At 60.5% G+C, this 55,900-nt stretch carries 58 protein-coding genes, 2 tRNA genes and 1 riboswitch (1 of these 61 cut by a window edge); of the genes, 34 read left to right on the top strand and 26 right to left on the bottom strand.

The genetic code is table 11. From position 1 onward, the window contains the following. From IG629_RS16945 to pstB, 5 genes are all read left to right on the top strand, one after another. On the top strand, nt 1–504 hold the final stretch of the coding sequence (locus IG629_RS16945) for a hybrid sensor histidine kinase/response regulator (RefSeq protein ID WP_193173111.1). Its footprint begins 2,574 nt before the window's first position; 504 of the gene's 3,078 nt are visible here — the last part of the coding sequence; the start codon falls outside the window, past its left edge; the stop codon is at nt 502–504. Between the two features lie 17 nt (nt 505–521). Continuing rightward, nucleotides 522–944 carry a response regulator gene (locus tag IG629_RS16940; RefSeq protein ID WP_193173110.1) on the top strand — a complete coding sequence of 141 codons (423 nt, stop codon included), beginning with the start codon at nt 522–524 and terminating at the stop codon, nt 942–944. Between the two features lie 258 nt (nt 945–1,202). Further along, entirely contained in the window at nt 1,203–3,110 is a 1,908-nt protein-coding gene (locus IG629_RS16935) for a PhoX family protein (RefSeq protein WP_193173109.1), read from the top strand. A gap of 127 nt (nt 3,111–3,237) precedes the next feature. Beyond that, complete coding sequence (locus IG629_RS16930; protein WP_193173108.1) at nt 3,238–3,864, top strand: 2-hydroxychromene-2-carboxylate isomerase; 627 nt, start codon at nt 3,238–3,240, stop codon at nt 3,862–3,864. A 51-nt stretch (nt 3,865–3,915) separates the two neighbouring features. Continuing rightward, entirely contained in the window at nt 3,916–4,776 is an 861-nt protein-coding gene (gene pstB / locus IG629_RS16925) for a phosphate ABC transporter ATP-binding protein PstB (protein WP_404923906.1), read from the top strand. On the opposite strand, the gene IG629_RS16920 is transcribed toward pstB, so the two are convergent. The 5 genes from IG629_RS16920 to hutI form a co-directional block, all read right to left on the bottom strand. Then, on the bottom strand, nt 4,721–5,644 hold the full coding sequence (locus IG629_RS16920) for a protein-methionine-sulfoxide reductase heme-binding subunit MsrQ (protein WP_193173107.1): 924 nt from the start codon (nt 5,642–5,644) through the stop codon (nt 4,721–4,723). The two genes, pstB and IG629_RS16920, sit on opposite strands and share 56 nt — an antisense overlap. 78 nt (nt 5,645–5,722) lie before the next feature. Beyond that, nucleotides 5,723–7,225: an aromatic amino acid ammonia-lyase gene (locus tag IG629_RS16915; protein ID WP_193173106.1), complete on the bottom strand. Its 1,503-nt coding sequence runs from the start codon at nt 7,223–7,225 to the stop codon at nt 5,723–5,725. Next, complete coding sequence (gene hutU, locus IG629_RS16910) at nt 7,225–8,892, bottom strand: urocanate hydratase (protein ID WP_193173105.1); 1,668 nt, start codon at nt 8,890–8,892, stop codon at nt 7,225–7,227. Before hutU ends, IG629_RS16915 begins: the two co-directional genes overlap by 1 nt. 15 nt (nt 8,893–8,907) lie before the next feature. Next, nucleotides 8,908–10,455 carry a histidine ammonia-lyase gene (gene hutH / locus IG629_RS16905; RefSeq protein WP_193173104.1) on the bottom strand — a complete coding sequence of 516 codons (1,548 nt, stop codon included), beginning with the start codon at nt 10,453–10,455 and terminating at the stop codon, nt 8,908–8,910. Continuing rightward, on the bottom strand, nt 10,452–11,651 hold the full coding sequence (gene hutI / locus IG629_RS16900) for an imidazolonepropionase (protein WP_193173103.1): 1,200 nt from the start codon (nt 11,649–11,651) through the stop codon (nt 10,452–10,454). Before hutI ends, hutH begins: the two co-directional genes overlap by 4 nt. Nucleotides 11,652–11,742: 91 nt before the next feature. On the opposite strand from hutI, the gene IG629_RS16895 reads away from it, so the two are divergent. Together IG629_RS16895 and IG629_RS16890 are read left to right on the top strand one after the other, a co-directional pair. Further along, nucleotides 11,743–13,119: a formimidoylglutamate deiminase gene (locus IG629_RS16895; RefSeq protein ID WP_193173102.1), complete on the top strand. Its 1,377-nt coding sequence runs from the start codon at nt 11,743–11,745 to the stop codon at nt 13,117–13,119. After that, on the top strand, nt 13,116–13,817 hold the full coding sequence (locus tag IG629_RS16890) for a UTRA domain-containing protein (protein ID WP_226886874.1): 702 nt from the start codon (nt 13,116–13,118) through the stop codon (nt 13,815–13,817). The genes IG629_RS16895 and IG629_RS16890 overlap by 4 nt, the downstream gene beginning before the upstream one ends. On the opposite strand, the gene IG629_RS16885 is transcribed toward IG629_RS16890, so the two are convergent. The 3 genes from IG629_RS16885 to IG629_RS16875 form a co-directional block, all read right to left on the bottom strand. After that, nucleotides 13,814–15,820 carry an ATP-binding protein gene (locus IG629_RS16885; protein ID WP_193173101.1) on the bottom strand — a complete coding sequence of 669 codons (2,007 nt, stop codon included), beginning with the start codon at nt 15,818–15,820 and terminating at the stop codon, nt 13,814–13,816. The two genes, IG629_RS16890 and IG629_RS16885, sit on opposite strands and share 4 nt — an antisense overlap. Before the next feature lie 22 nt (nt 15,821–15,842). Then, the gene (locus tag IG629_RS16880; protein WP_193173100.1) at nt 15,843–16,781 is read right to left on the bottom strand and encodes a phosphate/phosphite/phosphonate ABC transporter substrate-binding protein; all 939 of its coding nucleotides are present in this window, start codon (nt 16,779–16,781) and stop codon (nt 15,843–15,845) included. Between the two features lie 139 nt (nt 16,782–16,920). Continuing rightward, nucleotides 16,921–17,283 carry a MarR family winged helix-turn-helix transcriptional regulator gene (locus tag IG629_RS16875; RefSeq protein WP_226886873.1) on the bottom strand — a complete coding sequence of 121 codons (363 nt, stop codon included), beginning with the start codon at nt 17,281–17,283 and terminating at the stop codon, nt 16,921–16,923. Between the two features lie 252 nt (nt 17,284–17,535). On the opposite strand from IG629_RS16875, the gene IG629_RS16870 reads away from it, so the two are divergent. The 8 genes from IG629_RS16870 (at nt 17,536) to gloA (ending at nt 23,515) form a co-directional block, all read left to right on the top strand. Beyond that, entirely contained in the window at nt 17,536–18,369 is an 834-nt protein-coding gene (locus IG629_RS16870; RefSeq protein ID WP_193173099.1) for an alpha/beta hydrolase, read from the top strand. Nucleotides 18,370–18,372: 3 nt separating this feature from the next. After that, nucleotides 18,373–18,801, top strand: a complete 429-nt coding sequence (locus tag IG629_RS16865) for an acyl-CoA thioesterase (RefSeq protein ID WP_193173098.1) — start codon at nt 18,373–18,375, stop codon at nt 18,799–18,801. A 147-nt stretch (nt 18,802–18,948) separates the two neighbouring features. Next, on the top strand, nt 18,949–19,890 hold the full coding sequence (locus IG629_RS16860; protein ID WP_193173097.1) for a diguanylate cyclase: 942 nt from the start codon (nt 18,949–18,951) through the stop codon (nt 19,888–19,890). A 116-nt stretch (nt 19,891–20,006) separates the two neighbouring features. Continuing rightward, nucleotides 20,007–20,390 (top strand): RidA family protein, encoded by a 384-nt coding sequence (locus tag IG629_RS16855; protein WP_193173096.1) that lies wholly within the window; start codon nt 20,007–20,009, stop codon nt 20,388–20,390. Between the two features lie 27 nt (nt 20,391–20,417). Beyond that, a complete protein-coding gene (locus tag IG629_RS16850; RefSeq protein WP_193173095.1) occupies nt 20,418–21,221 on the top strand; it encodes a metal ABC transporter permease in 804 nt (267 codons plus the stop codon). Between the two features lie 77 nt (nt 21,222–21,298). Beyond that, a complete protein-coding gene (locus IG629_RS16845) occupies nt 21,299–22,270 on the top strand; it encodes a zinc ABC transporter substrate-binding protein (RefSeq protein ID WP_193173094.1) in 972 nt (323 codons plus the stop codon). 37 nt (nt 22,271–22,307) lie between these two features. Next, nucleotides 22,308–22,937: a 2-dehydro-3-deoxy-6-phosphogalactonate aldolase gene (locus IG629_RS16840; protein WP_193173093.1), complete on the top strand. Its 630-nt coding sequence runs from the start codon at nt 22,308–22,310 to the stop codon at nt 22,935–22,937. Between the two features lie 134 nt (nt 22,938–23,071). Beyond that, nucleotides 23,072–23,515 carry a lactoylglutathione lyase gene (gloA, locus tag IG629_RS16835; protein ID WP_193173092.1) on the top strand — a complete coding sequence of 148 codons (444 nt, stop codon included), beginning with the start codon at nt 23,072–23,074 and terminating at the stop codon, nt 23,513–23,515. Nucleotides 23,516–23,573: 58 nt separating this feature from the next. Here gloA and IG629_RS16830 read toward each other — a convergent pair whose 3' ends face one another. From IG629_RS16830 to IG629_RS16810, 5 genes are read right to left on the bottom strand one after another with little or no spacing between them, the layout of a single operon-like run. Next, nucleotides 23,574–24,941, bottom strand: a complete 1,368-nt coding sequence (locus IG629_RS16830; RefSeq protein WP_193173091.1) for an MFS transporter — start codon at nt 24,939–24,941, stop codon at nt 23,574–23,576. Between the two features lie 26 nt (nt 24,942–24,967). Further along, entirely contained in the window at nt 24,968–25,375 is a 408-nt protein-coding gene (locus IG629_RS16825) for a CBS domain-containing protein (RefSeq protein ID WP_193173090.1), read from the bottom strand. Then, nucleotides 25,372–25,722: a P-II family nitrogen regulator gene (locus tag IG629_RS16820; RefSeq protein ID WP_028466377.1), complete on the bottom strand. Its 351-nt coding sequence runs from the start codon at nt 25,720–25,722 to the stop codon at nt 25,372–25,374. Before IG629_RS16820 ends, IG629_RS16825 begins: the two co-directional genes overlap by 4 nt. Next, the gene (locus IG629_RS16815; protein WP_226886864.1) at nt 25,719–26,549 is read right to left on the bottom strand and encodes a DUF1538 domain-containing protein; all 831 of its coding nucleotides are present in this window, start codon (nt 26,547–26,549) and stop codon (nt 25,719–25,721) included. Before IG629_RS16815 ends, IG629_RS16820 begins: the two co-directional genes overlap by 4 nt. Nucleotides 26,550–26,551: 2 nt before the next feature. Next, nucleotides 26,552–27,286: a DUF1538 domain-containing protein gene (locus IG629_RS16810; RefSeq protein ID WP_193173089.1), complete on the bottom strand. Its 735-nt coding sequence runs from the start codon at nt 27,284–27,286 to the stop codon at nt 26,552–26,554. 107 nt (nt 27,287–27,393) lie between these two features. Between IG629_RS16810 and IG629_RS16805 the strand changes: the two genes are divergently transcribed. The 3 genes from IG629_RS16805 to IG629_RS16795 all read left to right on the top strand — a co-directional run bounded on the left by IG629_RS16805 (nt 27,394) and on the right by IG629_RS16795 (nt 29,240). Further along, nucleotides 27,394–27,564 carry a hypothetical protein gene (locus IG629_RS16805; RefSeq protein WP_193173088.1) on the top strand — a complete coding sequence of 57 codons (171 nt, stop codon included), beginning with the start codon at nt 27,394–27,396 and terminating at the stop codon, nt 27,562–27,564. Nucleotides 27,565–27,741: 177 nt separating this feature from the next. Then, entirely contained in the window at nt 27,742–28,266 is a 525-nt protein-coding gene (locus tag IG629_RS16800; RefSeq protein WP_193173087.1) for a hypothetical protein, read from the top strand. Continuing rightward, the gene (locus IG629_RS16795; RefSeq protein WP_193173086.1) at nt 28,266–29,240 is read left to right on the top strand and encodes a ChaN family lipoprotein; all 975 of its coding nucleotides are present in this window, start codon (nt 28,266–28,268) and stop codon (nt 29,238–29,240) included. Before IG629_RS16800 ends, IG629_RS16795 begins: the two co-directional genes overlap by 1 nt. A gap of 48 nt (nt 29,241–29,288) precedes the next feature. Here the strand turns inward: IG629_RS16795 and IG629_RS16790 are convergent, their stop codons facing one another. The 7 genes from IG629_RS16790 to IG629_RS16760 form a co-directional block, all read right to left on the bottom strand. Next, nucleotides 29,289–29,672 carry a c-type cytochrome gene (locus IG629_RS16790; protein ID WP_193173085.1) on the bottom strand — a complete coding sequence of 128 codons (384 nt, stop codon included), beginning with the start codon at nt 29,670–29,672 and terminating at the stop codon, nt 29,289–29,291. A gap of 121 nt (nt 29,673–29,793) precedes the next feature. Further along, nucleotides 29,794–30,921 carry a DUF1513 domain-containing protein gene (locus IG629_RS16785; RefSeq protein WP_193173084.1) on the bottom strand — a complete coding sequence of 376 codons (1,128 nt, stop codon included), beginning with the start codon at nt 30,919–30,921 and terminating at the stop codon, nt 29,794–29,796. A 5-nt stretch (nt 30,922–30,926) separates the two neighbouring features. Further along, nucleotides 30,927–32,021, bottom strand: coding sequence for an imelysin family protein (locus IG629_RS16780; RefSeq protein ID WP_193173083.1), 1,095 nt, complete (start codon nt 32,019–32,021; stop codon nt 30,927–30,929). A gap of 9 nt (nt 32,022–32,030) precedes the next feature. Next, the gene (locus IG629_RS16775) at nt 32,031–33,530 is read right to left on the bottom strand and encodes a di-heme oxidoreductase family protein (RefSeq protein ID WP_193173082.1); all 1,500 of its coding nucleotides are present in this window, start codon (nt 33,528–33,530) and stop codon (nt 32,031–32,033) included. Between the two features lie 111 nt (nt 33,531–33,641). Continuing rightward, the gene (locus IG629_RS16770; protein WP_226886863.1) at nt 33,642–34,913 is read right to left on the bottom strand and encodes an imelysin family protein; all 1,272 of its coding nucleotides are present in this window, start codon (nt 34,911–34,913) and stop codon (nt 33,642–33,644) included. Between the two features lie 210 nt (nt 34,914–35,123). After that, a complete protein-coding gene (locus IG629_RS16765) occupies nt 35,124–35,486 on the bottom strand; it encodes a hypothetical protein (protein ID WP_193173080.1) in 363 nt (120 codons plus the stop codon). 10 nt (nt 35,487–35,496) lie between these two features. Then, entirely contained in the window at nt 35,497–36,738 is a 1,242-nt protein-coding gene (locus IG629_RS16760; protein WP_193173079.1) for a pentapeptide repeat-containing protein, read from the bottom strand. 191 nt (nt 36,739–36,929) lie between these two features. Here IG629_RS16760 and IG629_RS16755 point away from each other — a divergent pair, with 191 nt between their 5' ends. Continuing rightward, nucleotides 36,930–38,045, top strand: a complete 1,116-nt coding sequence (locus IG629_RS16755; protein WP_193173078.1) for a nucleotidyl cyclase domain-containing protein — start codon at nt 36,930–36,932, stop codon at nt 38,043–38,045. A 20-nt stretch (nt 38,046–38,065) separates the two neighbouring features. On the opposite strand, the gene IG629_RS16750 is transcribed toward IG629_RS16755, so the two are convergent. Continuing rightward, nucleotides 38,066–39,217, bottom strand: a complete 1,152-nt coding sequence (locus IG629_RS16750) for a pentapeptide repeat-containing protein (protein WP_226886870.1) — start codon at nt 39,215–39,217, stop codon at nt 38,066–38,068. A 224-nt stretch (nt 39,218–39,441) separates the two neighbouring features. On the opposite strand from IG629_RS16750, the gene IG629_RS16745 reads away from it, so the two are divergent. The 8 genes from IG629_RS16745 (at nt 39,442) to IG629_RS16710 (ending at nt 45,477) form a co-directional block, all read left to right on the top strand. After that, nucleotides 39,442–39,948: a TIGR01244 family sulfur transferase gene (locus IG629_RS16745; protein WP_193173076.1), complete on the top strand. Its 507-nt coding sequence runs from the start codon at nt 39,442–39,444 to the stop codon at nt 39,946–39,948. Nucleotides 39,949–40,169: 221 nt separating this feature from the next. Then, nucleotides 40,170–40,718, top strand: coding sequence for a PAS domain-containing protein (locus tag IG629_RS16740; RefSeq protein ID WP_193173075.1), 549 nt, complete (start codon nt 40,170–40,172; stop codon nt 40,716–40,718). A gap of 78 nt (nt 40,719–40,796) precedes the next feature. Then, the gene (locus tag IG629_RS16735) at nt 40,797–41,933 is read left to right on the top strand and encodes a TIGR03364 family FAD-dependent oxidoreductase (RefSeq protein ID WP_193173074.1); all 1,137 of its coding nucleotides are present in this window, start codon (nt 40,797–40,799) and stop codon (nt 41,931–41,933) included. Nucleotides 41,934–41,950: 17 nt separating this feature from the next. Then, nucleotides 41,951–42,766, top strand: a complete 816-nt coding sequence (phnX, locus tag IG629_RS16730) for a phosphonoacetaldehyde hydrolase (protein WP_193173073.1) — start codon at nt 41,951–41,953, stop codon at nt 42,764–42,766. A gap of 155 nt (nt 42,767–42,921) precedes the next feature. Beyond that, on the top strand, nt 42,922–43,524 hold the full coding sequence (locus IG629_RS16725; protein ID WP_193173072.1) for a DUF2062 domain-containing protein: 603 nt from the start codon (nt 42,922–42,924) through the stop codon (nt 43,522–43,524). Nucleotides 43,525–43,558: 34 nt separating this feature from the next. Further along, complete coding sequence (locus IG629_RS16720) at nt 43,559–44,491, top strand: acetamidase/formamidase family protein (protein ID WP_226886862.1); 933 nt, start codon at nt 43,559–43,561, stop codon at nt 44,489–44,491. 25 nt (nt 44,492–44,516) lie between these two features. Next, entirely contained in the window at nt 44,517–44,987 is a 471-nt protein-coding gene (locus IG629_RS16715; RefSeq protein WP_193173070.1) for a hypothetical protein, read from the top strand. 4 nt (nt 44,988–44,991) lie between these two features. After that, nucleotides 44,992–45,477 carry a gamma-glutamylcyclotransferase family protein gene (locus IG629_RS16710; RefSeq protein ID WP_193173069.1) on the top strand — a complete coding sequence of 162 codons (486 nt, stop codon included), beginning with the start codon at nt 44,992–44,994 and terminating at the stop codon, nt 45,475–45,477. A 10-nt stretch (nt 45,478–45,487) separates the two neighbouring features. Here IG629_RS16710 and IG629_RS16705 read toward each other — a convergent pair whose 3' ends face one another. Continuing rightward, nucleotides 45,488–46,075 (bottom strand): 3'-5' exonuclease, encoded by a 588-nt coding sequence (locus IG629_RS16705; RefSeq protein ID WP_193173068.1) that lies wholly within the window; start codon nt 46,073–46,075, stop codon nt 45,488–45,490. A gap of 543 nt (nt 46,076–46,618) precedes the next feature. Here IG629_RS16705 and IG629_RS16700 point away from each other — a divergent pair. Beyond that, nucleotides 46,619–48,145, top strand: a complete 1,527-nt coding sequence (locus IG629_RS16700) for an ankyrin repeat domain-containing protein (RefSeq protein ID WP_193173067.1) — start codon at nt 46,619–46,621, stop codon at nt 48,143–48,145. A 62-nt stretch (nt 48,146–48,207) separates the two neighbouring features. Continuing rightward, the gene (locus IG629_RS16695; protein WP_193173066.1) at nt 48,208–48,975 is read left to right on the top strand and encodes a short-chain dehydrogenase/reductase; all 768 of its coding nucleotides are present in this window, start codon (nt 48,208–48,210) and stop codon (nt 48,973–48,975) included. A 64-nt stretch (nt 48,976–49,039) separates the two neighbouring features. Here IG629_RS16695 and IG629_RS16690 read toward each other — a convergent pair whose 3' ends face one another. Then, nucleotides 49,040–49,720 (bottom strand): energy-coupling factor ABC transporter permease, encoded by a 681-nt coding sequence (locus IG629_RS16690; protein ID WP_193173065.1) that lies wholly within the window; start codon nt 49,718–49,720, stop codon nt 49,040–49,042. A gap of 57 nt (nt 49,721–49,777) precedes the next feature. Beyond that, nucleotides 49,778–49,985, bottom strand: a riboswitch (cobalamin riboswitch). A 181-nt stretch (nt 49,986–50,166) separates the two neighbouring features. Continuing rightward, nucleotides 50,167–50,622 (bottom strand): GNAT family N-acetyltransferase, encoded by a 456-nt coding sequence (locus tag IG629_RS16685; protein WP_193173064.1) that lies wholly within the window; start codon nt 50,620–50,622, stop codon nt 50,167–50,169. A 239-nt stretch (nt 50,623–50,861) separates the two neighbouring features. On the opposite strand from IG629_RS16685, the gene IG629_RS16680 reads away from it, so the two are divergent. Continuing rightward, a complete protein-coding gene (locus IG629_RS16680) occupies nt 50,862–51,998 on the top strand; it encodes a zinc-dependent alcohol dehydrogenase family protein (RefSeq protein ID WP_193173063.1) in 1,137 nt (378 codons plus the stop codon). 145 nt (nt 51,999–52,143) lie between these two features. Beyond that, nucleotides 52,144–52,794: a c-type cytochrome gene (locus IG629_RS22970; RefSeq protein WP_193173062.1), complete on the top strand. Its 651-nt coding sequence runs from the start codon at nt 52,144–52,146 to the stop codon at nt 52,792–52,794. A 16-nt stretch (nt 52,795–52,810) separates the two neighbouring features. Here IG629_RS22970 and IG629_RS16670 read toward each other — a convergent pair whose 3' ends face one another. Continuing rightward, nucleotides 52,811–54,280 carry a hypothetical protein gene (locus IG629_RS16670; RefSeq protein WP_193173061.1) on the bottom strand — a complete coding sequence of 490 codons (1,470 nt, stop codon included), beginning with the start codon at nt 54,278–54,280 and terminating at the stop codon, nt 52,811–52,813. Nucleotides 54,281–54,430: 150 nt separating this feature from the next. Continuing rightward, on the bottom strand, nt 54,431–55,240 hold the full coding sequence (rlmB, locus tag IG629_RS16665; RefSeq protein ID WP_193173060.1) for a 23S rRNA (guanosine(2251)-2'-O)-methyltransferase RlmB: 810 nt from the start codon (nt 55,238–55,240) through the stop codon (nt 54,431–54,433). A 202-nt stretch (nt 55,241–55,442) separates the two neighbouring features. Here rlmB and IG629_RS16660 point away from each other — a divergent pair. The 3 genes from IG629_RS16660 to IG629_RS22890 form a co-directional block, all read left to right on the top strand. After that, nucleotides 55,443–55,527, top strand: a tRNA-Tyr gene (locus tag IG629_RS16660). Nucleotides 55,528–55,636: 109 nt separating this feature from the next. Continuing rightward, nucleotides 55,637–55,710 (top strand) — tRNA-Gly (locus IG629_RS16655). Between the two features lie 101 nt (nt 55,711–55,811). Further along, a partial coding sequence (locus IG629_RS22890) for a GTP-binding protein (RefSeq protein ID WP_264299835.1) occupies nt 55,812–55,900 on the top strand: 89 nt, incomplete at its 3' end.

Genomic DNA, 55,900 nt, shown 5'->3' with positions numbered 1-55,900 from the left:
ACCGAGACGGAATGTATGGCCGCCGGGATGGATGCATGTCTGACCAAACCGATAGACAGCAAGGCGCTCGGCGCGGTGCTCGCCTCTTACCTGCCGGAAGGCCTTCCCCTTCGGCGTGGCGCGGATATCGGGGAGCCCGGGGCAGAAGCGGTGATGCCGCCGAAATGGGACCGGGAAATCTTCGACCCGGCCTCGATGGAGGAGGCATTCGGTACTTTCAACGACGAGGCGAAGGAATTCGTTCTTTCCGCGCGCGGCGTTTGGGGAGGCAGGATCGAGGAGATCGGGGAGGCGATGCGCGCGGCCGATCATGGCGCCGCCCGTAATGCGGCACATTCCCTGAAAGGCGCCGCACTCTCGATCGGCGCCCTCCGGCTTGGCCGGATCGCGGGCGAAGTGCAGGACGCCCTCGACGGTGACGACGAGGTCATGGCGGGAATTATGGCCGAGCTGCTGCACCCGACACTCATCGAGTTTGATGAGACGGTCCAGCGCATATTCTAACAGTAGGGAAAAGGCGGATGGGTAACGGTGACTTCAACTACGATCTGATGAGCGTCCTCGTTCTCGAAGACGAATTTCACATCCGGAAATTGATCGTCAGACTGCTGCGCGAGATCGGGTTCGATTCGATCTATGAAGTCACCGACGGGATCGACGGCATGAAAGAGCTGTTGCGCGTCCGGCCCGATCTGATCTTGTGCGACATCCACATGGAACCAATGGGCGGGCTTAAATTCCTCGAAACGGTGCGCAGTCTGAAAACCAGTGAAGTTGCCAACCTGCCGGTAATTTTCCTGACCGCCGATGCGGATGTCGACACGGTGCTCAAAGCCAAGGAGCTGCGGGTCGACGGCTATATTACGAAACCGTTCTCTCTCGCCCATCTCAAGATCAAGATCGACACGGTCCTGACGGAACATGCGGCAACCTCCGGCGATTGAAGGCGTGGCGCCCGGGTTTGCGTGAGCACCGATTTGCCTGATCGCAGACGCGCGGACCCCTGCTGTCAAAATCGCGCACATATTCAAAATATTCGATATTTGGGGATTTGTTCCCCGCCTCTGTCATATTTGAATAACGCACCATCGATACCTTCGACCCTCGCTGGAACGTCTCGGCCTCAAACAGGAGGCCGATGGCAGGGCACAGTCCGCGAAACGGCTGGCCGATCAACCAACTCAATGGTGTGAGGGTGAGATATGACAAACGGTACGAATGAAACTGCGGTCGTGCAGGACCACGATCTCTCATTTGACGACTGGGACGACGTGAATTCTCCGCGTCCGGAGCTTTGCGATTTCGATCATGTGGTCGACAAAGCGATGAGCCGTCGTGGCTTTCTCGGCGCGTTGACCGTGTTCGGCGCTTCAAGCTTCCTGATGGGCACCTCCGCGCTGACGCCGGCCGAGGCGGCTTCCCGCCTTTCCTTCGAGCAGGTGGCGGCAAACACGCTGGACACCATCACGCTTCCGAAGGGGTACAACTGGAACGTTGTCACCACCTGGGGGCAGCCGCTCTGGTCTCACGGCGCCGAATTCGATCAAGCGACCCGGGGCACGGGCGAAACACAGGAATTCGCTTTCGGCGACAACAATGACGGCATGGCCCTGTTTGTTTCCGGCGGCAAGAATGTCCTCGCTGTGAACAACGAATACACCAACCGCTCGATCATTTACGGCGGTCGGGAGAGCAAGCTGCCGGAAAACGCCGACGATGTGCGCAAGGGCAAGGCCGCGCACGGCGTCAGTGTCATGGAAGTCGAGGAGCAGGATGGCCGCTGGAACGTCGTGATCGATTCGCCGCTGAACCGACGCATCACTGCCGATACGCCAATGGACCTGACTGGCCCGGCGCGCGGCCACGACCTGCTGAAGACCGCCGCCGACCCGAGCGGCACCACCTCGCTCGGTACCTGGAACAATTGCGGCAACGGCCGTACCCCGTGGGGCACCTATCTTGCCTGTGAGGAGAACTTCAACGGTTACTTCTCCTCCAGCGATGAGGCCTACAAGCCGAGCGCCGAGCTCAGCCGTTATGGCGTGAAGACAAAGGACTGGGGCTACGCCTGGGCGACCGCAGACGAGCGCTTCGATATCTCCAAGCACCCGCATGAGCCGAACCGTGCTGGTTATATTGTCGAGATCGATCCGATGGATCCGACCTCGACCCCGAAAAAGCGCACCGCCCTTGGCCGCTTCAAGCACGAGAACGCCGAAGTCGTGGTCGCGGCGAACGGTCAGGTCGTCGTCTATATGGGCGACGATGAGCGCGGCGAGTTTCTCTACAAATTCATCTCGGACGGTACCTATGCGGTGGGTGGTGACAATTCCGACCTGCTCGATACCGGTTCTCTCTTCGTCGCCAAGTTCAACGAGGACGGCAGTGGCGAGTGGCTGGCGCTCACCCCGGAAACCACGGGCATGTCCGCACCGGAAATCGCAATCCATACCCGGATCGCGGCTTCGAAAGTCGGGGCGACTACCATGGATCGGCCGGAATGGGTTTCCTCCCATCCGAAAAAGGCCGAGGTCTATTGCTGCCTGACCAACAACAAGAACCGTGGCGTGAAGCCGAATGCCGGTGGTGACGACACCTCCGCCAACGGTCCTAACCCGCGCGACAAGAACAATTATGGTCAGATCGTCCGCTGGCAGCCGGAAGGCGGCGACCATGTCGCGAGCGGTTTCAACTGGAACCTGTTCGTGCTTGCCGGCAACCCGACGGTTCATTCCGACGCCTATGCCGGCTCCGGGAACGTCAATGCCGACAACATGTTCAATTCCCCGGACGGTCTTGCCTTCGACAGCACCGGCCTGCTCTGGATCCAGACGGACGGCAACTACAAGAACGAAGGCGACTTTGCCGGCATGGGCAACAACCAGATGCTGGTCGGCGATCCGGAAACCGGAGAGATAAAGCGTTTCCTCGTCGGCCCCAAGGAGGCCGAGGTTACCGGCATCACCTGGAGCGCCGACCGCAAGACGCTTTTTGTCGGCATCCAGCATCCGGGCGAGAAGGGCAACAGTCACTTCCCGGGCGGTGGTGGCTCGGTGCCGCGCTCATGCGTCATCGCCATCAAACGTGACGATAACGGCCTGATCGGCTAGTCTTGCCGAAGCCTGAATCTGACGGCCGGTCGCATCTGCGGCCGGCCGTTTGCGTTTCATATCCTTCTCGAAGCGGGACGCGTTGCTGGTTAGGGTATGTGTCCTTGAGCGATTTTCCGGACTTCCCATGAAACGCATTGAATATTTTTACGCGGCCTATTCCGGCTATGCCTATATCGGCTCGTCTCTCTTGCAGGAGATCGCGGTCAAGGCGGGGGCAACACTCGTGCACCGGCCGTTTTTCCTCGGCGATCTGGTGCGTGCCCGGGGTAACGCGGGACGGGTTCGTGAGGAAACTTACAGCGCCTACTGGTTCGGACGCGAAATCGAGCGCTGGGCGGAGTATCGCGGGGCCAGAATCATCAAGCGACGGCCGACATATCACCACGAATCCTACGAGATGGCGAACCGGATGCTGATCGCCAGTGGTGAGACCGGGCAGGGAACGGACCGGCTGGCGCATGCCTTTCTGGAAGCGCATTGGGCGGAGGATGCGGACCTGTCAAAGCGCGAGACGCTGCTCGCCATTGCGGCTTCGGTGGGCATGGATGGGGCGGACCTGTTTGAAACCGCCGGCGCGGAAGAGATTGCCGCACAGCACCGCGTGAACACCGAGGAGGCTATCGCCCGGGGCTTCTTCGGCTCCCCGACCTATGTGGTCGATGGCGATCCGTTCTATGGCCAGGACCGGCTCGAGCTGGTGGCGCGGGCACTGGAAAAGCCCTTCGCGAACGACTGGGTTCTGCCATCCTAGAGGCCATGCCGGAAGTATGAAACTTGCACTCGGTTCGGGATCTTTTGATGTATGTCAAAGGCCCGTAACGGGAAACCTGTACACTCCCGTGTCATGACGAAATATCTGTTCGAGCAGAATCTGAATTTCCCGGACGGGCATCATCACGCCGACAGGCAGGTGAAGATGCAATGCCGGGATGTAAGCTTCTGGTACGGTAAAAAGCAGGCGCTGGACCGGGTCAATCTCGACCTTTACGACCGTGAGGTGACCGCTTTCATCGGGCCTTCGGGATGCGGCAAGTCGACCATGCTGCGGTGCCTGAACCGGACGAACGAAATCCTGCCGGGGACCCGTCTCGAAGGCACCATCACCCTGGACGGTCAGGATATCTACGATCCCGCACTTGATCCGACGGAGGTGCGCCGGCGTTTCGGCTGGGTGGCGCAGAAGCCGAACCCGTTCCCGTCCTCGATCTTCGACAATATCGCCTATGGCCCCCGGATCCGCGGCATGGCCCGGGATGGTGACGAACTTCGCGACGGCGTGCGGAGTTGCCTGGAGCGGGTGGGCATGTGGGAGGAAGTGAAGGACCGGCTGTCGGAGCCCGGAACCGATCTCTCCGGCGGGCAGCAGCAGCGACTCTGCATCGCCCGGGCGATCGCCTATGAGCCGGATGTCATCCTGATGGATGAGCCCTGTTCCGCGCTGGACCCCCATGCGACGGACCTGATCGAGCAGTTGATCGGGGAGCTGAAGACCGATTTCACCATCGTCATCATCACCCACAATTTGCGGCAGGCGGCCCAGGTCGCCCAGCGCACCGGATTTTTCCATCTCGGTGAGCTGGTAGAGATTGGCGACACGGAAACGCTGTTCAACGCGCCGGACGACCGCCGTTGCCGGGATTATATTGGCGGCCGCTACGGCTGATTGCTTCGGCTCGCTGTCGCCGGATCACCGCTGCGATTGCTATGGCAAGGCCAGTACCCAGCACCCACCAGGCAGGTCGAATGCCAATCCCAAGATCGAATTGCGACTGAAGCATGACCGAGAGTGGGACGTTATGTTTGAGCGAGATGCCGATACTCTCGCCAATGCCTGTCAGCAGGGCAGCACCGACGGCCAAAAGCACCAGTCCCTTGAGTGCCGGATCACCCAGACGCCAGCGCCATAGCCGATACAGCATCAGCCAGACAAACAAACCGCTGAACAGGATCGGCTCGGTCACATCGTTCTTGGATTGCAGAAAGAAATGCACCAGAGCGAGCAGGCCGATCGGATAGACCAGCTTGTGCAATGCCTGCCAGCGCCTGCCGCCGAGGCGCCGGATCATGGCGTCCGTCGATGTCGCGGCGAGGGCGGCGAGGCCGAGCAGGGCAACGAAGCCGATGGTCAGATAAAACCGGACTGCAATCTCGGTGCCGACCTTGAGCAGGTCCCAGGATTGCTGGCCCGCATACAGTGCGAGATGCAGGAGCACTGCGAGGAAGACGGAAACGCCGATCATCCGGCGCACGACGATCAGCCCGCTCCAACGCAGCGTGCGGCGCAGTGGTGTGACGGCCAGCGATGCCAGCAGGAATACCACAGACCACCAGCCGACCCGGTGGATGGCGACCTCCCACGGACGCGGTCCAAGGGTGCCGGACAGGCTGTCGAAAATCAGCAGCAGGGCCGGCGCCAGCAAGGCGAGGAAGGCGGCTAGTCTTGGCGGACAGATCCGCCCGGCCCGGTTCGTCCAGGGGAGATAGGCCGTAAGGGAACGGTTCAGTCCAGGGCTGCCGATAACAACACTCATGCGGTACTCTCTTCTTGCCTGCGCCGGAAATTCGCCGGTCCCGGTCAAGCTGGGCAGTTTCCGCACAGCCGCAACCCACTATTGCGTGACCTGGCTTCCCGGAGTGGCCGTTTCGGAGACGAAATCGCGCACTGCAGCGATGGTTTCGGCAAGACGGAACACCTCCTCACCCTCATGCCCGATTGGCAGGGTGGCGATGCAATTGTCGTAGAGAGTCCGCAGGCCCGCGCCCAGATCGGCGACCGGGATGCGGCGTCTGTGCACGGCCCAGCAGGCCACGGCGATTTCGAGCCCGATGATTTTCCAGCAGGCATCGATCTGCCGCGCCAGTTCGTGCACGGCGTGGACGGCATTGCTGGCGGTATCTTCGACCCCGTCCGCCACCTGTCCGGACGGATGCAGCAGATGCGGTTGCGCCCAGATCTTGACCGACGTGATCAGCGAAGCGGTGATGTGCCCGAGATTGAGGAACTGGACGCCGCCGACAGCCGAGTCTGCTTCCGCCAGCCCGATTGGCAGGCCGGAGAAGGCGGGCCATTGCTGTTTGTGAACCCGCTCGCCCGCCAGATCGGCCATCTTCGCCAGCGCCTGCCGCATGCCGTCGAGTGCGAGGGTCATCCGGGTGGTGTCCATGTTGCCGTGCGAATAGGCGGGGTTCGGCCCGATATTGACCAGGGGGTTGATCACCGTGCCGGCCAGCTCGTCATTCCAGACCTGTTCCAGCCAGGTCGCGCATTCCAGCCCGGCGCCGTTCACCTGGCCGGCATCGCGGAAGCTGAGGGGATCCTGCAGGAAGCGGGCGGCGCCCGGCTGCCAGAGAACACTGTCCGCCAAAGCCTCGCGCATGCGGGCGGCGGAGCGGGCCTGGCCTTGACGGCGATGCACGGAATTCACCGGCTCGGAGATCGCATCGAGGTTGCAGCGGAAGCCTTCCATGGTCATCGCGGCGGCGAGATCGAAGCCGCGCATCAGCTCGGAAAGCTCGGTGATGCAAAGCGCGCCGCTTGCCAGGCTGAGCGCGTTGCAATTGATCATCGCAAGCGCGTCCTTGGGGAAGGGAAGCCCTTGCTCGACAGCTTTCGGATGGGACAGCGCCCAGTCCGCGATCTGTGACAGCGGCACAAGGTCGGAGGCACCGATCGACCCGCTGGTATCGATGTTCGGCATCTCGTGCGCGGAGGCCATTTCCGCCATCAGCTCGATCAGCTCCAGAGAGGCACCGGAGGATCCCGAGGCCAGTTCATGCAGCAGCACGATGATCGTTGCCCGAACCACGTCCGGCTCGGCCGTCGGGCCCGGCACGCGGGTGCCATGCCCCCGTATCAGCCGCCGATTATAGGCGGCGGCCTCGTCCGCGCTGACCTTGTGCTCTTTCTGCGAGCCGACGCCTGTGTTGATGCCGTAGACCGGGGCGTCCCCGGAGAGAATCCGGTCCACTGCCTGCCGGGCTTCGCGGATACGCTCCTGCACGGCGGGCGCAAGGCTGAAGGATGTGGCATTTCGTGCCGCCGCCACCAGCCGCTCGCAGGTCAGCGGCGCTTCGCCGACGACGAAGCCGGATGTCTCTCTCCCGGCGCTCATCAGCGGATGGAAGGCAGGTTGAGGCCATGCTCCTTCGCGCAGTCCACGGCGATCTCGTAGCCCGCATCCGCATGCCGCATGACGCCGGTCGCCGGATCGTTCCAGAGCACCCTCTCCAGCCGCCGGTCCGCATCCTCGGTGCCGTCGCAGACGATGACCATGCCGGCATGCTGGGAGAAGCCCATGCCGACGCCGCCGCCATGATGCAGCGAGACCCAGGTGGCGCCCGAGGCCGTATTTAGCAGCGCGTTCAGCAGCGGCCAGTCGGAGACCGCATCGGAGCCGTCCTTCATGGACTCGGTTTCCCGGTTCGGGGAGGCAACGGAGCCGCTGTCGAGATGGTCGCGGCCGATCACCACGGGGGCTTTCAGCTCGCCGTTCCGGACCATCTCGTTGAAGGCGAGGCCGAGCCGGTGCCGGTCGCCGAGGCCAACCCAGCAGATCCGCGCCGGCAGGCCCTGGAACGAGATCCGCTCCCGCGCCATGTCGAGCCAGTTATGCAGATGCGTGTCGTCCGGCATCAGCTCCTTCACCTTGGCGTCGGTCTTGTAGATATCCTCCGGATCGCCGGAGAGAGCGACCCAGCGGAACGGGCCAACGCCGCGGCAGAACAGAGGCCGGATATAGGCGGGCACGAAGCCGGGGAAGGCGAAGGCGTTCTCCAGCCCTTCCTCCAGCGCGACCTGCCGGATGTTGTTGCCGTAATCGACGGTGGGGACGTCCCGTTCCGAGAAGGCGACCATCGCCGCCACATGCACTTTCATGGACGCGCGGGCGGCTTTCTCGACGGCTTTCGGATCGCTTTCCTGCTTCTCCCGCCACTCCGCGACGGTCCATCCCTGCGGCAGGTAGCCGTGCACCGGATCGTGCGCCGAGGTCTGGTCGGTGACGATGTCCGGGCGGATGCCGCGCCGCTCGATCTCCGGCACGATGTCGGCCGCATTGCCGAGCAGGCCGACGGATTTCGCCTCACCCGCCGCTGTCCAGCGCTCGATCATTTCAAGCGCCTCATCGAGGCTGGTGGCCTTCTCGTCGACATAGCCGGTGCGCAGGCGGAAATCGATCCTTGTCTCGTCGCATTCGACGGCAAGGCAGCAGGCGCCCGCAAAGACGGCGGCGAGCGGTTGCGCGCCGCCCATGCCGCCGAGACCGGCTGTCAGGATCCATTTGCCCTTCAGGCTGCCGCCATAATGCTGGCGTCCCGCTTCGACAAATGTCTCATAGGTGCCCTGCACGATGCCCTGGCTGCCGATATAGATCCAGGAGCCGGCCGTCATCTGGCCGTACATCATCAGGCCCTTGCGATCGAGCTCGTTGAAATGCTCCCAGGTGGCCCAGTGCGGCACCAGATTGGAGTTGGCGATCAGTACGCGCGGCGCGTCCTTGTGCGTGCGGAACACACCGACCGGACGGCCGGATTGCACCAGCAGGGTCTCGTCCTCTTCCAGCGCCTTCAGGCTGGCGACGATCCGGTCGAAATCGTCCCATGTCCGGGCGGCCCGGCCGATGCCGCCATAGACCACCAGCTCATGCGGGTTCTCGGCCACGTCCGGATGCAGGTTGTTCATCAGCATTCGCATCGGAGCTTCAGTGGTCCAATGCTTGGCGCTCAGCTCCGGGCCGGTCGGCGGGAAGATGTCGCGGGCATTCTTGCGGGGATTTGTCATGGTTTCGGCTCCGGTTTAGTAGCGGGCGGAAAGGGTCATCAGCGGGCCGTGCTCGGTGGCCTCCGCGACGGTTTTGTCGAGGATGCGTTCGGCGACAGCTTCGATATCGACCGCGACCTCGCGATCCTCGGTCAGGGTCGGCGAGACGGTGCGGATGGTGGAGACCGCGCGCTGCAGGGCTGCGCTGGTTTTCAGCGGGGCGCGGAATTCCACACCCTGTGCGGCGCAGAGCAGCTCGACGGCGATGATCCGGGTCAGGTTGTCGTTCATCCGCATCAGCCGGCGGGCGCCATGGGCGGCCATGGAAACATGATCTTCCTGATTGGCGCTGGTCGGTGTCGAATCCGTCGAGCAGGGATTGGCGAGATGCTTGTTCTCGCTCATCAGCGCGGCGGTGGTGACCTCCGCGATCATCATCCCGGAATTCAAACCGGGCTCCGGCGTCAGGAAGGCAGGCAGGTCGAAGGACAGCACCGGATCGACCATCAACGCGACGCGGCGCTGGGCGATGGCACCGATCTCGGCGATGGCGATGGCCATCTGGTCGGCGGCGAAGCCGACCGGCTCGGCGTGGAAGTTGCCGCCGGAAATGATCCGGCCGTCCTCGACCAGCACAAGCGGGTTATCGGTGACCGCGTTGGCTTCGATCTCCAGCGTGCGTGCGGCGTGGCGCATCATGTCGATGGCGGCGCCGGAGACCTGCGGGTGGCAACGAATGCAATAGGGGTCCTGCACGCGGGTATCGCCGAGCACATGACTTTCACGGATCTCCGATCCGTCCATCAGCGCCCGCATGGCCGCGGCGACATCGATCTGGCCGGGCTGGCCGCGAAGCGCGTGAATGGCTGGATGCAATGGCGCGGTGGAGCCCATGATGGCGTCGGTGGAGAGGGCTGCCGCAACCACACCCGCCTCGACATTTCGCCAGGCATGGGACAGGGCGGCCAGCGCGTAGGCAGTGCAGAACTGGGTGCCGTTGATCAGCGCCAGCCCTTCCTTCGGGCCAAGCTCGATTGGTGTCAGTCCCGCTGCGTCCAGCGCTTCCTTGCCCGGCATAATCCGGCCTTTGTACTCGGCCTTGCCCTCGCCGATCAGCACCGCCGCCATGTGGGCGAGCGGGGCAAGGTCGCCGGAGGCACCGACGGAACCCTGGCTCGGTACGATGGGGGTCACCCGGGCGCGCAACATTGCCTCGATCAGCTCGATCACTTCCCAGCGCACGCCGGAGGCACCGCGTCCGAGGGACAGCAGCTTCAATATCATCATCGCCCGCACGACCTGCGTCTCCGTCGGTGCGCCGACACCAGCGCAGTGGGAGCGGATCAGGTTGCGTTGCAGGGTCGAGGTGTCTTCCGGCGCGATGCGTACGGTGGCGAGCTTGCCGAAGCCGGTATTCACACCGTAGACGGCTTCATCTCCGTTGGCTGCCTGGGCGACAAGTGCAGCAGCCGCATCGACGGCGGGCTTCGCCGCCCGGTCGAGCCGGAACCGGTGGCCCTGGCCACGCAGGCCTTCGAGATCAAGCAGCGTGGTGCTGCCCGGCGTCAGGATGATGTCGCTCATGAAGTCCCCGCGAAAATGCGCTTGTGAAGAGGATTGAATCCGATGCGGTAGGCCAGCTCCGCCGGCTCGCTGACATTCCAGATGGCGAGATCGGCCCGCTTGCCGGCTTCGATGGTGCCGGCATCGTCGAGATCGAGCGCCTGAGCGGCGATCCGGGTTGCGCCTGCCAGTGCCTCCTCCGGTGTCATCCGGAACAACGTGCAGGCCATGTTCATGGCCAACAGCAGGGAGGTCAGTGGCGAAGAGCCGGGATTGCAGTCCGTCGCAATCGCCATTGGCACGCCCGCATCGCGCAGGGCCTGAACCGGTGGCAGCTGCGTCTCGCGCAACGTGTAGAATGCTCCGGGCAGCAACACGGCGACGGTGCCACTTTCGGCCATGGCGGCAATGCCGTCTGCGCCGAGATATTCCAGATGATCCGCCGACAGTGCACCGTAGCGCGCGGCCAGCGCCGTGCCGCCGAGATCGGAAAGCTGCTCGGCATGGAGTTTCACCGGCAGGCCGAGTGTTTTGGCTCGTTCGAAAATCCGCTCGATCTGCGCCGGGCTGAAACCGATGCCTTCGCAGAAACCGTCCACCGCATCAGCGAGGCCTTCTTCCGCTGCTTTCGTCAGGGCCGGCAGGCAGATCTCGTCGATATAGGCATCCGGCCGGTTCTTGTATTCCGCCGGTACCGCATGGGCGCCGAGAAAGCTCGTGCGGACACGGATCGGCCGCTCCCGCCCGATCCGCCGCGCGGCGCGCAGCATGCGCAGCTCGGTCTCGATATCGAGACCGTAACCCGACTTGATTTCGATGGTGGCGACACCTTCCGCCAGCAGCGCATCGATGCGGGGCAGGGCGTCGGCGACCAGCGCATCCTCACTCGCCGCGCGGGTGGCCGTCACGGTGGAGACGATGCCGCCGCCAGCGCGCGCCACTTCCTCGTAACTCGCGCCTTCAAGCCGCAGTTCGAACTCTCGGGCCCGGTTGCCGCCGAAGACGATATGAGTGTGGCAATCCACCAGTGCGGGGGTGATGAGCCGCCCGCCAAGATCCTCGCGCGGCCAGTGTGCAAAGTTGTCCGGCAGGCCCGCTTCCGGGCCTGCCCAGGCGATTTTCCCGTCCCACAGCGCGACGGCGCCGCTCTTCACCAGGCCATAGGCGCTGGTGTCTGGGAGCATGGTCGCGAGCGTGGTATTGCCGAGGATCTGCATGGCCGTCTGGTCCGAATAGAAGCTTGCCCGGAAGGCTGATTTGAATATTATGTCTATACATAATAATTGCTGTCAACAAGGAGACGCCACCGTGACGACGGTTTTCGCAGAGACGGTTCTGATGGAAGACGGCTGGCAGCGGGATGCGCTGGTCACGATCGATGGCTCCGGCCGGATCGGGACTGTCAGGACCGGCGAGGCTTCTGCCGCCGGTGGTGCGGACCATCGCGCCGCCGTGTTGCTGCCCGCCCCGGTTAACCTGCATTCCCATGCTTTCCAGCGTGCCATGGCCGGCTTGACGGAGGGGCGGGGGCCCGATCCGAAGGACAGTTTCTGGACATGGCGGCGGCTGATGTACCGCTTTCTGCAATCCCTGACGCCGGCGCATGTGAGCGCGGTCACGGCACTGGTGCAGATGGAAATGCTGGAAGCGGGCTATGCCGGATCGGTGGAGTTCCACTATCTGCATCATCAGGTCGACGGCACGCCCTATGCGGCCCTCGGCGAAATGAGCGAACGCGTCACAGAGGCTGCGGCGGAGACGGGCATCGGCCTTACCCTGGCGCCGGTTCTGTATCAGGTCGGTGGCTGTGACGGGCGTGCTCTCGGGCCGGGGCAGATCCGCTTCGGGAACGACCCGGATCGCTATGCGCGGCTGCTCGAAGAAGCCGAAACGTCTGTGGCGAAACTGACGGCTGATTGCGCCATCGGGGTTGCGCCACATTCTTTGCGCGCGGTGACGCGAGAGGCGCTTGCCGGTGCCGCAGCGCTGCGTCCGGACCGGCCAATTCATATCCATGTCGCCGAGCAGGTGGCCGAGGTCGAGGAGGTTGAAGCCGCCTGGGGCGCGCGGCCGATGGCCTGGCTCTTGGAGAACCATGCGGTCGACCAGCACTGGTGCCTGATCCATGCCACCCAGATGGAGCCGTCCGAGACCGAGGCGATGGCAAAGAGCGGTGCGGTCGCCGGGCTTTGCCCGATCACCGAATCCAGTCTTGGCGACGGGATCTTCGATGGTGTCCGGTATCGCGCGGCTGGCGGGAGCTTCGGTGTCGGGTCCGACTCGAATATCCGGATCTCGCTCAGCGAGGAGTTGCGGACGCTGGAATATTCCCAGCGGTTGCGGGACAAGGGACGCGCCGTCCTGGCCGAGCAGGAACGCTCCGCCGGGCGGGTGCTGTTCGAAGAGGCGGTACGGGGCGGCGCGCAAGCGGCCGGGCGGGATAGCGGGGCGATTGCGCCGGGACGGGTTGCCGATCTGGTGGCTCTGGACGGAGCCGCGCTCGATATTGCCGGGAGGACCGGGGACCGTATCCTCGATACCTTCATCTTCGCCGGTGACGACCGCTGGGTCCGTGATGTCTGGTCCGCTGGACGGCATGTGGTAAGAGACGGCCGGCACATTGCCCGAGACCAGATCCGGGCTCGCTACCGTGAAGCACTCCGTGATCTGGAGGACGCACTCTGACACAGTCAGCGCTCAAGTCCTGGCAAGGCATTCAGGCAGAGATCAAGCGCCGCATCGCCAACCGCGTCTGGCGGCCGGGTGAGCTGATCCCCGGCGAGATGGAGCTTGCGGCGGAATTCGGCTGTGCCCGGGCGACAGTGAACCGGGCTCTGCAGGGATTGGCCGACAGCGGGTTGCTGGAGCGTCGGCGTAAGGCAGGCACTCGCGTCGCGCTCGACCCGGTGCGCAAGGCAACGCTGGAAATTCCGATTACCCGGATCGAGGTTGAGGCTATGGGCTGCGCCTATCGCTTCGATATCCTGGAACGGAGGCGGGCGCGGTTACCGGCCGGGATCACGGAGATGATGGCGCTAACCGAAGCACCGGATGCGCTTCGCATCAAGGGGCTGCATCTGGCGGACGGTGCGCCTTTCCTCTACGAGGACCGGTGGGTCAATCTGCAGGCGGTGCCAGCATTCGCGGAGGCCGACTTTTCCGCAATCAGTCCGAACGAATGGCTGGTGCGCAACCAGCCCTTCACGCGCGGCGATATCGCATTTTCAGCCGGGAACGCGTCTGAAGAAGAGGCGGAGTGTCTCGCCACGGATGTCGGGGTTGCACTGTTCGTGATCGAACGTGTGACCTGGAGTGCCGAGATCCCGATCACTGTGGTTCGTCTTTCCTACCGACCGGGCTACAGGATGGCGACGACGGTCTAGGTGGCCACGACCTGTTCCGAGGCGATCAGCGGACAACGGATAGTGAAAGTTGTCCCGTTTCCACGGGACGAACTGCACTGGATCGTGCCTCCAAGAACCTGGGTCACCTGATTGAAGACGATGTGGAGGCCGAGCCCGGTCCCGCCATGCCCGCGGGCGGTGGTGAAGAAGGGATCGAAGATGCGTTTCACAGTATCCCTGTCCATGCCCTTCCCGTTATCCGAAATGGCCAAAACGGCATGGTTGTTTTCCTTGCGGGCCGAGATCTGGATTTTTCCGTCAGCATCAGTGTCGAATGCATGAATGACCGCATTGAGCACGATGTTGGTGACGATTTGGGACAGGGATCCGGGGAAAGTATCCATCGATACGCTCTGTTCACAATCAAGCGACAGAGAATGTCCGCTCTGGGCGAGCCTCGGTTTCATGCTCGTTGCAATCTCATCGAGATATTTCGCGAGATCAAAAGTCCTGCGGGCATCGCTGGACTGGTCCGCCGCGACTTGCTTGAAGCTCCGGATCAGGTCTGCGGCACGGAAGAGGTTGCTGGAGGTGATCTGCGCGGTTTCTTCAAGATCGGACAGTATCTGGTCGAGTTTCTGGCGCGAAACCGGTCCTCCGAGAATAGTTTCCCGGATCTTTCTGGATATCTCGAGCATATGGGAGCTTGCAGTGACCCCGATCCCGATCGGCGTGTTGATTTCGTGGGCGACGCCCGCAACCAGTCCGCCAAGCGACGCCATTTTCTCTGACTGGATGAGATCGGCTTCGGCCCTTTTTTGATCAGTGACATCGAAATGCCAGATGATAACTGCCGGGACTCCCTCAAACTCGATTGGGATGCCATCCAGCCACGACCACCAGAGCTTTCCATCAAGGGCGGCTCGTTCAATCACGATGTTGTTGAAACCCTCGCCTCTGGAGATAAGACCCAACACCAAATCTGCGTCTACGGCATGCCTGTATGTGATCATGAAATCGGTGGTTTCGATCGCCGCATCCGGATCCAGTCCGAACATCTGGAAGAACCGCTGGTTGGCGTACAACCGTTTCAGTGGCTCTTGCTGGACGACCGAGATACCGGCGGAAGAGCTATCAAGGATGCGACGAAGCCGACCTTCGCTCACTTCAATGGCCGCGCGCGATTCCCTGAGGTCCTCTTCTACCTGTTTGCGCTCGGAAACTTCCTTGATCAGATCCTTGGTCCGTGCCGAGACCAACTCTTCCAGATGATCCCGGTGATGACGCAATTCCGCCTCACGCTTTTCGACAGCGTCCGCGAGCGCGTTGAAGGAGTTGCCAAGACTCCCCAGTTCGTCGCCGCGATTTACGGCGATCCGGGTATCCGGCTTTCCTTCCCGGAGGTCGTTTGCGACTGAAACCATTTGCTGCAGGCTGGCTGTCATGCCGCGGGCCATGAAGAATGCGAACAGCATGCCGACCACTATTGCTGCGAGCGTATAGAGAATTCCATCCCTGGTGACGATATCGAGATTGCGGACAACATCATCCCGGGAGATAGCCACCCTGGCCCAGGCGATGTGTTGGCCATTGACCATAACCGGCGCGGCAACGTCGATCAGGTGATTGTTCTGATTGAGAACGAGCGTCGAACGCTCGGCGGCCAAGAGTGACAGGCTCCTTTCATCCTGGAGGAATTGGCCGACATATTGCCGATCGCTATGACCCAGAACGCGCGCCTCGGGACTTATGATCATCGCATAGATGAGGCCTGGATACCTGGACTGGGATGAAACGACTTCCTCCAGTCCAAGCACATCGTTCGCGAGCACCCAGGAAGTGCTGTTCGCTGCCATTGTTTCGGCGAGGCTTCGGGTCTGGGAAACGCCCTGCTCTGCAAGGAAGGCCTGCTGACGGATAACGAGGTCGAAGACAAAGATGGTCATCAGGACGGCATGTACGGCAATGATGCCAAGCATGAGCTGGCGTCGGATTGACGCTGTCCAGAGCCCCGCAATGCGGTGCCATAAACGATAGATCAAAATTCGACCCCTTGATCGATGCTTAGTGCGCCGGACGCACCGCCGTGTTGAACGTTGCGACGAATTCAACGACGGGCCGGTAGGTTTCGTTGGTGGCAGCCTCAAACTGCGAGAGGTCCATGCGCGAAAGGATTTCTTTGCCTTCGTTGTGAGTGTGCAGGGCGAACAGTACTGCTGCGACTTTGTCGACAACATCGCCCGGCACGTTTTCGTGAACGACCAGACCGTTATTGGGCAATGACTCGGTTTGCCATTTTACCTCCAATTCTTCCGCGAGTTCCGGGCGCTCTGCGGAAAGCAGTCGCCACGGTGGCGGCCATGTGGCGCCGGCGGCCGTATCGCCAAGGAATACATTCATGACCGAAGATTCCTGTGAGCCGACATAGCGGATGTCGATCTCCTTCATGACGTCGAGGCCGTGGGATTGCAGGTAGTACTGGGGCATCATCGTTGCTGCGAGGGCGGTTGGCGCTGGAAAACTGACCGCCTTGCTTTTCAGATCGCTGACATTTTCGATACCGGAATCTTTGCGGACAAGAATGATCCCTCTGAAGTTATGGTCGTCGCCCATTTTCCCGAAAACGCGGTAGCCATGTCCCAGTGAGTTGATCGTCTGGAACGGGTTGGGAAGGGAGAACTGGAACTTTCCCTCGTATAGTTTCTGGTCGTAGGCGGCGTAATTTCTGGATGCTTCGACACGAAACCGGGTGTCCGGGATCTGCTTTTCGAGGTGCCGCATCATCGGTCCGAAGATCTCGTGAAGGCGGGCTGGATTATGCAGCGGATGGATCCCGAAATTGTAGGCCGTTTGCTCACTGGAGGCGGCGATTTTTTCACCGAACTCCGGAGCGGAAGTTTGCGGCTGTGGATCGTCGCAGGCAGAGAGTCCGATCGCGAGGAAAAACGATGCGGTTACGCGGGCAAGCAAACAGGGACGTGACCCGTCTCGCGTTTTACGCATCTGTTTCCGTTTGAATTTCCCAGAATGTGTGGTGGAAAACTTCCTTGATCCGGACATTTCGCTCCTCCGGTTCGATTGCCGATCGACGGTCCCCGTTGAGTCCGAGAAGGATCATAGGTGGTGAGAAAACAAGAAATTGTTAACGCTGGGTAGAAGCGTTCTGTTTCCGTATTTCTGTCAGACGCTCAATGAGGAGGCTTGCATCCTCTTCCGAGATTGTCCGAAGAAGCCCATTGACCCAGCGTTCGTGCACGTCCGCCATATCGGCGAAAACGGCTTCGCCCTTGTGGGTCAGTCTTACCAGCGTGGCCCGTTTGTCTCCGGGCACTGGAAGCCGTTCCACCAATCCGTCCTGCACCAGCCGCTCGACGATCCCTGTGACATTGCCATTCGAGACCATCAGCTTTTCGGAAAGGGCGCTCATGCGGAGGCCGTTCTCACTGCGCTCCAACATGGCCAGGATTTCGAACCGCGGCAGAGTTTGGTCATAAGAGACTCGCATCTCCTCACGCAGGATATTCTCAACCGAACGAGTGGTTCGCAGAATGTTCAGCCAAAGCCGGAGCCGGGTTTTGCGTGTCTCTGCATTTTCCGCGAGACGTGTGCTTGGTGCTTGCGCCATTCGTGAATGTTAGGCTTTTGAATTAATTTCGCAGCAAAAAATTGAGTCTTAATTGAAACTGGCCGCCGGTTGGTGCGTCTCCTAGGATCGCGTTTAGACGCTTTGCTGGTAATTAACGTGAAATGGCGGCGCATGATTGCCGATTGGAACGATGCTTACGCGAACGGTCCGCACATTGCCGGAGCGGAGACCTACCCGCCGATGTGGCAGCAGTGGGCCGCTGCATTTCGAGATGAATTGGCTGACCGGGCGGAGCTCGATATCCCTTACGGAGAGGGCGCGCGTAACCGCTACGATCTGTTCCGGCCTGCCGGTCCGGCGACCGGACTGGCGCTGTTCATTCATGGCGGCTACTGGCGGGCTTTTGACAAAAGTACCTGGTCGCATCTGGCACGCGGCGCAGTCGATCGTGGCTGGGCCGTTGCCATCCCGAGCTATACTCTGGCGCCGGAAGCGCGCATTGCGGAAATCACGGTCGAGATTAGCCGGGCTATTGCGGCGGCAGCGGAGCGCGTCGACGGCCCCGTTCATCTTGCCGGTCACTCCGCCGGAGGGCATCTGGTCAGCCGCATGCTCTGCCGTAACGTGCCGCTGGATGCCGCGCTCCGGGCGCGAATCCGAAAGGTCGTCTCGATCAGCGGCCTGCACGATCTGCGCCCCTTGCTGAATCTTGAAATGAATGCCGATCTGAAACTCGACGAAGCCGAGGCTGCTGTAGAGAGCCCGGTTTTGCAGTACCCGGTGCCCGATGCCCGGCTGACCTGCTGGGTCGGCTCCGGCGAGCGTCCGGAATTCCTGCGGCAAAACGACCTTCTTGCCACTATCTGGGGCGGGCTTGGCGCCGAAACGGATAGTGTCCATGCCGACGGCAAACATCACTTCGACGTAATCGAAGATCTGGCGGACGCCACCTCGGATCTGACCCGGAGTTTCACCACCCGGGGCTTCACCAAAGGAGAATACTGACTTATGGCCGCTTTCCAGATGCAGCAGCATGTGCGCTTTCAGCATTGCGACCCTGCGGCGATGGTTTTCTATCCTCGCTATTTCGAGATGATCAATCTCACCGTCGAGGAATGGTTTCGCATCGGGCTCGATTGGGGCTTCCACCAAATGCACGAGGTTGACGACCGGGGAATTCCAACGGCCAAAATCGCTGTCGATTTCAGTGCCCCCAGTAGGCTGGGCGATGTGCTGGACTGGAGCCTCGTGGTCAAGCGGGTCGGAACGTCCAGTCTCGATGTCGAGATCGTTGCAAGCTGTGAAGGGGAGGTGCGCCTTACCTGCCGGTCAACCCTCGTGCAGTTCGTGAAAAGCACCGGTCGGCCGGTCGCCTGGGACGAGGAAATCCGGAATCGGATAAGTGAGTTCGCTGAACAGACAGCCACCAATCTCTAGTTTGATTGTTGGGTTTTTCGCAAAAATGTCAGCTTCGGGATATCCTTCAACGGTGAATTTTTTACGTGAAGTTAACCATTCCGGGTGGATAATGAAGCAAGCAATTGATACCGAGATTTAAGCCATGCGGGCGTGACGGAGAGAGTGATGAGCAACATTATGGAAAATCAGGAATTCGCGATCCTCGTGGTCGACGACGCTCCTGAGAACGTCATGTTGCTCAGTCTTATCCTGAAAGATCTCGGCTCTGTTTCCTCCGCCCTGAGTGGGCGTGAAGCGATCGACAAGGCCCTCGAAAACCCGCCGGACCTGATCCTGCTCGATATCCAGATGCCGGAGCTGGACGGGTATGATGTGATCAAGGCTTTGAAGAACGATCCGCGGACAGAAAATGTGCCGGTGATTTTCGTGACCGGTCTCTCCGATGATGGGGACGAGGAAAAGGGCCTGAAGCTCGGGGCGATCGATTACATCACCAAGCCATACAAGCCGACGGTGGTGACGGCCCGGGTCCGGAATCATCTCAGGCTGCGGGAATATGCCGTACGCCTTGAGCATATGAACGTGGAACTGGAGCGTCTGGCGACGACGGATGCGCTGACCTCAGCTTTTAACCGGCGCTACTTCATGTCCAAGCTGGAAGATGAAGTTGAGCGTGTGCGCCGCTACAAGCATCCATCCTCGTTGCTTATGATCGACGTCGACCACTTCAAACGCATCAACGACACCTATGGTCACGATGTCGGCGACATCGTGCTGGTGCATCTGGTTAAACTTCTGGAAGACCAGGTGCGACAACTGGACACTGTGGCGCGGATCGGCGGCGAGGAGTTCGCAATTCTGTTGCCGGAAACGAGCAAAAAAGAAGCCGTGGTTTCTGCGGAACGCCTGCTTGGCATCGTACGGGCGGCGAGCATCGAGGCGGCGGGGGACAATCTCCAGTTCACCATCAGTATCGGCTGCACGGAGTTCGGTGCTGAATGCCCGAAAGTGGAAGGTATCCTGAAAACAGCGGACCTCGCCCTCTATGACGCCAAGAAGAGCGGCCGGGATCGGGTTGTCGTTGGGGACGCCTCTGAATTGGTGTGAGGTGCATCCCGCATTTGCCCTCGCCTGACATTCCCTCTAAGTGATCTTTGCAGGACCGCGCGGTTTCTTTCGCAGCGCGTACGTATGGCATTGCCGAATCGAAAGGAAGTCATCCGATGGAATTTACCAATCCGAAAGGCGTTGCGGCGCCGGCGTCTAATTACTCGCACCTGGTCACGGTGCCGGCCAATGCCAGGCGTGCCATTGCTTCCGGCCAGATCGGGCTTGCTCCGGATGGCTCGGTGCGCGAAGGGCTGGAAGCCCAGACGGTTCAGGCGTTTGAAAACCTGTTCAAGGTTATCGAAGGCGCTGGCATGACCAAAAAGGACATCGTGAAAATCGTCTTCTATTCGACGGTTCCGGGTTCGGTTGCCTCTTTCCGCGAGATCCGCGATCGGATGTTTGACGGGCATGCGCCTGCCTGCACCTATCTGGAAATCTCCGCTCTCGCGACGCCTGACTTCCTCTGCGAAGTCGAGGGTGAGGCCGTCGCGCTCTGACGGGCGCGACGATCGGGAGACGGGCCGGTGATTGACGATTTTCTGTTGCGGGCGCTTGCCGCCGGGATCGGTGCTGCACTTGCTGCGGGGCCACTGGGCTGTTTCGTGGTCTGGCGCCGGCTCGCCTATTTCGGCGACACAATGGCCCATTCCGCGCTGCTCGGGCTGGCGCTCGGCTTTTTAATGAATGTCGAGCCGGTGCTGGGGATCTTCGCCGTTACCGTCGCCGTGGCCGCGCTCCTGCTGTCGCTTGAGCGCTGGAGCACAGTGCCGACAGACACGCTGCTGGGCATTCTCTCGCACGGGGCTCTGGCCATGGGGCTGGTCGCCATCGGGTTGATGAGCTGGCTCAGGGTCGATCTGATGGGCGTGCTGTTCGGCGATGTGCTGTCGGTTTCCACGCAGGACATCATGTTGATCTACGCCGTTGTCGCGGTGGTTCTGGTCTGTCTCTGGCGGATATGGGAGCCGCTGCTGGCGACCACTGTCAGCAGTGATCTGGCGCAGGCAGAAGGGCTGGGCGGTCGCAGAGCCAATTTGGTTTTCACTTTGCTGCTTGCCCTGGTCATCGCCGTGGCGATCAAGGTCGTCGGGGTTCTGCTGATCACATCTCTGCTGATCCTGCCCGCCGCCGGTGCGCGGCGCTGGGCCACGAGCCCGGAGGCCATGGTCGCCGGTGCCGTCGTTATCGGGGTTTTCTCCGTGGTGATCGGAATGCTGGGCTCGCTGGAGTTCGATACGCCTGCGGGCCCGTCAATCGTGCTCGTTGCTTTTGCCGTCTTCCTGATTGGTTTGCCGCGCTGGCCGGGCAGATTGTCGGCGAGGGAATAGGCGGTTCGGTCAGATCGGACTTGAATTCAGAATTTGTTATGTTATAACGTTTTTGAATTCACTCATTGAGATCCCCCATGAGATATCCGTTTCTACAGATCGGCGGCTTATTCGCCGTTATTCTGCTTGTTGCCCTGCCTGCGCGTGCCGAGCTTTCGGTTGTCGCGTCAATCCCGCCGGTGCACAGCCTTGTCGCGAAGGTCATGGCCGGTGCGGGCGAGCCGCATTTGCTGCTCCGGAACGGACAGTCGCCGCATGAATATGCGCTGCGTCCATCCGATGCCCGGGCGATCGAAAACGCCGATCTGATCATTCTTGTATCCCCCACTATCGAGACTTTCCTCGGAGCCGCGGTTGAGCGGAATGCGGATCATGACGGCCGGGTCGTTGAATTGAGTGAGGCCAAAGGTGTCACGCATCTGAGCGTTCGCGAGGGTACGCTTTGGGACTCTCCAGAGCATGACGAGCACACGGAGCATGGGCATGATGAACATGACGACAAGAGTGCCGAGGAGCAGGCTGCACACGATCATGGTCCGGATGATCCGCATGTCTGGCTGAGCCCGTCCAACGCACAGGCCTTTGTCACCGCGATTGCAGCATCGCTTGCCGCGCGGGACCCGGATCGTGCTGCGCTCTATCACGCCAATGCGGTGGCGGCCGTGCAGGATCTTGAGGAACTCTCGCAAACCATCCGGCAGAAACTCGCGCCGGTTAAAGATCGGCCGTTCCTGGTCTTCCACGATGCTTATCAGTATTTCGAAGCCGCGTTCGATTTGACGGCAGCCGGTGCAATCAGCCTGGGAACAGGCGCCCCTCCGGGGGCAGCACGGCTGCGGGCACTCCGGCAACGGGTCGCGGATGGCGATATCCGCTGCATCTTTCGCGAAGTCCAGTTCAGGCCTCGCCTTGCGGAGGTTGTTGCGGAAGGGTCGGGCGCGAAGCTCGGCACGCTTGATCCGGTCGGCAGCACCATTCCGTTTGGCCCGGATGCCTATAATGCCTTGATGCTCGGGTTAGCGGACGGTTTCGAATCCTGTCTGAGGTGACATACTGCATCGGTTGAACTCAATAGAGAGGCCGGCCGTGATCAGTATCGAAGAGGCGCTTGGCGCCTGCCCCATCGTCGCAATTCTGCGCGGCCTCGAACCCGAGCGTGCGGAAGAGATCGGCCAGGCACTGTTCGATGCCGGCATTCGTGTGATCGAGGTGCCGCTGAACTCGCCCCGGCCGTTCGAGAGCATTGCAAGCCTCGCTCGACTGCTCGGAGAGCGCGCGGCGATCGGTGCCGGGACGGTACTGACGGATGAAGATGTCCGTGCCGTCGCGGCGGCGGGCGGGCGTCTCGTCGTTTCTCCCAATACTGATACGCGGGTGATTGACGAGACGAAAAGGTGCGGCCTTGTCTCCATGCCGGGATTCTTCACGCCGACGGAAGCGTTTCAGGCACTGGCGGCGGGCGCGGATTATCTCAAGCTGTTTCCCGGAGATGCGATCCAGCCGAAAATCGTCGGAGCTCTCCGGGCCGTGCTGCCACCGGACAGGGGGATCGTCGTCACCGGCGGGGTCGGGCTCGATAACATCGCCGACTTTTTCGCCGCCGGTGCCAGGGCGGTTGCTGTCGGCTCCTCGATTTTCAAACCGGGTAAGCCGGTGGACCGGATTGGCGCCGATGCCGCAGCCCTGATCGCAGCCTGGCGAGATGGAGCCCCGTAGTGAAGGCCCGACAGGACAGTTCCCGCACGGACGGAACCAGCCCATTTCGGAAAGCGGACTTGTCAGCGGGCGGCGCGTGCGCAATGTCATAATCCCAACGCCAATTCACAAGCATGCCAAGCGGGAGCGAGCACATGCGGTATCTGCACACGATGGTTCGGATCAGCGACGTCGACGAGAGCCTGAAATTCTACTGCGAAATTCTCGGCCTCAAGGAAGTCCATCGCTATGACAGCGAGAAGGGCCGCTTCACCAACATTTTCCTCTACGCGCCGGGTGACGAGGCAACCGCTGCCTCGGACAAGCGCGCGCCGGTTATCGAGCTGACCCATAACTGGGACCCGGAAGAGTACACGACCGGTCGGGCTTGGGGGCATCTCGCCTTCCGCGTTGAGAACATTTACGAGACTTGCCAGAAGATCATGGATGCGGGTGTCACCATCAACCGCCCGCCGCGCGACGGCTACATGGCTTTCGTGAAGTCGCCGGACGGCATTTCCATCGAGATCCTGCAGGAAGGCGAGGCGCTGGCGCCGGCCGAGCCTTGGGCTTCGATGGAAAATATCGGCAGCTGGTAGGACTGCAATTGCACCGGGATCGCCTTCTTCCCGGCAGTACCTTTATCTCACAGCGTTTCTAACCGCGCGGCCAGGCCGTGTGGTGATCGTCGATGATAAAGGTATGGCTATGGCGAAGCTTGTGATGCCGGTGCTTCTGTCCTGACGGGTCGCCCTGAACAGGATGTATCGCCTGATGGTGCCCGTCGTCGGGGATCGGGTGCTCATGCACCAGATCCTCATGCTCGTGTGTAAGTTCGACCGGGTCATGTTCCGGCCAGAATACCAGTGCGGCGATCAGCCCGGTCGCCGCACCGGCTGCGAGTGTCAAGAAGGCCACACCCATGCCGAAGGACGTCGCGACCCATCCTGCCAAAGGATAGGCGACAAGCCAGCAAGCGTGTGAGAGCGCGAACTGGGCGGCGAACAGATCTGTTCTGTCCTCGGGATGACAAGACTGTCTCAGAAGCAGTCCCGACGGGGTCATCACCATGGATGTGCCGATCCCGATTGCACACCATGCCGCGAGAGCTTGCAGATAGGTTTCCGCTACGGTGCCGGCGCAGAGCGAGAGAGACAGGAGCACCCCGCCTGCAAGCATGATCGGTCGCGCCGGCCGGTGCTCCAGCAGTCTCGGCAGGGTCAGGGCGACGAGCATCGACCCCAGCCCCGCACTCGCATAGAACAGCGTGACGTCCCGTTCGCTGCCGCCGAGCACGTCCCGGACGAAAACAACAGTATTGACGATCACCATGGAGCCGGCGGCGGATACCGCAAAGCTCAACGCGAGCAAACCGCGCAGGCGTGGTGTCTTGAGGTAGATCCAGCTTCCGCGTGAGACGCGGTCACGGAAGCTGCGCACAATTGCGTCCGGATTTTGCGCCGGTAGCGATGCTGTGACGATGAGAGCTGCCGAGGCGAGAAAGCCAAGTGCGTTGCCGACAAAGAGCCCGTGGAAGGTCATGACCGACAAAAGCAATCCGGCGAGCGCGGGGCTTGCCAGTTGCTCCAGATCATAAAGCAGGCGCGACAGGGAAAGGGCCCGCGTGTAATCGCGCTCCTCCGGAAGGAGGTCCGGGATCGTTGCCTGGAATGTCGGCGTGAAAGCGGCGGAACAGGCCTGAAAGAGAAAGATCAGAAGATAGATCTGCCAGATTTCCGTCACGAACGGCAGAAGGCAGACGAATCCTGCCCGAACAAGGTCCAGTGCGACGAGAAAGGGACCTCTGCGAAACCGGGAAGAGAGGGCGGCGCCGATAGGGCCGAGAACGACATAGGCGATCATCTTGATGGCGAGGGCGGTGCCAAGCACCAGTCCGGCATCCGATCCTGCGATCTGATAGGCGAGCAGTCCGAGGGCGACGGTTGTCAGGCCGCTGCCGAGCAGAGACAGCGCCTGCGCGAGAAAAAGATGTCTGTAGGCGGAATGGTTCAGAATACCGATCATGTCGTCTTGGTATCCGGTTACCCGACTTAAGCCGTGTCAGGCTCAGTATAGCGCACAACCATATCCCTGAGAGTCACGATGCCGACCATATCGCCCTGACGGGTGACAAGCGCACGGGTCAGCTTGAACCGGTTCAGCATGCGGATCGCGTATTTGATATCCATGCCGATATCGACAGACAGCACCGGCTTCGACATGATTTCGTAGACGCTGGTGCGTTCCGGCGAGCGGTCCTTGCTGGCGACATGCGCCGCGATATCGCCGACCGTGACGACGCCGTACTCGTCCATGTCGTCCCGCCGTTCGATGACCAGTGAGCTGACATTGTGCTCCCGCATCAGGTCGATGGCATTTCGCACCGTCGCGAGGCCGTCGATGACGTGCGGGTTAGCGCTCATCACGTCCTCGACCTTCACATAAGGATGGTGGCTCATATTTCTTCCTCGATCTCTTTTTCGATTTCCTTGATTTGCGAGGTCAGACCGACAGCGTCCTCGATGTCGATCTGGAAGGCGACACCGCTGCCAAGGTCCTCATCGAACCGGGCGGCCCGGCAGATTTCTTCCAGGATATGACGCGACATATGCTCCTCGACAACCAGCAGAACGATGTCCCGCTGACCCTCAAGGGTAAGGCCGAGGAAGGTGGAGGAGGGTTTCAGGCCCTCGCCCCGGACATTGGTAATGACGGTGCTGCCGGTCCCGCCGCACTGCCGTGCGGTGTCGACCACGACTTCGGTCTTGGCATCGCTTACCACGGCAACTATCAGCTTGAACTTCATTGCTGGCTCCCTGGCTGTGGGGTTTCTGTTTCTGAAATGGAAGAGGTGGCCTCGCGCTTTTTGCGGCGCGTGGCCATCCAGGCACCGACCTGGGCATAACTCATGACGCTGAGCATCGGAAACAGGCTGGCGAGGGCGATCAGTCCGAAACCGTCCAGTACGGGGTCCCGTCCGGGGACGGTTGAGGCAAGGCCGAGGCCGAGGGCGGTGACCAGCGGAACGGTGACGGTGGAGGTGGTGACGCCGCCGGAATCATAGGCCAGCGGAATGATCATGCGCGGTGCGTAGATCGTCTGCAGCACTACGAGTGCGTAACCAACGATCATGTAGAGATAGAGCGGTGTGCCGGTGACGATCCGGAAGGCGCCGACGGCAATGCTGAGGGCGACACCGATGGCAACGGCGATACGCAGACCTCGGCCGTCGATACCGCCGCCGGTGAGGGTGCTGGCCTTGTTGGCGACAGCGATCAGTGACGGCTCTGCGATGGTCGTTGAAAACCCGATGGCCGCGGCAAACAGATAGACCCAGTAATAATCCGTCCAGTCGAGGCTTTCGATATCGCGGCCAGGGGCGATGAAGGCCGGATCGGTCAACTGCGTCGCCATCAGCTCACCAATCGGGAATAGGGCTTCTTCCAGTCCGACCAGGAACAGCGCGAGCCCGAGGATGACATAGACAAAGCCGAGCAAAACCCGGCTGAGTTGCGGAATGCTCTGGCGCAGTACGACCAGCTGGAAGAAGGCGAGGATCGCTGCAATCGGAAACACGTCGAGCAACGTGCCGAGAAAAGCCTCGTAGAGAGCGGTGACCCATTCCATCGCCATGCCTAGAACACCATCCCGAAAATGAGGACGAAAATCATCGGTGACAGTGACGCAAAGGCGATCAGCCCGAAACCGTCGATTGCCGGATTACGGCCCTTGATGACCGTCGCCAGCCCGACGCCGAGGGCGGTGACCAGCGGGACGGTGACGGTGGAGGTGGTGACGCCGCCGGAATCATAAGCGATGCCGATGATTTCTTCCGGCGCGACAACGGTCAGCGCCTGCACAACCACATAGCCGCCGATCATGATCCAGTGTAGCGGCCAGCCCTTCAGGATACGGAACACACCTGTAACGATGGCAAGTCCGACCGAAACGGCGACCGTGTAGCGCAGCGCAAGTGCATAGGTATTCATCGCTTCCGGGTCGCTGCCAATAAAGCCGCCCTCCGCCATGACGCGGGCAGCCTCGTCCCCGACCGCGATCAGCGACGGTTCGGCCACCGTCGTGCCGAAACCCAGTCCGAAGGAAAAGAGCAAAAGCCAGACGAGGCTGCCCTTGCGGGCGAGGGCGCCGGCAAGGAATTCGCCGATCGGAAACAGGGCCATTTCCAGCCCCTGCAGGAACAATGTCAGGCCAATGACCACGATCACCAGGCCGGTCAGGGTCTGCCCGAGGTTCGGAAAGGGCTGCTGCAGGACAGCCAGCTGGAAGAAGGCAACGACCAACACGATCGGCAGCACGTCGCGGGCGGTGCCGAGCAGGAGAGAGCCGAACGCGAGGAGCCGATTACTCATGAAAAGCAAGCTAACCGGTTGATCCGCCAACATCCAGCCCTGCCGTTGCAACGAAGGGAGCCAATTTTTTTTAAGGTCTATGCCACAGCGCGGAACGCTGGCTCGACATGTCGGTGAAACCACATTGCAACGCCAAGCAGGAGACAGACATGGCTGGCGCCGGTTCCGTGAATTTCCATGTCAACGCGGAAGGCATTCTCGGCAAACTGGAGGCGGTAGAGGAGAGCATTGCCGAGACTGGCTCCGACAAGCTGCGCGATTTCGATCTCGCGGGCTGACAGCGACCACTGATATTCAGCGATTCTTCCCGCCCGGCTCCTTATGCACATGATCATAGGTCCAGCCGGTCGAGCGGTTGGTAAACAGTGTCTCGAAATTCCCTAAAATATACGCAATTTTAATGAGTTGTGAGTATATGTCATAGAATTGCGTCTAAAACGTTTGGGGAATGCGGTATGGTCGTCGCGATGGAGACACAGCCACGCCTTACCAAGACATATAGGTTGCTGGTCCGGGGAACCAATATCAACGAGACCTCCCTGCTGGCGACAGATTACCTGAACCATTTCAATGAAGTGGTGATGTTGCTTGAGCTCGTTCCGGACATGCCGGAGATGCTTGAGGAGGTCGAGGAATGGAAACCGGCGACATATATCGAGCATTTTGCGGCGAGCGGATTCTCCGACAAGGAATTGGCCATCTGGGCCTATGAAAATGCCCCGCACGAATACATCCAGGCCTTCGAGGATCTGGTGGCATCGGCCAATGATCAGATCTTCATGACACGGGATCTTCTGAAAGAGCTGAACGGCACGGCATCCGAAGATGAGTTCCGAAACCAGACCATGGCCAAGGTCCGTGAAGTGAGACTGACGCTGGAGCAGATCTCCGGGGTGATCAACGGCACTGTGCCGCGGTACGATCAGGCTGAGATCGACGACATCATGGACCAGAGCGCAATCGATAGCCTGTTTGATTAATGATCATATCCTATCCCCCACACATTACCGGGCGGTGGCGCGGCGTTCTGGGCATCGCTCTGATCGTCTGCTTTGCAGCGCTTGCTGATACAGCTCCGGCCTCTGCCTCACCGCCGCCCGCCTTGTTTGAAACGGAGACGGGAGAGCCGCTTTCAATTGATCGGCTGGCGACGGATCTTGCGGATCGGCGCTTCGTGTTGCTTGGCGAGAAGCACGACAATCCTGAGCATCACGACATTCAGGCCGACATTCTCCGTCGGATGATTGCCGCCGGGCGCAAGCCTGCTCTGGTCTGGGAGATGATCGAGCGCGGCAAGCAACCTGAGATCGACAGTTTCGTTGAGGCCGAAGATACCGACCCGGATGCGTTTGCGGATGCTGTCGGTTGGGCCGAATCCGGTTGGCCCGACTGGAAATTCTACCGGCCGATTGCGGAGCTGGCACTGACGGCCGGTCTGCCGATGGTCGCCGGAAATCTCGACGCGGACACGGTCCGGGCTATCAGTCGTGGCGATATGACCAATACGGATTTGAGGGCGGCTCTCCGGCTGGATGAGGCTGTTCCTGAATCTGTCCGCGATGCGCTTCTGGATGAGGTCTATCGCGGTCACTGCGGCCTGATTCCCCGGACGAAGCTTTCCCCGATGGTTGCCGTGCAGATCGCCCGGGATGCCAGTCTCGCTGAGGCGATGGTGCGATCCGCTGCGATGGCTGACGGTGCCGTGCTGATCGCCGGAGGCCAGCATGCGCGCCGGGATACCGGCGCTGGCTATCACCTCGAACAGCGGTTCGGGGGAAAGAACATAGTGTCTATTGGTTTGTTGGAAGGCGATCTTGAGATTGTCTGGGCAGGCGAGGAACACGCGATTCCCGCCAGCAGGTTCGACTATGTCTGGTACACGGATCCGGCACATCCGAAGAAGGACTATTGCGCCGATCTGAAAGCCCGGTTCAGCAACTTCACAAAAGACTGACCGCGCATCGGATGCCCGATGCGCGGCACACTTCCCAAGCGCAGTGTCTTACTTTCCGCTTTCGGCTTTGATGTAGGCGATGACGTTGTCGATATCGTCCTGCTTCTTCAGCCCGACAAAGGCCATTTTGGTGCCCTTGAGATATTTTTTCGGGGCCTTCAGAAACTCGGCGATGCTGGCCTCATCCCAGACAAGACCTTCCTCGGCCTTGGCTTTCATTGCCTTGGAGTATTTGAATTTCTCAACGCCTGCAGCGGGACGGCCGAAAATGCCGACTAGATGAGGGCCGACCCGGTTTTTCTCCTTGTCGACGACATGACAGGCCTTGCATTTCCGGAAGACCTTCTTGCCCTTCGCGGCGTCACCCTCGGCCAGGACCGGGCTTGCGGTCACGGCGAGGAGGGCGGCGATAAAAGCGACTTTGCGCAGCATTATTCTCTCCAAATTAGTCGGTCGTTTTCGGTCGACGATCTATTGTTTCTACTTATACCGTTTCGCGAAGTTCAGGCCCAGTCGCCGAACTGTCGCACCGGTTGTTGTGCCGGGGCAGGCTCTAGAGATGCCGCTCCAGGGCAGTCATATGGTTGTCGAATGCCAATCCGGCAAATCGCTGAACATAGCCTTCTGTGACGAGGCTCTCCGGATCGGCGATGCGGGAGAGCAGCCTGCCGAATCCGGTGGAGAATCTGAACCCGCCCGGGTGCGGTCCGGCGGCAACGCCGGCGCTGTCGCGGGCGCTGTTGAAGGAGACCAAATTGCCGTCCGGGATAGACCAGATTGCGATCCGGTTGCCACGCGGGAAGGTGCTCGCGCCGAACTTGCCGCTCGGATCGATGGCGACGTCAGCGCAATAGCCTTTCAGTCCAGGTGTGAGAGTTTCAGGCGCGTCGAAAAGGGTGCTTTTCCCGTCACGTCCGATCATCCCGACAAGTGGAGGCGCATCGGAAGCATCGCCCTGATACTGCATGCCGAACAGCACGGTGCCGTCCGGCCCTGTATCGAGGTGGCGGATGCTGTTCTTGTGCAGTTCCGCCGGCAGTTCGACCTTGCGGATGAAGCTGCCGTCGCGGGCGTCGAGGAAGGCGAGGCTCGGTTTCATGTCGGCGATATTCAGCTTGGCGCGGCCGCTGTCCGGATGGGTCAGGATACCGCCATTGGCGATGACCATCGTCACGCCGTCCGGCATCAGGCTGACGTCGTGCGGGCCGATATCCTGGCTGTCCCATTCCCCGACCCGCTCAAAGCTGTTGCCGGTAGTCCAGACGCCGATGGCGCCCTTTGCATTGTCGAAATCGTTCTCCGTGGTGAAAAGCTGGCGGCCGTCGGGAGAGAAAGCGGCATGGCCATAGAAATGGCGCCCTTCCGGCGCGTTCACCAGATCCCGGAGCGTGCCGGTCTCCAGGTCTGCAACCAGCATGAAGCGGCCGGGCCGACGGGCCATGTGGACTGCGGTCTTGCCGTCAGGCGAAATGGTTGTCGCATGGCCTCTCCCCGGCAGAGGGAGCTCGAACGGTACCGAGCCATTCTCGGTGAAGCCGACCAGCACGAAGCTGCCGTCGGGCTTCCGGGCGCAGGATATCAGCAGGCGGTCATTGTCCTGCCCGGCCGTGAGCGGAGCGGAGACCAGGGCCGTGGCTCCGGAGGCGACAAGACCCGCAATCAGGGTTCTGCGTGTAATCATGGCAATCAGTCTCCATCCCGGCTGTTGAAGCCTGGCGAGATGTCCAGGGCAACTGCCAGATCGGTGCCAAGCAGACCGGTAAGAACTTTCAGGTCGGCGCGGACAGCCTCCAGCTTTTTGCGTCCCTCCGGTGCCGTAAAGGCATCGTAAAGAGAGCCTTCAAGCGCGTCGGCCTGCGTGACCGCTTTCTGGAAGCCGGCCGATATCCGGTCGGCCAGCGCGACCTCCCCGGCATTCCGCAAGGCCTGCTCGAACCCGCCGCTCCGATACAAATCCCCGGTGCCTTTCAATGACTCGACAAGAATGGCTTTTGACAGGCCGCTGCGCCAGGCTTCGGCCAGTTTGGGGCGAGCCTTGTTCGCCTGGGAGCCGAGCGGTCGGCCGAGCCGCACATCGCGACTTGCTTCCAACTCTCCGAGCAGGCTTTGCAACAGTTCGACCGGTACCTCGTAGGCTTCCGAATAAGGGCTTTCCCCGACGCCTGCCGTGGCGACTGTATGGGCGTAGCCATCGTTCGGGTTCCAGTCGGCGGCAATGTTATTGGCGATGGTGGCGAGATTGAGGGTGATCGTCTCCGTGAGCGCGCATTTGAAGGCACCTTTGGAGCCGGCAAACCCTGCATGTCCATCAAGCAGCAGCCGCTCCAGGGCAGGGAGGCCCTGAACTGCGATGCTGGTTTTGGCGAAGGTTGTTTTCTCAAGCGCTGTGCTGTTTTCCGCGGCCAGTACGCGGGACAGCTGTTTGCCGATCTTGTTCCGGAAATCGGGCCAGAACTGGATGCGGAATCCCCGGTTCTGAGATTGCACCGGGCCGAACTGGATGTGCCGGATGCCGGCCCAGGCCATCCAGTAGTCGCGGAAGGCGCTGTCGAGGCCGGTGAAACTTTGCGCCGTGCGGTCCTGGCAATAGGTCGTTGCGGCGGCTTCAAGCCCGACCCCGGCTGTAGCCAGAAGTTCATAGCGCGGGATGATGTGATCGAAGACGCTCGCTTTCGTGATCGCCTTGAAGGTTTCGTCTGCATCTGCCGCGCGCGCCGGACCGGCTGGCCCCGCGGCGGAAATTGCCAGGAAGGAGACCATCAGGATCAGGATGCGTTGCATGGCTGTCGCCTATAGCGAGTTGAGAAAACGGAGAAGGCTCTCGCGATCCCCGGTCGGGAGTGCGATCACCCGGTCACGTGCGGTGGCTGCTTCGCCGCCATGCCAGAGAATTGCTTCAAGCAGGCTGCGAGCGCGGCCGTCGTGCAGAAAGTTTGTGTGTCCGCTGACGGTTTCCGTCAGGCCGATGCCCCAGAGCGGCGGTGTGCGCCATTCCTGGCCATCGGCAAATCCGTCAGGGCGGTTGTCGGCCAAGCCGTCGCCCATATCATGCAGCAACATGTCCGTATAAGGCCAGATCAACTGGAAGGACTGTTCCGGGCGTAGTGGATCGCGCGGGGTGACGTATTTCGGGCGATGGCAGGCAATGCAGCCCGATTGGTAGAATACCTTCTTCCCGGCCAGCACTTCCGGAGAGCCAACATCGCGCCGGGCCGGGACGGCGAGATTACGGCTGTAAAAGGTCACCAGATCCAGCAGGTGATCGTTGACCTCTACATTACCGCTCTTTTCATCTCCACCGTCCGGGGCTGTGATGCAGGCGGTCTGGGCCGGTGTGCAATCACCGGCATTCGCCGGGTGGAGACTGGAAGAAATGCCGATATCGCCGGAGAAGGCGTCGGTGACCTGGTCCTTGAGGGTCGCCTGGTTCGCTTTCCAGCCGAAGCGGCCAAGCATCACTTCCTGGGCCAGCTTGCTCTTGATCCGGTTCCCTCGTCCTGAAATGCCGTCGCCGTCCCGGTCATCGGGGTCGGCCCAGCTCAGGATATCATCAGCCGCAAGAGCTTCGAGCATACCGAGGCCGATCATTGGCGAGGCGATACGCGGAGAAATCATCAGATCGTCCCGGAGAGGGCCGTACCCATGGTCGGTCAGGGTGATGACTGGTTTTCGCAGGGATACAATCGTGCCGTCCGAGAGGAGCACCGGTGTTTCTTCGTAAGTTACGGCGACAGCAGCTTCCGCTTTCAGGCCCGGTGTCGCGAAGTTCTGGAGCTGTCCTCCGTAGACAGGGTCCGGAAGGGAGGCGGCGGCACCGGAATTCAGTCTGGCATGGTCCTCATCGCTCTGCGGCGGGATGCTGAGGCGGAGCAGCAGGGCGACCGAGCCGCTTTCGGCCTGCAGGCCGTCCGGTGCCGCGCCGCGCCCGTCCTTCAAGTGGCAGCGCTGGCATGAGCGCGCGTTGTAGAGCGGCCCCAGACCGTCCGAAGACTTCGTGCTGGCGGGGGAGCTGACCCACATCTTTTTGAAAATGCCGTCACCGAGCTCGAAATAGAGCCGGCGGTCGAAGGCCATGTTTGCGGAGGGGTAGGAGAAGGCGTCGCCGTTGACGCGCTTGCGATGGGTGGCGGCGCCAGCTTGCATGATCTCGTATTTCTCCGGTTTGGAGAAATCGGACGTGGGGGCCGTGATCCGGGCAATGCGGTCCTGTTCCGTCTCCGCAAAAGCGGTGGACAGGAAGGCTCCGCAGATCGACAGCGCGCAAAGTATCAGTTTCGTTCGGCTCAGCATGATCCGGTTCTAGCGCAAAGTGGCCCGGCTCGAATAGAAACTCGAACAGAAAAGAGGGGACGGCGTGAGCCGTCCCCTTTGAGTGGGAGAGATATGCTGGTGTCGCACCGGTTACTGAAAAACAGCCCCCGGATTGTCTAGACTGTCGGAACCTTCGAACTCGAGGGCTGACAGACCGAGCGCTGCGACGACACGCTCGATCGACCTGGTTTGCACGGTAAGGGCATCCACGGCGGCCTGAACGATCTCGTTCCCCCGTGTGTTTCCTTCCGCAAGCATCTGGTCATAACGCTCCCCCTTTTCCGCCGTGTCGGAGAGGGAGGTCATCTTGTTCATGGTGGCATCCAGGGCGGCGCGCAGTTCCTTGTCCGCGCTGCTGTCCTTGCCGGTGACGAAAGCGGAGAGGCTTGCGCCCTTCACGACAGACCCGTCGGTCCGCTTGTATTCGCCGAGATAAACGTTCCGGATACCGAGGGCATCGTTGTAGTGCGAGCGATGGGTGTTATCGCTGAAGCAGTCATGCTCTTCCTCGGGATCGTGCAGCATCAGGCCAAGCTTCATCCGCTCGCCGGCCAGCTCGCCGTAGGAGAGGCTGCCCATGCCGGTCAGGATGGTGGCAATGCCCTTGTCTGCGTCGCCTTCGGTAAGGCCGGTGCGCGCGGCGCCGCCGTTGGCCCATTGCGCCGTCATCCATGCCAGCTCATCGACGAGCATGTCGGTCGCGGTGCTGAGATAGGCAGCGCGGCGCGCGCAGTTCCCGTTGGTGCAGTTATTCGTATCGAAGTCCGAGGCAGGACGAGCCCCGGCGCCGGGCCCGGTGCCGTTCAGATCCTGGCCCCAGAGCAGGAATTCGATGGCGTGATAGCCGGTCGCGACATTGGACTCGATCTCGTCGATCTCATGCAGCGATTGGACGAGCGTGCGGTCAATTTTCGCGGCGTCCAGCGTCTTGCCGGCGATGGACGGCTTCGGATTGCCGATCACGTTGGCGGTATAATAAGGGTTGCCGTCCGACTCGGAGCCGTAGATGCCCGTCTTCACATAGTCGATCAGACCTTCGTCGAGCGGCCAGGCATTCACCTTGCCTTCCCAATCGTCGACGATGGCATTGCCGAAGCGGTAGGCTTCGGTTTGCTGGTAGGGCTCTCGCGCCTCGATCCAGGCGGTGCGGGCCGCGCTCAGAGTGGCGTCAGTCGGCTTGGCGACGAGCGCTGCGATGGCGCTCTGAAGCTTTTTGGCGCCGATGAGTGAGTCTTCATAAGCGGCGGCTGCGATGTTCGCGTAGGTCGTGATGACTGCTTTCTTCGCGCTCAAATCGTCCGCCTGGACTGGCGTGGCGGAAAGCCCGGCCGAAACCGTGGCGGCCGCCAGGGCCAACTTCAAAAAATGTTTCGCGTGCATATCTCGTCCTTCAGATGTCGTCCGCGAGGTCTCCGCCCCGCTGGTTTCGATGTCGATGAAGGGACCTTATTGAAAGTCATTCTCAATTGCAATAGCAAATAAGTGACTAAATTGGTCTTCTTTAAAATTGATGAAAATCAGTTGCTTGGTTGATGTTTTTCGTCGTTTTGGCTGCGCTGGCGCGGAGAAAAGTTAGTCCGGGATGGCCTCGAGAACCAGGGATGTATAGACCTCTGAATGCACGACCAATTCGGTCAATTGGAGATCGTCGAGGCCGATCTTGATCCGCAAGCCTGCCTCGCTCTGCATAATGAAGAGACCGCTGATAGTGATGTCTATATCGTCAAGGCGCACATAGAGCGGGCCTGGATAACATTGCGGTATTTCCCCGGTGAGGAGCATGCCCGTCAGTGAGATATTGGTGATTCTCGTCGGCCAGGATTTGGAAAAATCAGGTGTCAGGGACAGTCGGCCAGACAGAGTTGAATCCCGGCGTGAAAATTCCCGCCGGTTGTAGGGCGCTCGGGCTGCGGGTCCATTTGTGTTTGCGGTCATCTGTCCCGGCCTAACCGAGAATGCCGGTACAATTCTCGATTTTCGCATGATTCCAGATCGTTCCGAACTGTATCGAATCGGTGAAGTTGGCGCCACTTATCTTGGCCCGTGAGAAGTCGGTGCCTTGTAAGACGGCACCGTTGAAAATGACGGGGATTGATTTGCCGGTGCGTTGTTGCATCGCATTGTAGATTTCAGCGACCTCAAGCCGTGCACCTTGGAATTTGGCTTCGACCAGACTGGCTTTGGCGAAATTCGTTCCGCGCAATGTTGCGCCGACGAAGCTGGCTCGGCTCAGTTCCGCCCCGGCAAAATTCACCAGCATCAATTCACACTGATTGAATTGCGCCCCTTCGAGCTGCGCATTGGCGAACATGGCTCCGCGGAGATCGCAGCCGGTCAATGTGATGTTCTTCAGATCCATCCCGCCGAAATCGGCCCGTTCACCGATTTCGCCGTCTGAGATGATCCACTGGCTGTGCAGTCGGATGATTTCAGCGATGTCGTCAGGTAGATCGGCGGCGTTCTCCAATGTGATGGCGCCGTCGAGGTTTGTGTTGTGGAGGGTCGCTTTTGACAGGTCCACATTGCGCAGGTTCGCTCCGGAGAGATCGCAGTTGCTCAGGTTGGTTCCATTGACGGATGCGCCGGCAAGAACGGCGCCGCGCAACTTGGAGCCGGAAAGATCGGCCCCGTCCAGGATCGCGCCGGCCAGGTTCGTTGCGTGCATGTCGTCATCGGCGAACATGGTGCCGATAGCGCGAACGTTTTTCAGGTTCGCGTCCTCAAAGTCGGCGCCTTTCAGATTGGCATCATTCAGGTTGGCGCTGTCGAGGTTTGTGCTGACGGGGCCATCGCCGCTGCTGCCGGACCAGCGGACGATCTGGCCGGGCCGGAGATCGGCATTCATCATCGTGGCGCCGGTAAGGTCTGCCATCACGAAATTGGCGCCCCGGACATCCGTTTTGGTGAAATTCGCGCCCTGCAAATTGGCCCAGGCAAAATTCGACCCGTACAGGTCTGCCTCGCTGAAGTCGGTTCCGATGCACGAACTCTCGGAAAATTCGGCACAAGGCAGGATGGTTTGTATCAGGGACATATAGTCGAAGCGGCAATGCGACGCGTCGAGATCGTCGTTTTTCAGGCGCAATCCACCAGGACGTCCCGTGAGAAAGGTATGGTGGGATTTGATCGCCGCCATAAACTCTTCGGGAACCGGTTTGAATTCAGTGCTGTCGAATGCCACGGTCATGACTTTATTAGATGTCCCAGATCGTTTCCGAGTTTCACTCGGAGTAGTTTTCTTGGTTTGGTACTTAAACCCTCTGACAGGGGGCCTCGAATATCAGTAGGGCACCCCCGAATGTTTGCCTGCAAGGGAGTTTCCGCTCAGTTAGCAATGCCCTAGTGTAATTGTGATTCCTTTACGCAAGGTGAACATCCATGCACGGCGATACCAAAGGGCATCAGTCTTCAGGGCGGCGCGATGACCTGCGCCTGTCACTGAACCAATTGCTGTTCGAGCTGTCTCAGTTCGGCTCGAACGCGGTTGTGGCCTGGCGTCCATCGGGTAAGGGGCTTGAGCTCATCCTGTTGCCGAAAACCCGTTTGTTTGAATTGAAGGATCCAATAAGCCGGGTCTTTGAAGGCCCTCGCCATCTGAACGACGGGGAATTCAAGCAGGTCACGCAGTTCGTCGGCGTTCAGCCGACAGAGATCAGGCTGGATTTCCCGATCGGGGGCGGATCGAACGGGTTGTCCCACGAGGATGTCGAGTCCGTCATGTCGCGCTATTCGATAGGATTCGCGCCGTTCCGTACGGTGTTCCTGATTGACGTGGTCGGGTTTTCGAAACACACCCCCGAAGAGCAGGCGAGCCACCTCTCCACTCTGAAATTCAGTCTGTCCCTTGCCGAAGCGACGTTGCATCGTGCCGGTTTGCCGATGGAGATGGGGCGTTCCACAACGGGTGACGGATATTACGTCTGGAACCTGGAGATGGGGCTGAACCAGGATGTCAGCCTGTTTGTGCTGATGACGCTTTTCTCGCTCTACTACAAGAGCCTGCAGCGCGAAATGTCGGAGAAAATGCCTCTGCCTGAACTCCGCATGGCTCTGAGCGGAGGAAGCCACTACGTCTTTTATGAGCCGAGCCCGAAATACGTCGCCAGGCATGAATATATCGTCGGCGATGTAACCATCAATGTGGCGCGCTTGATCGGCAAGGCGCGGACGAACCAGATATTGGTCGGGGATTGCGTAAATACGAACGAGGGCCCGGAGCCTTGGAACACACATCGTTATGTGTTGGCAGCGAACAAGGTGCTGGACGGATTCAAGAGCCTGAAAGTCTTTGGAAACGAGGTCGAAGAGAGCCGGTTCTACCTAACGGGGCCGCGCGATGAGGCACGCTTCCGAAACCAGAAGATCAAGATCGTCGACAAGCACGGCTTTGAGCACATTTGCTACAATGCCAAGGTGAATACGCATATGAAGGACGGAAGCAAGGTATTCGCAGGTCTGCAGCATAGCGACTTGCGTGGAGCGTCGAAAATCTGAACGGCCCCGGGCGGGTGAAGCTATTTCACTATGCCGTCCATATCGACGCCTTCGAACTTCACATTATTGAGGTTCGCCGCGCTCATGTCGGTCTTCCGCACTTTTCCGGTCCGCTTGCCGTCGGCTCCGAAAATCGGCATCGCGCCAACATGGGCGTTCGACAGGTCCGCGCCGCTCATGAATGCGCCTTTGAGGCTGGTGCCGAACATCAGCGCGCCTGCGAGGTTTGCGTTCATAAGGTTGCACTTCTCGAGATCCGCCAGCACCAGATTGGCGAAGGAAAGGTCCGCATCGCTCAGGTCGCAGGAGTACAGAGCGACGCCGGTCAGGTTCTGCCGGCGCAGTTTCAGCTTTCTCAGGGACATCGACTTGATGATTGCCCGGCAGCCGCGGACCCCGTTCGACTGCAGCCATTCGAAATGTTGCGCGAGTGCCGTGCGTAGTTTCGGCGGCAGGGATTTGAAGTCGCCGGTGGTCTCCAGATCGATGCTGAGCTTAAGGTTGTTGATCTGGTCGAGCGCATCCGGGTCGACTTCCGCTTTCGCCAATGCAGATTCACTGACCATGCTGTTTGCCAAGCGGGCGCCTTTGAGAATCGTCCGCTCGAGTTTGGCGTTGGTCAGCCGCGTATCGGAAAGATCCGCATCTTCCAGATTGGCGCCTGTCAGATCGACATTGGTCAGGTCCGAGCCGAACAGCTCCGCGCCTTTCAGGTTGGCTTCCCGCAGGCTCGCGCCGCTGAGGTCGACATTGGAGAACTTGGCCCGCTGCCCGCGGGCGAAATCCATCAGGCACTCACTGAGGTCGCTCTGCTCCATGCCGAGCGATTCCTCCGGAGACTCTCCCAGCACCAGACCGCCGCGAAAATCCGCGTCTTCCAGATCCGCATGAGACAGATCGGCATTCTTCAGGTTTACCCCGCGCAGGATTGTACGCTTCAGCTTCGCGCGCCGCAGGTTGGCGCCCTGCAACTTCGCGCCGAACATATCCGACTCGCTGAGGTCGGCGCCTTCGAGCTTCGCGTTCTCGAGATGCGTGCCGACCAGGATGGCACGCGCGAGCAGCGCGTTCTGAAGGTTGATGCCGTTCAAGTCCATGCGAGACAAGTCGCACTGCTTGCCTCCGGGCTTTCGCTGGAGCCATTTTTTGTGTTCTGCCAGAAAGGCGCCCATAAACTTCTGGGCATCCTCCTGCAAAAGATGCTGGTCTAGCGACCCTGAGGTCATAGAGTCCCCCAAACCCGGGTGATCCGATACTGGCCGGGCACGAAGCAAACAGTATGGTTGTTTGCTGAAGAGTTTTATATACCAGATCGGGTTTCATATTGAACTAGCCTACTGGACTAGTTTGTCGGGATTTTTGACTCTAGTCTCCCTATTCCAAAAGAAACCGACGTGTGCCGCGGGGCGAACCTCTGGTGGGGTGTCTCCCGAACTCAGTGAAAGCAGAAGGGCTGAACCCGATGGATTTTAAGCAGATCAGCGAAAGTTATGCCGCAAAAGGTCAGGTTTTCCCTCAGGAAATGAGCGAGATAGCGGAGCTGGGATTCAAGACGGTCATCAACAATCGGCCTGACGGTGAAGAGGCGGGGCAGCCGGCCGCGGATGATCTCAAGGCCGCCGCTGAAGCTGCGGGTCTGTCTTATGTATTTATTCCGATAACTTTGCCGACTTTGTCTCCGGAGCTGGTCACGCAGCACCACGCGGCGATCAAGGCGTCGGACGGACCGGTTTTTGCGTTCTGCCGCAGCGGGACCCGATCGACAATCCTGTGGGCCCTTACGCAGGTGTGTTTTAACGGAAAATCCATCTCCGAGGTGACATCCGCCGCCGGGCGGGAGGGGTATGATTTGTCCGGCATGGCGCCACTGCTGGAAGGGTACAGGGAAGCGCTTGCAGAATAGGCGCGAATTTCGCGGCGCCTGACTTCAGTGAAGAACTCATATCAAGAGGCTTAATAAAGCCTCTTTTTTATTAAGAATTTGCAAGAATAAAGTTAAATTATACTTCGGCATGCAATCTAAGAATAATTTTAGACAAAATCAATTTGAATGATAAGTTACCGCCTCGATCAGTTTGCATTTCGGCGCAGACTTGGTGCGCTTCGATTTCGGGGTAAGGGGCGTTGCAATTAGAAACGGACGCGGTTCTCGGTAGTGCGACGCTTAGCGCGATGTATGCCTACTGGGACCGCATAAAAGGCGGGAGTGATATCCCGCTTCGGCGCGATCTCGATCCAGCGGAGATCGGGCCGAAGCTGTTGCCTTATAGCCTTTTGACCGATGTGGACACCTGTCTCAGGACGGTTCGTCATCGCTTGGTCGGCACTAATTTCACGGATTTTTTCGGCAGCGACATCACGGGAAAAGAGCTTTCCAGTGTTCTCAGCGGGAACTATCTGGAATTCATTCTCGGCCTGTACACGCTCGCGTGCGAACGTCGGGCGCCCATTATCTCGCACAGCAAATTCCTGTGGGACCGGGGTCGTCTGGTGAAGACTTCCAGGCTCATCATGCCGCTATCGAAAGACGGGGCCCGCGCGGATATGTGCTTCACAAGCCAGGTCTTCGAGGCGGGCGAGGGAGATGCCCTTCCGCAGGTTTTCATCGCCGCAGATGGCGCCTGGGACGATATCTCCGAGAAATTTTCCTATTTCAGCGCAAGTCCGGTCTGACCCCGCAATCGATTAGATAACTTCTTTGTCATACCGTTATGGTATCGGCTGAGAGTTGATCAATTCGGATGGGCGATTATGGGACATACCTACGATCTGGCGATCGTCGGCGGGGGGATTTGTGGTCTGGCAAGCGCTCTTGCCGCCTCTAAACGCGGCAAGCGGGTCATTGTTGTCGATCGTGATGCGCAATCGAACGGCGCATCCGTCCGCAATTTCGGCTTCGTCACAGTCACGGGGCAGAAACAGGGCGAGACCTGGGAGCGGGCCTACAAATCGGCTTCCATCTGGCGCGATATCGCTCCCAAGGCCGGCATACCGGTTCTGCATGACGGATTGCTGGTGACGGCCCAGAGACCGGAAGCGGTTGCTGTCCTGGAAGAATTCGCCGCGACTGAGATGGGACGCGACTGCACCCTTCTGACGGCTGAAGAGACGGTAGAGAAAGCTCCGGTACTCGGGCAGAAAACGATACTTGGCGGTTTGTGGAGCCCGCATGAAGCGCGGGTCGAGCCACGTCAGGCCCTGCCACGGCTGGCGCAGTATCTGGAGGCCAGCTGTGGTGTGGATTTCCGTTGGTCGACGGCGGTGACCGGTGTTTCTGCGGAAACGGTCGAGACCACGTCCGGGACGATCCGGGCTGAATCGGTGATTGTCTGTCCGGGCCCCGACATTGCGACGCTCTATCCGGAGCGGCTGGCCTCCTACAATCTGCGGCTCTGCAAGCTGCAGATGCTGCGGGTCGCGCCTCAGTCGCCGGAATGGAAGCTGCCGGGCGCGGTCATGTCTGATCTCAGTCTGGTGCGCTACGAAGGCTATACCGGCTTGGCGGCCTCCAAGGTACTGCGCGCGCGGCTGGAGCGCGAACAGCCGCAATGGCTGGCGCACGGAATCCACTTGATCGTGGTGCAGGGAGCGGACGGCTCACTCGTCGTCGGCGATTCCCACCATTACGCAAAAACCCCGGATCCTTTTGCGCCAGCGGTGGTGGAGGATTTGATCATGGAAGAAGCTGGCCAGATGCTGCAGCTTGAGAACCCCAGGGTGATCGAACGCTGGACCGGCATTTACCCATCTTCGCCGGACCGCACCGCTTTCATAGATACGCCGGAGGATGGAGTGCGGCTGCTGGTCGTCTCAAGCGGAACCGGCATGAGTACCGCCTTTGCCCTTGGCGAAGAGACAATTACCTCGCTCTATGGGGCTGCAGCCTAATCGAAAAGGAATTCAAGATGTCCACCGCCGACAATAACGTCAAAGCCGTCATTTTCGACTGGGCCGGAACCATCGTCGATCACGGTAGCCGCGCCCCGATGGGTGTTTTCCAGAGGGCATTTGCCACGTTCGATGTTGAAATCACGATCGATGAAGCGAGGGCCCCGATGGGCCTGCCGAAATGGGACCACATCAAGGCCGTCGGCACCCAGCCGCGCATCGCGGAAGCATGGCAACAAGCCCACGGGGCAGCCTTTTCCGACAAGGATGTCGACCGGATCTACGAAGTGTTTGTGCCAATGAACGTCGATGTGGTGCCGGACTTCGCTGATATCATTCCGGGCGCGCTGGACACGGTCGCGGCTTTGCGCGGACGGGGCATGAAGATCGGCTCCACGACGGGGTACAACCGGGAGATCATGGAGCGTCTGGTGCCGATCGCGCGCGATCGCGGTTATGCGCCGGACAACATGGTCTGTGCCGGCGACCTCCCGCATGGCCGGCCGACGCCACTGATGATGTACAAGTGCTTCCTCGATCTCGATGTCTGGCCGGCCTCCGCCTGCATCAAGGTGGACGACACCGAGCCGGGGATTGCCGAAGGCAACGCGGCCGGTTGCTGGACCGTGGGGGTAACGGTTTCCGGCAATGCCTTCGGACTGTCTCTGGAAGAAACCGAAGCGCTGGACGAAGCCGCATTTGCCGAGAAAAAGCGGCAGGCTGAAAAGACGCTGCGCGCCTGCAATCCGCACTATCTGATCGACAGTGTCGCGTCACTTCTCGACGTGGTGGACGATATCGAGGCCCGGCTGGCCAAAGGGGAGCGTCCGTAAAGAATCCGGATGACGGGCGTGTAATCGCGGGGCCGGTCACCAAATATAAAGAGAATTATGAAATCGTCCCTTTGTGGCGTGACGGTCCCGTCTCTTGCTTGCTATGGCTGGACCATCACGCTGTTTGGCGCCCTCAATCCGAATTGACCTGACCGATGATCACTCCTCTCAGCCGCCTGTTGCGTTACCGGCTCGTCATTCCGATCCTTCGCGGGACCGGATTGCCGGACTATACGGCGCGGGGTGTCGGCATCGGTGTTGCGGTTTCGCTGACGCCGCTGGTTGGTGTGCAGATGCCGATCGTGGCGGGACTCTGGTCATTGCTCCGATTGGTGCGGCCGGCATGGACCTTCAATCTGGTTGTCGCTTTGGCGTGGACTTGGGCGACCAACGTTTTCACGGTGCCGATCGTCTATTACATCTTCCTGCAGACCGGAAACCTGATGCTGGGTCGCTGGGAAAACCTGACTGCTTTCGGCCATTTCTCGGAGCGGCTCGACACAATCCTTAGTCAGGATGTATCGGGCATCACGGCGGTCTGGGTCTATCTGACGGCGATGCTGGACGAATGGGGGGTGCCTCTATTCGTCGGGTGTTTACCGTGGATGATTGTTGGCGGTTGGATGGGGTACCGTTGGAGCCATATCTATATCGAGCGTTTCAAAGTCGCACGCCGCGAACGTCAGGACCGGAAGGCCGCGCGTAAGCAGGCGGCGGCGCTTAAAGCCGGCCAACCGGCCACTGACAACCATCACTGAGTTTTATACGGAAGGGGCAGTTATGCGGGGGCATATGCTCAAGAGCAGTCCGGAAACGGTGCATTGGGGTTTCTTCGATGCGGATCTAACTCCGGCCCTGACGATTTCCTCGGGCGAGGAAGTCACCATCCAGTCGATCTCCGGCGACAAGCCGGTCCTGCCGGGAGACGGCTATACGGTCCTCCCTGAGCATCAGGCCGTTATCGACCAAATGCGCCCGGGTTTGCCCGGTCATATTCTGACCGGCCCGGTCTATGTCGAGGGCGCGAAGCCCGGCCATGTGTTGCAGGTAGATATTCTCGATGTGAAGGTTCGGCAGGACTGGGGCTTCAATTACAGCGCGCCGCTCAAAGGCGCGTTGCCTGATGATTTCGACGAGATCACCCTTTCCATCATTGCCATCGACACCGAGCGGAATGTTGGCCGTCTGCCCTGGGGGCTGGAATTGCCGCTACACCCGTTCTTTGGCGTAATGGGCGTTGCGCCGCCGCCGGTATGGGGACGGGTCAGCACCATTCAGCCGCGCGCGAACGGCGGCAATCTGGACAACAAGGAACTGGTGGCCGGGACGACGCTTTACCTGCCGGTCTTCGTCGAGGGCGCGCTGTTCTCCGCCGGTGACGGGCATGGCGCGCAGGGTGACGGCGAAGTCTGCGTGACGGCAATCGAAACGGCTCTCGAGGGCCGCTTCCGCCTGACGGTGCGGGATGACATGAGCCTGACTCTGCCGCGGGCCGAAACGCCGGACCATTTCATCACCATGGCTTTCAACGAGGACCTCGACGAAGCCGGCCGGGACGCATTGCGTCAGATGCTGGACCTGATCACGGGCCGTACGAACCGGACCCGGGCTGAAGCTTACATGCTGTGCAGCCTTGCAGCGGATCTCCGTGTGACCCAAATGGTCAACGGAAACAAGGGCATCCATGTTATGCTGGCGAAACATCTGCTCGCGGGAGCGGGCTGAACGGAACGGCGATACGGGTGATAAAATGAAGAACCCCATTCGATTTGTTCGTACTGCGTGTCTTGTTGCGGCGATCGCGGTTGGCGGCACTGTGCCTGTTGTCACGCCATCAATGGCAGACCGTATGTCCCCGGACCGCACCAATCCCCGCCACCTTTCCCGGGCGCCGGAGAAACCGAAATGGCGGATGAAGCAAGCCACGGTGCCGAAAAAAACGATCTACGAAAACCCACGGAAGCCTGGGCTGCTTTTCATGGATGACAGACCGATCAAGCAAGTCGTGGAGCTGGATAAACCGGCGACGGAAGCTTGCCGGGATGGCCGGTTCCGACGCTTCGGCGGTGGTTTCGTCCGGATCGGAGGCGAAGTCTACCGTGCCGCGCGCTCACGGGATATCCGGCGACCGCGGCGCATGGAAGTCGAGGCAGACGGTATCTATGTGTTCAGGCACGAAGGGTCGACCCGCTGTACGGTCTATCTTGCGGATAAGCGCTAGGCGGATGGAGGTCATTCCCTACTTCTTCTTCGGAACCCTGATGGATCCGGACGTGCTGTCCCTTGTTCTCGGGCGCGATCCGGGGCCCCTCTCGACAGCGGCGACGCTGTCCGGTTTTGCCCGTGTCAGGGTTGAAAGCGAGCCATATCCGGCCTTGGTAGAAGCGCCTGGCGGGCAGGTCGACGGTCTTCTGCTGCGTGACTATGTGCCGGAAGACGATCAGCGCATCCGGTTTTTCGAGGATTTTGATTTCGCCATTGAGCACTGTTCCGTCGAGACCGCTTCGGGCCCGGAGATGGCTCTCTATTGCGGCGCAGTGCGGAATATCGCACCGATGGATATCACCTGGTCCTATGCGGACTGGGTGCGGGATGAGAAGGACCGCTTCCTGAAAGTGGCGGAAATCTATATGGCCAGTTTCGGCGTGCTTGATCCGGAAGCGGCGGACCGGCTATGGCTCGATACGGTTCGGGAAGTCTACGGGAACTGAGGCCGCTGCTTCAGTCGAAATGTTCGTGTGGCAGGGCGCCGAGACCGAATCTTTCCCGCCAGGACAGGAACAGACGGGCTGTGTCGATCGCATCTCCAAGCGCCCGGTGTGCCGTGCCGGATCGTGCCAGTTTCATCACTCCGAGCGCTTCATCGAGCGATATCCTGCGCCCGCCGGCGAGCACATATTCCTGGATCTGACAGAGATCGAGATAGCGATGGGAGGCCGGGTCTACGGCACCTTTCGCCTGAACCTCGTTGTCGAACAATGCATCGTCGCTGCCCCAGCCGATCCAGAGTTTCGACGTCGACCCATAGGTTTTCCGTAGCTGATGGCAGGCATTCTCAAAAGGAATTCCATCAGCCTCCATCATCTCGTCCGTAATGCCGGTGAACTCACGGCAAAAGGGGGAGATGCGGGAGGCGGTTGGTGTGGTCAGCATAGAAACGGTTCGGCTGATCTCGTCCCGTTTCAGGTCGATCTCCGCAACACCGATCTCGATGATCTCCGGGCGCTCGCCTTGGGGTGGTAGCCCTTCCCAGCAGGTCAGCTCGAGATCGACGACCAGCACCCGGTCATGGCGCAGGTTTTTATGCATTGCAGGGTTTATCCGTCTTTCCTGGCCGTGATTGCCGGGCTCAAGCTCAGTCGGCGCGGGAAATGAGGGCTGAAATGCAAAGCCCCACCGCGCATCTGCGTCGAGTGGGGCATAGCATGATTTCATGTCTGTAGCATAAGACAGACTATCGAGCGTTTAGCTCTCAAAACTTGATATGTCTGCGGATTTGAAGCGTCAGCTGCCGCTCCCTACCGTCGCGTTCCGTTCTCAGGAACGCGTTACCTGATTCGGTGGCTCCATCGCGATATACGACCTCCCTGTTGTGGAATCCGTGTGTCCGGATGGGACATAAAAAGAGTGCTCCCGAATCGGGCGAGGGTCAATGGACAGGCCGGTTTTTCGCCCGCATGGGTCGGCGCCGAGCCTTGCGGGAAATGCATGCCGGTGATATCTGGAAGCGGCTGGCCAGGCAGCATCCGGATCCGCGGAAAGCGTGACGCACCTTGATACAGTTCTGATTTTCCGGTTTTCCTCCGGCGCCCGACGTAGCGGATCCATGGGCGCGCAAACGGGAGAAAACGGATGTCCTCCGATCTCGAAAAACTGCGCCGTACGGCGAAACTGCTGAAGAAGGCCTTTGCACAGGGCGATGCCGATGCGCTGAGCCGTCTCCGGGCAGTCGTGCCTGCACCGAAAGAGCCGCTACACGCGGATTTCCTGCATGTCATTGCTGTCGAGGAAGGCCATGAGAGCTGGCCCAAGCTGAAGCTCGCGCTGGAGACGGCGGGCATGGACCGGGCCGGCCGGGCGAAGCGTCTCCGGACGGCGCTCTATCACGGTCAGGCCTGGGTGATCGAGAAGTTGCTGGCCGCTGACCCGGAGCTTGCCCATGCCGATCTCGCGATCGAGTTGGCGCTGTGCGATCTGGATGCGGTAGAGGCCCGGATCGCTGCGAACCCGTCCCTCGCCACAGCCGAAATTCATGGCCGGACACCGCTGATCCATCTCTGCTTCTCGAAATATCACAAATGCGCGGACGTGCCGCCCGACCGTATCCTCGCGATTGCGGACCTGCTCCGGCAGAACTGTGCGGACCCGAATGAAAGCTATGCGGAGGAGGCGGGGAGTGATCATCGACTTTCCGCGCTCTATGGAGCTCTCGGGCATGCGGACAACATGCCGCTTGCCGAATGGCTGCTGCGGCACGGCGCAAATCCGGATGACAATGAAAGCCTCTATCATGCGGTTGAGCTGGATCATACGGAGGGGCTGAATCTGCTCTGCCGGCATGGCGTCGATCCGGCACGAACCAATGCGCTGGCCCGGGCACTGGATTTCGACCGGATCGAGCCGGTCCGCATTCTGCTGGAGCATGGCGCCAATCCGAATGAAGGGCTGCACCATAACCATCCGCGCGGGCAGCCGCCGGTGACTTTCACGACACTGCATCAGGCCGCGCGGCGCGGGCGGTCCGGTGCCTTCGCCGAGCTGCTGCTGTCATTTGGCGCGGATGCCGCTGCCGTGTGGCGCGGGCGCAGCGCCTATGCGCTGGCATGTCTCTATGGCAACCGGGACTTCGCACTGGTTCTGGAAGCGAAAGGTTTTGGCGAGGAGCTCGATCCCGGAGTTGCGGTTCTGGCCTCCTGTGCCGGCGGGAAGCAGCCACAGGGCAGCATCAGGGGCATGGAGCTCGGCAGTGAAGACAGAAAGCTCGTAGTGCGCATCGCCGGAACCCCGGATGCATTGCCCCAGATGAAATCCCTGATCGAGGCCGGTCTGGACCCGGATGAAGCCGACGAGATGAAGCTGACGGCCCTGCATGTCGCGGGATGGAACGGCCGGGTGGATCAGGTTGCCTATCTGATCGCACAGGGTGCGGATCTGACGCACCGCAACCGTCATGGCGGCGATGCCATCGGGACGGTCATTCACGGTGCGGAATTCGCTCCCCGGGCGGACGGGGCGGATCATGTCGCCTGTGCCCGGCTGCTTCTGGAAGCTGGCACCCGTTTCCCGGTCGAAGACATGCTGGCGACAGGCTCTGAGGAAATGGCCGATTTCCTTTCCGACTGGCGAGAGGAGCATGGCGCCGGACTTTTATCCTCCTGATACTGCCAAAAGGATGGGCCGGAGTGGCACGATTGCTCCGGCCCGCGACAGGGAGGATAGAGATGGACCTTGGTCTTCAGGGTAAACGCGTTCTGATCACCGGCGCATCGAAAGGTATTGGCCTTGGCTGTGCCAAGGCTTTCGCGGCTGAGGGCTGCGATGTGCATCTGGTCGCCCGCGATGGAGAGCGACTTGAGCAAGCGCGGGACGAGCTGGTCTCGGCCGGTGCGAGCTGCACCATTCATCCAGTGGATCTCTCTGCCCCCGGCGCGGTGGAAGCGCTTGGTGGCGCGTTGCCGGTACCGGACATCGTGGTGAACAATGCAGGCGCCATTCCAGGCGGTGATTTGCAGGCCATTGACGAGGCAACATGGCGCGCGGCCTGGGACCTCAAGGTGTTCGGCTATATCAACATGACCCGCACCTTCTATGCCCTGATGAAAGAGAAGGGCGGCGGGGTGATCTTTAATGTTATCGGCCTCGCGGGCGTGAAGCTGGACCCGAAATATATCGCCGGCACGGCGGGCAACGCCTCTCTTAACGCATTCACCAAGGCGATGGGTTCCAATGCGCTGGCAGACGGCATGCGCGTGCTCGGGGCCAATCCGGGACTGGTCGCGACCGATCGCCTTGTCACGTTGCTGAAGACCAAGGCGGCGGACGAGAAAGGGGATCCGGACCGCTGGCAGGATTTCCTGGCCGGCCAGCCCCTCGGACGGGCCGCGAAGGTTGAGGAGATTGCCGACGTGGTGGCATTCCTGTGCTCACCGCGTGCGGGCTGGGCGACTGGCATCGTGGTCGATCTCGATGGCGGGCAGACCTACCGCTGAGTGGTACGGCATTCCGAAAACAAAAACGGCCTCCGAAGAGGCCGTTTTCTTTGATGCGGCTTGCTCAGACGCCGGCGCGATAGAGCCGGTCGTGGAAGAGCGGGCTGTCCTTCAGCTGGTGCAGCGTCTTGGCCGCGCCGAGGATGGCCAGGTCGGCGAGCGGCTCGACGATGATGACCATCATGTAGGCGCCGCCGAACAGGCCGACCTGCGACAGTGTTTCCGCGCCGAAGCCCTGGCCGTAGAAGGCCCAGATCGCGACCCAGCTGACCACGCCGCCCTGGTAGGCGGCTGAGAGGGCGAGGGTCTGCTTGTAGCTGACATCCTTGTAGGCGGTGTTCTTCGGAATGATCTTGTCGGCCACAAGGGCGACGGCCATGAGCGGAACCAGCAGCGTGGTGATGTTCATGCCGTATTGCGGCAGGTCGAACGGCGAGAACAGCAGGCCCTGGATCAGCAGGCCGAGCGCGAGGCCGATCGCGGCCGGAGCAAGGCCGAACATCAGGAACAGTGTGGAGCCGAGGATGAAATGAACCTCGGAGACGCCGACCGGATAATGCGGCAGCACCTGGAAGAAGCAGAACACAAGCAACGTCGTGATCACGCTGCGGATGGCAAGCTGGGTAATGCCGTCATTCTTGATCGTGCCCCAGGCCAGCTTGGCGAGGCCGCCGAGGCAGCCAGCTGCGGTGCCGTAGCTGAGCAGAAGTTTCGCGCCGTTCACGACGCCGGGTTCGATATGCATGTCAGTACTCCATTTCCCGCACCCACCGTGCGGATTTGCCGGGCAACTGCCGGCCGGGTTTCGTTCGCGATACGGGCAGGTCTCCTGACTCGCGTTCTTCGCTAGCTTCCGCCTTCCCGGCCGTTGGCCAGTGACGTCTTGGAAGCGCTCACGCTTACAGTTGCGGGGGCAGTCACGGCTCAGGCCCCTTTTGGGTCGTCCCTTCCGTGTTCCCTCTTAGTCCACAGGCTTTGCCTGCTATGGAACCAGTATCGTGTTCAAGGATCTAGAAAGCGCATCCGATGAGCAACAGGTTTTTGGCTCTTCGACGCGCTCGCTGGAAATGCCGCTGGCGTTGGTCAAGATGTGTGAGGGGTAGGTTTCTATTTCGGCAGCTATTCGATGACCCGGTACGAGTCGATCTTCTATTGCTTGCCTCGTGATTGAGCCGAGAGGTCCTTTGGCGCTTAAACCTTCAGTTTGAAGCCCTCGTGGCTCGCTTTGAAACCGAGGCTCTCATAGAACCGGATGGCATCTGACCGGCTCTTGTCGCTAGTCAGCTGTATGATCGCGCATCCGTGCTCCTTGCAGGTGGCGATGGCCCATTCCAGAAATTGCCGCCCGATCCCGCCGCCCCGCGCGGTCGAAGATATCCGCACGGATTCGATCTGGCCGCGCCAGAGGCCCTGGTGCGAAAGGCCGGGCAGGAAGGTGAGTTGGAGGGTGCCGATGACGGCGCCGTCTTTCTCCGCGGCCGCAAGAAACTGGTTCTTGTCTGCTGAGATGGCTTTGAAGGCATCCCGGTAGCAGTCAGCGACGGGCACGCTGATATCCTCGCGCTGCCGTCCAAGTTCGTCGTCGGCGAGCATGGCGATAATGGCGGGAAGATCGGTCTCGGCGGCACGACGGAAGGTGAGAGGCATGGGGCTGATCCGGTTGGTCTTCGGGGCGATTTCTATAGCGCCGGGTCATGCAGGGCGCGAGACATAAACATCGCTCAGTCCCTGGCCCGGTCTCCTGGAGAGACTTGTCACGCGATTGCCGCAAGGGCAGGGGCGTCGTAAACTGCTGGTGTCATCCTTTCAGGGCCGGTGTGATCAATGCCGGGCCGCGCCGCCGACCGGTGGCAAAACAAAGCAAAAAACGGGAATGGGAAACAGTCATGAAGATGCGTGCGGCCGTGTTGCGGCAGTCGGGGGCGACGGCGCCTTTTGAAAAATCCAAGCCGATTTCCGTCGAGGAAGTGGAGCTGTCGAAGCCGGAAGCAGGAGAGATCCTCGTCCGGGTGATTGGCGCCGGTCTCTGTCATTCCGACCTTTCGGTGATCAACGGCAACCGGCCGCGCCCGGTGCCTCTGGTGCTCGGCCATGAAGGCGCGGGCGAGGTGGTTGAGGTCGGCCCCGGCATCCGGGATCTGAAAGCGGGCGATCCGGTCGTCTTCCAGTTCAGCGCCAATTGCGGCCGCTGCCGCCGGTGCCTTGAAGGCCGGCCGCAGATCTGTGAGGTGAATGCCGTGGCCCGGGCCAAGGGCGACCTGATGGGCGGCGGGCGCCGTCTGAAATCCGCCTCGGGCGAATCCCTCGCGCACCATTCCGGCGTTTCCTGTTTCGCCGAATATGCGGTGATCGATCGGGGCAGCTGCGTCAAGGTTGACGACAGCATCCCGCTGGAGACGGCGGCGATTTTCGGCTGCGCGGTGATGACCGGTGTCGGAGCGGTACTGAACACGGCCCGCATCCGGCCGGGGGACAGCGTCGCCGTGATTGGCCTTGGCGGGGTCGGGTTAAACGGGTTGCTCGGCGCCAAGGTTGCCGGTGCCGGCACTATCGTTGCCATCGACCTCAATGACGACCGTCTCGGTCTTGCCCGTCAGCTCGGCGCGACACACACGTTCAACGCCGCCGACCCAAATCTGGCCGAACAGGTTCGGGACCTGACCGGTGGCGGTGTCGATTTCGCATTCGACTTTGCCGGGGCGGTAAAGGCCATGGAGACAGGGTATGGGCTGCTCCGTGCCGGGGGCGAGCTGGTGGTCGCGGGGTTGGCGCCGGCCGACAGCACCTTCACCTTCACACCGCCGGCGATGGTGTCGGACGAGAAGGCGATCCGCGGCAGTTATATGGGCGGGTGCGTTCCGGTCCGGGATATCCCGCGTTATATCGACCTTTATCAGCAGGGCCGCTTGCCGATCGATGCGCTGATCAGCCGCTCGGTCGGGTTCGAGGATATCAACGAGGGATTTGACCGCCTCGCCGATGGCTCGGCGATCCGTCAGATCCTGACGCCGCACGCGGCCTGAGCAAGGGGATCTTCCGGTGCCCCGGTCGGGGCGCCGGAAGACCTGGTCAAAGCAAACGGGCATCGGTGCGCGAGATGACAGCCATTTATACATTCGCGTATGATCCTCTCCATGATGTCTTGCCCGACCGCTCCGGAGATGGATCGTGAGCCGTATCGATAACGAACGCCGTGCGCGTCGTCAGGCGCGAATCCGTGCCAAGGCCTTCTCTGGCGGAGAACGGCGCAGCGACAGATTGCTCCGCCAGATGGTCGATGCCGCCGAGGAGGATGAGGCCGAAATCGGGATGGGGCTGGCCGACCGGGTTTCGCGGAAGCTAGGCCCGAAGGGGCGGTACCTTGCGGCAGCAACGCTGATCGGTGCGCTTATCACGGCCGCCTCTATCTACTATGAGCGCAGGATGGTGGACACGGCGGTCCATGCGGATTGGCAGGACGAGACCCTGGTCGCACAGGGGCATAAGCTCTATCGGGACAATTGCGCTTTCTGCCACGGCGACTCTCTCGAAGGGCAGGCTGGCTGGGACGGTGATTTTCCGTCAGGCAACCGTCCGGCATTACCGCTCGATGGCAGCGCGCCGATCTGGCGTCTCAGCGATGATGATATCTTCGATGTGGTCAAATATGGCGGCCAGCCATTCTCGCCGCGCAGCTACAGAAACAACATGCCGGGCTTCGAAATTCAGCTCACGGATCCGGGGATATGGGCCCTTGTGGCGTTCCTGAAGAGCCGTTGGCCCGAGGATATCCGGCAACGGCAGGCAGAGATTGCATCGGAACGCGCCGGCGGAGGATAGGCTCCTTGCCTGATCGTCAGGCGAGCCCGGCTGACTTGAGGCGGCGTTCCAGGTCCTGCAGGCGGGCCCTCTTGCTTTGCGCCGCGTCGCTATCCGCCAGATAGCTTTCCAGGAAATCGGCTTTCTTCATGAAATCGTGCGCCGATTTGCGCGCCGTTTTCAGGGTCCCAGCTCCGACCAGAGCACCCTCGCCGATAAGGTCGATCACGATGAGGGCTTTTTTCGCTGTGGACCCCGAGCGTGTTTCCAACTTTTTGAAATAGTCGTTGCTCTCCAACATTTCCGCCTGAAGCTCTTCCAGGGTCCGGCAGATCCGGTCCTCGATGCGAGGGGGAAGCTTGTTGGCCTTTGTCTCCTTGTGAACCTTGCCGAGGAAGCCGAGCTTTTCCTCAAGCGGCCCTTCCTTGCCGGTTACGGCGCGGGAGAAATCCGGCTGACCGATGATCGAGGTGACATATTTGGAGAGATAATCGGCACCTTTCTCGCTGATCGCTTCCTTGCGTATCTGGAGAGCCAGGAGAACCTTCTGGCCGACATCGATGCGGCCTCCGAGCAGCAGGTCGATCGTCTCGTCGCTCAGCAGCGAGGCTTCGCGTTTCTGCAGGGCCTCTTCGCATTCCTCTCCGCCAAGGAAGCCGTTGGGCGTTGACAGTCGTTTGTAGATATCCCGAACCCGTTCCAGCTCCGTGCGGAGGTCTCCGCGCGTCAATTTGCCGCTTGAGTTCAGTGCCAGCGTCAACCGGCGCAGCAGGACATCCCGCGTTTCAGGGATGTAGCCGGTTTTTGCTAGCGTGTAGAAGTTCTTCGCATTCGCCGGCTTGCTCGGGGCATGGGACGGCTCGATATCGCCATCGTAGAGAGCAAGCAGCCGGTCTATTTCTTCGCCGGCGGTGGGCAGTTCGCCGAAAATGTCCTTGCCGATATTCGGTGCGCGAAGGATTTCGGCGATGAAGGAATCGAAGTGCCCGAATGCTTCAAGACCGGCGATGTCATGGCCGAGCTCGTAAAGCATTTCGAATTTCTTGATCCAGTCATTGATACCGTCGAGCGTCGCCGTCAGTGCTGCGCGAATCCGAAAGGCCTGATCGCTCGGACTCTCGCCGTCCCGAAGTGCGATGACATCGGGGATCATGCCTTTCTCGAGTTTTTCCGGCGGCTCTTTCTCGAACTTCTCCAATGCTTCCCTGTGCAGCTGGTCCGTAATCTCGTAGAGACGGCGAACCCGTTCGCTGACCGGAATTTGGGTGCCCTTGACCTGCGCGATGGCTGCTTTCTGGACAGCCTGCATAAGCGTCGTGCCTGCATCGCTGAATGCGCGCTGATGACGGCTTGAATGCAGCAGTTCCATCGGCGTGATTCGCACAGACTGCAGGTACCGACCGGCTGCCCGGCCGACAGCATCGCGCGACTTCCGTGAATAGAAGTCGGACACGTCCTCACAGACGGCATCCTTGAAACTTTGCGCTTCTGCTTTTTGCGGATCCATTATTCTTTCTGCATACCTTAGCGAAAAAACCGCCTAATTCCGTTGATTTTATTGTTGATAACCATGGAATTAGAACATGAATAGCTGGTGTGTTCTATAACGTGCAATAGGATATGCCTGTGACATAGTGCACTCTCAGCGCGATCTGTCTCACCCTTGATTTTGCCGAGCGTATTCGTACAGAGCGACTGCCGTCGCGGCCGATACGTTCAGAGTAGCGACGGGGCCCGATGTTGGCAGGCGTGCGAGCAGATCGCAATTCTCCCGGGTCAGACGCCTGAGGCCGCTGCCCTCCGCTCCCATGACAATTGCGATCCGGCCCTTCAGGTCCGCCCCGTCCAGGGTGCCGTCCGCTGCACCGTCCAGCCCGATGCACCAGAAGCCGGCACCTCGCAGCTGTTCCATGGTTCGGCTCAGGTTCGTGATGTGCACGAGATCGATCGCGTCCAGAGCTCCGGACGCGGATTTCGCCAGAACACCGGTTGTCGGCGCCGCATTGCGATCCGGTGCGATCACTGCGCGGGCACCGAAGGCGGATGCGGAGCGCAGTATCGCACCCACATTATGCGGATCGGTCACCTGATCGAGCAGAACCAGAAGGCACCGCTCACCCGCATCTTCCAGAATGTCCTCAATCGCCACGTCAGGCAGCGGCAAAACTTCTGCGGCGATTCCCTGGTGCACGGCATCCGGCCCGGCGAGGGTATCAAGCGTTTCTTTGTCGACGATCTTCGGTTCCGGAAATTCGCCGCGCCGCGAGTCGGTCAATTCGTCCAGACGCTCGCCGAGTTCCGCCTCGTTCCGGGACGTGCAAAGCAAACCGGTGATCCGGCGTTTGTCATTTTGCAGGGCCATGGCAACGGCGTGCCAGCCCCATAAAACATCGCGGCTCTTGGGTCTCGGCGCGGGTTTGCCGCGGCGCTTGGCGTTGCTGGGCTTGCGGGACTGGGGTTTTGCCATGCTGACTACCTGATGCCCGGATTGCTCCGGAATGTTGCGGGAGGAAACAGGGGGCAATCCAACAATTGCCCTCGTTGCCGCTTTTGCCATGTTTTTTCACGTTGACAAACAGAGACTATTTCTCATATTTCGCACTCCCTTCCAACGCGGAAGCCTGTTCAGCCATTTCGGTGGCCCTCGGGAACCGCGTTTTAGGGGAACTGGTGGGGTGCCCGAGTGGCTAAAGGGGACGGGCTGTAAACCCGTTGGCTATGCCTACGTTGGTTCGAATCCAACCCCCACCACCATCCTGCTTCCGGTGCCGGTTTCCGGTGTTGGGGTGGGAACGAGAGTATAGAGGTTGGTCGGTGTTCGGGGTGAAAGTCGCGGGCACCGCCGTGGTGTGCGATGTGCTGGGCGGGTGTAGCTCAATGGTAGAGCAGCAGCCTTCCAAGCTGAATACGTGGGTTCGATTCCCATCACCCGCTCCATCGCGCGGCTTCCACGGTACTGGCCAAGCACAGGGATCAATTCTGGTCATGCCCGGCGCAACGTCGGCGTGACCGCCTAATCAAGCAGGAACACGTGCGCGATGGCGAAGGAAAAGTTTGAGCGGAATAAGCCGCATTGCAACATTGGCACGATCGGCCACGTTGATCACGGCAAGACGTCTTTGACGGC

The organism is Nisaea nitritireducens, assembly GCF_014904795.1.
In the GTDB taxonomy this organism is placed as follows: Bacteria; Pseudomonadota; Alphaproteobacteria; order Thalassobaculales; family Thalassobaculaceae; genus Nisaea; species Nisaea nitritireducens.
This window is presented reverse-complemented; position numbering and strand designations above follow the sequence as displayed.

Coding starts and splice junctions, on each gene's coding strand:
- IG629_RS16700 (WP_193173067.1), top strand. CDS start 46,619: ATGTCCTCCGATCTCGAAAAACTGCGCCGTACGGCGAAACTGCTGAAG.
- IG629_RS16750 (WP_226886870.1), bottom strand. CDS start 39,217: ATGGGCGCCTTTCTGGCAGAACACAAAAAATGGCTCCAGCGAAAGCCC.
- IG629_RS16940 (WP_193173110.1), top strand. CDS start 522: ATGGGTAACGGTGACTTCAACTACGATCTGATGAGCGTCCTCGTTCTC.
- phnX (WP_193173073.1), top strand. CDS start 41,951: ATGTCCACCGCCGACAATAACGTCAAAGCCGTCATTTTCGACTGGGCC.
- IG629_RS16720 (WP_226886862.1), top strand. CDS start 43,559: ATGCTCAAGAGCAGTCCGGAAACGGTGCATTGGGGTTTCTTCGATGCG.
- IG629_RS16795 (WP_193173086.1), top strand. CDS start 28,266: ATGATCATATCCTATCCCCCACACATTACCGGGCGGTGGCGCGGCGTT.
- IG629_RS16670 (WP_193173061.1), bottom strand. CDS start 54,280: ATGGATCCGCAAAAAGCAGAAGCGCAAAGTTTCAAGGATGCCGTCTGT.
- IG629_RS16865 (WP_193173098.1), top strand. CDS start 18,373: ATGGCCGCTTTCCAGATGCAGCAGCATGTGCGCTTTCAGCATTGCGAC.
- IG629_RS16680 (WP_193173063.1), top strand. CDS start 50,862: ATGAAGATGCGTGCGGCCGTGTTGCGGCAGTCGGGGGCGACGGCGCCT.
- IG629_RS16920 (WP_193173107.1), bottom strand. CDS start 5,644: ATGAGTGTTGTTATCGGCAGCCCTGGACTGAACCGTTCCCTTACGGCC.
- IG629_RS16800 (WP_193173087.1), top strand. CDS start 27,742: ATGGTCGTCGCGATGGAGACACAGCCACGCCTTACCAAGACATATAGG.
- hutU (WP_193173105.1), bottom strand. CDS start 8,892: ATGACAAATCCCCGCAAGAATGCCCGCGACATCTTCCCGCCGACCGGC.
- IG629_RS16830 (WP_193173091.1), bottom strand. CDS start 24,941: ATGATCGGTATTCTGAACCATTCCGCCTACAGACATCTTTTTCTCGCG.
- IG629_RS16915 (WP_193173106.1), bottom strand. CDS start 7,225: ATGAGCGCCGGGAGAGAGACATCCGGCTTCGTCGTCGGCGAAGCGCCG.
- hutI (WP_193173103.1), bottom strand. CDS start 11,651: ATGCAGATCCTCGGCAATACCACGCTCGCGACCATGCTCCCAGACACC.
- IG629_RS16825 (WP_193173090.1), bottom strand. CDS start 25,375: ATGAGCCACCATCCTTATGTGAAGGTCGAGGACGTGATGAGCGCTAAC.
- IG629_RS16880 (WP_193173100.1), bottom strand. CDS start 16,781: ATGCGTAAAACGCGAGACGGGTCACGTCCCTGTTTGCTTGCCCGCGTA.
- IG629_RS16695 (WP_193173066.1), top strand. CDS start 48,208: ATGGACCTTGGTCTTCAGGGTAAACGCGTTCTGATCACCGGCGCATCG.
- IG629_RS16870 (WP_193173099.1), top strand. CDS start 17,536: ATGATTGCCGATTGGAACGATGCTTACGCGAACGGTCCGCACATTGCC.
- IG629_RS16790 (WP_193173085.1), bottom strand. CDS start 29,672: ATGCTGCGCAAAGTCGCTTTTATCGCCGCCCTCCTCGCCGTGACCGCA.
- pstB (WP_404923906.1), top strand. CDS start 3,916: ATGTCAAAGGCCCGTAACGGGAAACCTGTACACTCCCGTGTCATGACG.
- IG629_RS16805 (WP_193173088.1), top strand. CDS start 27,394: ATGTCGGTGAAACCACATTGCAACGCCAAGCAGGAGACAGACATGGCT.
- IG629_RS16705 (WP_193173068.1), bottom strand. CDS start 46,075: ATGCATAAAAACCTGCGCCATGACCGGGTGCTGGTCGTCGATCTCGAG.
- IG629_RS16820 (WP_028466377.1), bottom strand. CDS start 25,722: ATGAAGTTCAAGCTGATAGTTGCCGTGGTAAGCGATGCCAAGACCGAA.
- IG629_RS16715 (WP_193173070.1), top strand. CDS start 44,517: ATGAAGAACCCCATTCGATTTGTTCGTACTGCGTGTCTTGTTGCGGCG.
- IG629_RS16815 (WP_226886864.1), bottom strand. CDS start 26,549: ATGGCGATGGAATGGGTCACCGCTCTCTACGAGGCTTTTCTCGGCACG.
- IG629_RS16845 (WP_193173094.1), top strand. CDS start 21,299: ATGAGATATCCGTTTCTACAGATCGGCGGCTTATTCGCCGTTATTCTG.
- IG629_RS16690 (WP_193173065.1), bottom strand. CDS start 49,720: ATGCATATCGAACCCGGCGTCGTGAACGGCGCGAAACTTCTGCTCAGC.
- hutH (WP_193173104.1), bottom strand. CDS start 10,455: ATGAGCGACATCATCCTGACGCCGGGCAGCACCACGCTGCTTGATCTC.
- IG629_RS16860 (WP_193173097.1), top strand. CDS start 18,949: ATGAGCAACATTATGGAAAATCAGGAATTCGCGATCCTCGTGGTCGAC.
- IG629_RS16785 (WP_193173084.1), bottom strand. CDS start 30,921: ATGATTACACGCAGAACCCTGATTGCGGGTCTTGTCGCCTCCGGAGCC.
- IG629_RS16755 (WP_193173078.1), top strand. CDS start 36,930: ATGCACGGCGATACCAAAGGGCATCAGTCTTCAGGGCGGCGCGATGAC.
- IG629_RS16765 (WP_193173080.1), bottom strand. CDS start 35,486: ATGACCGCAAACACAAATGGACCCGCAGCCCGAGCGCCCTACAACCGG.
- IG629_RS16855 (WP_193173096.1), top strand. CDS start 20,007: ATGGAATTTACCAATCCGAAAGGCGTTGCGGCGCCGGCGTCTAATTAC.
- IG629_RS16775 (WP_193173082.1), bottom strand. CDS start 33,530: ATGCTGAGCCGAACGAAACTGATACTTTGCGCGCTGTCGATCTGCGGA.
- IG629_RS16935 (WP_193173109.1), top strand. CDS start 1,203: ATGACAAACGGTACGAATGAAACTGCGGTCGTGCAGGACCACGATCTC.
- rlmB (WP_193173060.1), bottom strand. CDS start 55,240: ATGGCAAAACCCCAGTCCCGCAAGCCCAGCAACGCCAAGCGCCGCGGC.
- IG629_RS16810 (WP_193173089.1), bottom strand. CDS start 27,286: ATGAGTAATCGGCTCCTCGCGTTCGGCTCTCTCCTGCTCGGCACCGCC.
- IG629_RS16930 (WP_193173108.1), top strand. CDS start 3,238: ATGAAACGCATTGAATATTTTTACGCGGCCTATTCCGGCTATGCCTAT.
- IG629_RS16735 (WP_193173074.1), top strand. CDS start 40,797: ATGGGACATACCTACGATCTGGCGATCGTCGGCGGGGGGATTTGTGGT.
- IG629_RS16780 (WP_193173083.1), bottom strand. CDS start 32,021: ATGCAACGCATCCTGATCCTGATGGTCTCCTTCCTGGCAATTTCCGCC.
- gloA (WP_193173092.1), top strand. CDS start 23,072: ATGCGGTATCTGCACACGATGGTTCGGATCAGCGACGTCGACGAGAGC.
- IG629_RS16725 (WP_193173072.1), top strand. CDS start 42,922: ATGATCACTCCTCTCAGCCGCCTGTTGCGTTACCGGCTCGTCATTCCG.
- IG629_RS16710 (WP_193173069.1), top strand. CDS start 44,992: ATGGAGGTCATTCCCTACTTCTTCTTCGGAACCCTGATGGATCCGGAC.
- IG629_RS16875 (WP_226886873.1), bottom strand. CDS start 17,283: ATGCGAGTCTCTTATGACCAAACTCTGCCGCGGTTCGAAATCCTGGCC.
- IG629_RS16760 (WP_193173079.1), bottom strand. CDS start 36,738: ATGACCGTGGCATTCGACAGCACTGAATTCAAACCGGTTCCCGAAGAG.
- IG629_RS16685 (WP_193173064.1), bottom strand. CDS start 50,622: ATGCCTCTCACCTTCCGTCGTGCCGCCGAGACCGATCTTCCCGCCATT.